This window comes from Rheinheimera sp. KL1, assembly GCF_001275035.1.
Classification (GTDB): Bacteria; Pseudomonadota; Gammaproteobacteria; order Enterobacterales; family Alteromonadaceae; genus Pararheinheimera; species Pararheinheimera tangshanensis.
The window spans coordinates 115,343-173,013 of sequence record NZ_LAMX01000018.1 but is presented as its reverse complement, the minus strand read 5'-3'; the positions used below and the strand labels follow the sequence as shown (position 1 = coordinate 173,013).

Genomic DNA, 57,671 nt, shown 5'->3' with positions numbered 1-57,671 from the left:
AAATCATACTCTTTGAGCATCATTTTGGTATGGAACAGGTTTTCCTGATACACGTTTACATCCACCATCTGGAAAGCGTTTTTGGTCTGCTCATCCATAAAATTCTGAATCGAATGAATAGGATGGTCGATGTAATGTTTGATCCCTTTTACATCACGGGTAAAACCTCGCACCCGGTAGTCTATGGTGACTATGTCTGATTCAAAGCTATGGATCAGGAAGTTCAGGGCTTTGAGCGGTGAAATCAAACCACAGGTTGAGACTTCAATATCAGCACGGAAAGTACAAATACCATCATGCGGATGCACTTCAGGGTAAGTGTGCACACAAATATGGCTTTTATCCAAGTGAGCTACCACAGAGTCCGGTAATGGGCCTGGGTTTTCTGAGTTGTCTGGCGAGCCCTCTATCGGCTCTTCGCAGACCAGAATGGTCACACTGGCACCTTGTGGATCGTAATCCTGCCGGGCAACATTGAGAATGTTAGCGCCAATAATATCCACGACTTCACTCAGGATATCCGTCAGGCGATCGGCATTGTATTGCTCGTCGATATAGGAAATATATTCCTGACGATGTTGCTCGGTTTGGGCATAACAAATATCGTAAATGCTGAAACTCAGGCTTTTAGTCAGGTTATTAAAACCATGCAGTCTTAGTTTTTCAAAAGGTTTTACCACGTTTTCTTTACCTCACTAGTCGGCACAACAGTCCAGTATAGAACTAAAGTACCAATGCAATCCTGACTCACTCAGCTAAAGGCTGGACTTCGGATTGTTTCACGCTAAAAGAATGAGTCACTTCAACACTTTGTGACAACATAATAGAGACCGAGCAATACTTCTCAGCCGACAGATTCACCGCTTTTTCCACATGTTTTTCGCTGACATTAAAACCAGTGACTACAAAATGCAGATGAATTTTACTGAATACACGAGGAATGGTTTCTACGCGTTCGCCTGTTAAAATCACTTCACAATCCGTGACTTGCTGTCTGGCTTTTTGCAAAATACTCACGACATCCACTGACGAACAGGCTCCCGCTGCCATCAGTACCATTTCCATAGGGCTAGGTGCTGCACTGCCTTCTTTATGAGCATCAAACACCACATTGTGGCCACTGTCAGAACGGCCGATAAAGGTTTGGTCACCGGCCCATTTTACGCTGGCTTGCATAGGAGAGATCCTGTTGTCCGTATCAAAGAGTCGCTATTTTACGGAAAACAATCCAAGGAGCTATAGCCAAGTAACCTGGAGTTGCGGTCAACAAAGCTGCAGCTTCAAGGACGACGGGTATAGTTAAGATTAATCCATCAGATCTGCAATAGCGTTATCAAACAGATTTTTAATCAGCAACGATATTTCCTGAATAAGCTCCGTCTGCTGGGCTGTCGCTGGTTGTTCCAATACAGAAGCGAGGACTTCCTGGAAGTCATACAAAATACCATCGACTTCACGCACTATCATGCTGCGATGGTTCATTTCCAGTTCGGTATGCTGAGTACAAAGCTGGATAATTTGCTCAGCAATGGATTCTTCCAGCACTTCACCCAGAGTTTTAGCTCCTGCAACGACAGGGCCCCGTTGTTCGAACAACGACAAATGCTCCGTCAGGAATTGGATCAGATGCTCATAGCCGGGTTTATCAGTTACCATACAAAAAGGACACCTATAGTGCACAACGCAGAAATTCAACCTTCTGAGCATGGCACAAAAGCTCAGACAAGTTGTAGTTAAGTGAGTGTCATTTAAGCAAATTTTGTTTCATAAAACAAATCGGGGCAGAGCCCCGATTAAAATAAGACTAAAAAACAACTTTTACCGGGATCAGAAGCTTAACCCTGGAGATAACTGTTCCGGTAACTGTAACTGATCCAGCTCCACCGATGCGACCGGATAAGCACAATAATCAGCCGCATAATAAGCGCTGGCTCTATGATTACCGCTACCGCCAATGCCACCAAATGGAGCAGCAGAGCTCGCACCCGTGATAGGTCTGTTCCAGTTGACAATACCCGCCCTGATTTTCCGGAAAAACAGCTGATAGAGCGCTTCATCATCCGACAATAAGCCTGCGGATAAACCAAAACTGGTGTTATTAGCGGCTTTGATTGCCTCATTAAAATCAGTAAAACGGAATACTTTTAACAGAGGTCCAAAATGCTCTTCATCCGGCATGTCAGTGACCAGGCTGCAGTCCAAAATACCAGGCTTAACATAGCCGGGCTCTGCGGTTGTTGCTGCATAGACAACAAGACTTGAGCACCACGTTCAACTAAATCCTGCTGCGCTTTGAGCATGCCCAAGGCGGCTTTTTCCGAGATTAATGTGCCCATAAATGGCTGATCAGCTTCATCATACAAGCCCACTTTCAAAGCTTTCGTCACTTCAAGTAAACGGGCCAGTATTGCATCGCCTTCAGCTCCTAGCGGTAAATACAAACGACGAGCACAGGTGCAACGTTGACCGGCAGAGATAAAAGCGGATTGAATAATGTCATGCACTGCAGCATCTATATCTTTGACATTCTGTACGATCAGAGGGTTATTCCCCCCCATTTCCAGTGCCAGAATTTTATGTGGCTGACCAGCAAACTGCTGATGCAAATAATGGCCAGTGCCAGAGCTGCCGGTAAAAAACAAACCATCAATGCCCGGATGGCTGGCGATGGCTTTACCAGTCTCTACTTCTCCCTGCAGCAAATTCAGTACACCTGCAGGTAAACCAGCTTTTTGCCATAACTGTACTGTCAGTTCAGCCACTTTTGGCGTCAGCTCACTGGGTTTAAATACCACCGTATTGCCGGCTAATAAAGCGGGGACTATATGACCGTTAGGTAAATGACCCGGAAAGTTGTAAGGACCAAAAACAGCTACTACGCCGTGAGGTTTATGCCGTACCCAGGCTTTGCCTTGTGGCATAGGATTTTCTTTCACCCCGGTTCTTTCCTGATAAGCTCTGGCAGAAATATCGATTTTACCTATCATGGCAGCGACCTCAGTGCGGGTTTCCCACAGCGGCTTGCCAGTTTCTTCAGCAATACACAAAGCGAGTTGCTCTTTGTGTTCGGTCAGTTGCGCCGCAAAAGCCCGGGCTATCTGTAAACGCTCGTCGAAACTTAATTCACTCCAGTGCTCAAAGGCTGCTCTTGCTGCGTCAATAGCGCTATTTACCTGAGCGGCGTCCGCACTCTGGCCTTGCCAAATCACTTGCTGTTTTGCAGGATTTAATGAACTAAATAAGCGCCCTGCGCCCTGTTGCCATTGACCGTTAATCAATTGCACTGCTGATATTGTCATTGTCGTTGTCCGCTAAAAATTAAATCCGTGCTAAACGCACCCAATCCCCGTTATTGACCTGTAGCAGCTCTGCACATTCCACAGGTAAGGTCACCATTTCACTGTATTCTTCCAGTTGCAGGTAAAGCCAGGTAGCTCTGAAGTCCTGTAGTTTGGTATTGGACACCATGTAGGGCTGACCTGAGGTGACAGGACCAATCTGAACTTGCAGCTTGCGACTGCTGCGCACACTGCGGATATGCTCCACTTTGGCTTCAACTGTCGGGCCTGCATCAAAAATATCGACATAACCTGTGTTGGAGAACCCTTCCGATTGCAGCAAGGCTAAGGCAGGACGAGTTTTTTCATGCACTTTACCAATCACAGCCTGAGCTTCTTTACTGAGTAAACTGACGTATATCGGATACTTCGGCATCAGCTCGGCGATAAACACCTTTTGGCCTATGCCGGTCAGATAATCTGCTGTGGGGAAATCCACCGAAAAGAAACTATCCTGCAACCATTTCCAGAATGGCGAATGGCCGTCTTCATCCGACACACCACGCATTTCAGCAATGACTCTGTCGGCAAAACGTGAGCGGAATTCAGCGATAAACAAAAAACGGAATTTTGACAACAAACGACCATTGTTTTTCTTGCGACTCGATTCGCGTAAAAACAAAGTGCAAAGCTCGGAAACTCCGGTGTAATCATTACAAAGTGTCAGAATATCGACCGGGTTGTAGACCCCTAAAGCGCGGGAGGTGTGCACCACTTTACCTAGATGGTAATGATAAAACGCATCTTCCAGACCCACTGCAGCTTCAATAGCACTGGTACCGACCACTGCGCCGGTTTCGGGATCTTCCAGCACAAACAAATAGCCTTCATCACCAGGCTTGTCGACCTTTTTAGCAAAAGAGGCCTCGGAGCGGCTAATTTTACGCTGTAACAACTCATCATTGACGGGCAACGAAGTAAAGCCGTGACCTGATTCGACAGCGATGTCGTATAGTTCCGGATAATCTTCGGCTCGGATTGGGCGAATGACCATCATAGTCGCTTACTCCAGTTAATTTGCTTCAGAGCGCCCGATCGTAGCGGGCGCTTCATTTTTTGCTTTATTGTAGTTGTAGTCAGACAGTGTATAAGGGTGAAATTCAGCCTTGTTTCACTTGTGCTACTGCTTTTTCAAAACGCTTCATGCCTTCAATAATGTCTGCTTCAGGGATCACTAATGAAGGAGCAAAACGAATCACGTCCGGACCAGCCACCAGAGCAAACAAGCCCTGATCGGCAGAAGCCAGAAAAAAGTCGCGCGAACGGCCTTTAAACTCATCGTTTAACACAGCGCCTAACAACATGCCCTGACCACGCACTGTACTGAATACATTGTGTTTTTCGTTGATCGCAGCTAATTCGCGGCGGAACAGTTTTTCCCGCTCCAGCACGCCATTAAGCACTTCAGGCTGATTAATGGTATCTAAAGCAGCTTCTGCTACGGCACAAGCCAGTGGATTACCACCATAAGTACTGCCATGAGTGCCGACTTTTAAATGACTGGCAATCTCAGTGGTAGTCAACATAGCGCCAATAGGGAAGCCACCGCCTAAAGATTTAGCTGTGGTCAGAATATCAGGCACTACATTCGTGTGCATATAAGCATACAATTTACCAGTACGGCCCACCCCAGATTGCACTTCGTCATAAATCATCAGTGCATTAAATTGATTACATAAATCACGTACACCTTGCAGAAATTCCAGTTCGCCCGGAATGATGCCACCTTCACCTTGCAAAGGCTCCAGGATCACAGCGCACGTATTGTCCGACATCAGTGCTTTGAGGCTTTCGAGGTTATTGTATTCAGCGTGATCAATAGCACCTGGTTTAGGACCAAAACCATCTGAGTAGGCAGCCTGTCCGCCTACTGTCACAGTGAAAAAGGTACGACCATGAAAGCTTTTACCAAAAGAGATAATTTGCTGCTTTTGCGCACCAAACTTATCCAAAGCCCAACGCCGGGCCAGCTTTAATGCCGCTTCGTTGGCTTCAGCACCTGAGTTGGCAAAATAAACTTTCTCTGCAAAAGTGCTGTCGACTAACTTTTGTGCCAAACGCAAAGCAGGCTCGTTAGTCATCACATTGCTTAAATGCCATAACTTATCAGCTTGTGCTTTTAATGCAGAGACTAAAGCCGGATGGCAATGACCTAAGGCATTCACTGCTATACCGCCTGCAAAATCAATGTATTCACGACCGGCCTGATCCCAGACACGAGAGCCCTGACCACGAACCGGAATAATAGGTGCCGGTGCATAGTTTGGAACCATCACTTCATCAAAAAGTGCGCGGGTGACCTGAATATGTTCTGCCATTTTTTACCTCTGCTGCCATAAAAGTCCGCAGTTTACTCAGGCTGGTTTTTCAGCGGAAAAACGTCGGACGGAAAAAGATGCTTCATCGCATTATTACAGATAAAAAATGAAAAGTCTTGCGTTCAAAATGGCTGAAAGCCTTGAAAAACAAGGCTTCCAGATAGTTTTGCATAGGATGTGAATAACTAGTTATTCGCTCGACTGAGGAAACAGAGCTGAAAAACAGCAAACAACGAATGCCGCAGTTGATCTGCTCTATTTTTTAGTGCAGCAGAAGTGCTGCTGAAAAAAACTGCATGTTTATTGACTAATTTTTTTTAAATTATTCAAAAGACAGCTTTTTCAGGTCCAGAGCCGCTAGCATTTTACGCATTTCATTGTGTACACCAGCATCATTAAGAGCTTTGTTGGCATCATCTACATCCAAACGCTGCTCCTGAATTAAAAACTTCACCTGCACATAAGTATCGGCTTGTTTTACGACTCGGGTTAAATCCATACAACTACTTAGCGGTGTTTCGTCCACGATTTGATCCAGAATAGCAGCCAGAGGCATACGTTTGAGTTGCCAACGAGCGATCAAATCCGCACTGATAATACCGGCAAACTCTTCAATACTGCTGGATAAGAAACCTGCATCAGCATCTAACGCCTCGAGAGCATCGGTCAGTTCATTGTCACGGGCATCGCGGGCACGTAATAATTCAGTACGTTTCACCTGAGCATAACTGCGCAGATAATTACGGATCACCACCATATGACCCATGGTCTGGAACATAGCGGCGCAAAAAGCGACAAAACCGTTTAACCCTTGCGAATCAGCAATAGCGCGAGCCGCGATGGCTGTTGCTAAAGAGTAATCCCAGATCTTGACCTTAAACTGAACAAAAGGCTCGGTAGAATGCGGAATACAATGCCGGAATGCATAAACAGGCACCAGCGACTGCAAGGCTTCTACCCCCAAGAAACGCAACGCGGTTTTAATATCTTTGACCAGGTTGCCTGAGCTGGTTTTATTGCGATAACGAGGCTGATTGACTAAACGCAGTACATCTTCTTTTAACCAATCAACATCGCTGATCAGCGGGTCCAATTGGTTTAACGTAACGGCTTTTGCACTTAAAGCATCAAGTAAAGCCGGGAAATTTGGCCCTAAATCAAACAAGGAACTACTGACAACGTCAATACTGCCCAAACGTTGCATCAGCTCCTGCGCAACTTCGTCATGTAAATGGGCTTGGGTGAAATCAAGGAATATCTTCTTAGCGTTTTCACCGGATTGACGGGCCTCCAGAGCCTTAAGCTCTACTTCAAGCATTTGACGATTGCTTGCCTCTTGCTGCTGGTTTTTTAAATAACGTAAGCGCTTCTGATTTGGGTCAACCCCAATCAGATTATCTATAAACAATTGCTCCAGTGAGGAGGAAGACATAACTACCCTTTACTCCTGTGTATACACAGTTTACTTATCATTATTGTTCAGGCCTTTGCACAATGTCAGAAAATTCTGTAATAACTGATGTCCTTGCTCAGTTAAAATAGCCTCAGGATGAAATTGAACGCCATACAGAGGCAACTTTTTATGCGACAACGCCATAATTTCCGCTTCGTCTGCTGCAGTCCAGGCTTCAATACTCAGCTCATCCGGCAGCGATTCTTGTTCCACTATTAACGAATGGTAGCGTGTCACACTCAACGGGTTATTCAATCCCTGAAACAAATCTCTTTGTCGGTGTTTGATCAGTGAATTTTTACCATGCATCACGGCTCTGGCCCGCACCACTTTGGCTCCAAACACCTGAGCTATCGCCTGATGCCCCAGACAAACGCCAAGGATCGGCATTTGCCCTGCGAAGTGTTCAATAGCAGCGAGTGAAATACCCGCCTGGTCCGGACTACAAGGTCCTGGCGATATCACCAGACTGGAAGGCCGGATCGCAGCTATTTGTGTCAGACTGATTTCATCATTACGACGCACCAGCACCTGTTCACCTAATTCAGCGAAATACTGAACTAAATTGTAGGTAAAAGAATCGTAATTATCTATCAATAAAATCATAACAATCCGGCATTTAGAGCATTACTTTCAATCAACTGTCAATCACAGCCTAAGGTATTGCAGTTACAGGAAGACCGCAGGAATTTGGTTATCCAATCTGACTGGGAGGAGCAGACCAAATCACAAAGCTGCGGCTTCAGGTACAAGGGTTTTAGCCTGGTAACACAAAACCCACAGCATCATAGACTTTCTCAAGCGTCACAGCAGCGCGAGCCCTGGCCTCTGCGGCGCCTTGTTTTAGCACTTGATTCATCAAGCTTTGATCCTGACGAATTTCATGGAACTTCGCCTGTACAGGTTCCAACAGTGCAATGACAGCATCCGCCACATCGCCTTTTAAATGACCGTACATCTTGCCTTCGTACTCAGCGACCAGACTATCAATCGACTTACCTGTTACCCCACTTAAAATACTTAAAAGGTTGGCAACACCCGCTTTGTTCTCCAGATCATAAGCCACACGAGGTGGATCCTCTGAGTCTGTCATGGCCTTTTTGAATTTCTTGCTGATCATCTTTGGATCTTCGAGCAAACCGACAAAATTCCATGGATTCTCATCCGACTTGGACATTTTTTTCGTCGGCTCCTGCAAACTCATGACCCGTGCCGCTACTCCAGGAATATAAGGTTCTGGCACGGTAAAAATCTCACCATGCAAGGCATTAAAACGGTTAGCAATATCACGAGCCAACTCCAGATGCTGCTTCTGATCATGGCCAACCGGGATTTGATGCGCGTTATAAACCAGAATATCGGCCGCCATCAGCACAGGGTAAGTAAATAAACCTGCATTGACGTTATTGGCATGGCGTTCAGACTTGTCTTTAAATTGCGTCATGCGGCTGAGTTCACCAAACTGCGTATAACAATTAAGTATCCAGTTTAGTTGGCTGTGCTCTGGTACATGAGACTGCATAAAGACGCTGGAGCGGTTTGGGTCTATACCGCAGGCCAGATACAATGCCAGACTGTCGAGTGAGGCACTACGCAGAGCCGCAGGGTCCTGACGCACTGTAATAGCATGCAGATCCACAATACAGTACAAACAGTCATAGTCATCCTGCATCCTGTCCCACTGACGCAAAGCACCAAGATAATTGCCTATGGTAAGCTGGCCTGAAGGCTGAGCACCACTAAGTACTATAGGTTTTGCTTTTGGTATCATGGATTTTGACTCTGACATCTATCTTTCCTGTTCTAAACTAGAGATGGCATCCGGTAGCTGAGAAAAACTTTCCAACACCAGATCCGGCTTACTATGCGCAATGGATTGGCCGTGATTATACCCGTAGCTCAGCGCAATAACAGGCATACCAGCAGCACGGGCCGCAAATATATCGTTTTCTGAATCCCCTACCAGCAAAATATCCGCGGGTAAAAGCTCCTGTTGTCTGGCCAGAGCCAACAGCATATCGGGTTCAGGTTTAGCGCGAGCGACATCGTCCGCACACCAGACTGCCTTAAACAGATGCGCTATGTTCAAATGCTGCAATAAAGGTTCGGTGAATTGCCGTGGTTTATTAGTCACTAAAGCTAAGGGATAACTCTGACTGAGCTGTGCTAATACTTCAGGAACCTGATCAAACAGGCGGGTCACTGAACCATTGCTTTGTCGATAAAAACCGATAAATAACTGCTGAGCCTGTTCAAACTCTCTGGCATCGTATCGGCTGGGATAAAGCTCGCCTGTTAATGCTCTTTTAATCAGCATCGCCATGCCGTTGCCAAGCCAATGCTGAACCTGCATCAGACTGACCTGCGCTTTGCCAAGCCTAGCCATCATCTGATTTAAGGCAGGTAAAATATCGGGGGCACTGTCGACCAAAGTGCCATCTAAATCAAAGGCTAATAACTGAAAAGGCTGCACTAGTTCACTCCAGCCAGTTCAGCTCTCATCTGATCAATTACGTGTTGATAATCGCTCTGGCTGAAAATAGCAGAACCGGCCACAAAAGTATCTGCACCTGCTTCTGCTATCTCGCGAATATTTTCTACCTTCACGCCACCATCAATTTCCAGCCGGATGGGTAAGCCACTCTGATCGATGATCTGACGGGCTTGTTGCAGTTTTTTTAAGGTCGAGGGAATAAAAGACTGACCGCCAAACCCAGGGTTGACCGACATCAACAGCACTAAGTCCACTTTATCCAGTACATAGTCTAAGTATGTGAGCGGTGTCGCCGGATTAAACACCAAACCTGCTTTACAGCCCTGCTGGCGGATCAATTGCAAAGTGCGGTCAACATGCTTCGACGCCTCCGGATGAAAACTAATAATAGAAGCGCCGGCTGCCGCAAAAGCGGGCACCAGACTATCGACATTCTCAACCATCAGATGCACATCCACAGGTGCGGTGATGCCATAGTTTCGCAAAGCACTGCAAATCATTGGGCCAAAAGTTAAGTTCGGCACATAGTGATTATCCATCACATCAAAATGCACAACGTCTGCCCCAGCTGTTAAAACGCGACTAACATCTTCGCCCAGACGGGCAAAATCTGCGGATAAAATTGACGGAGCAATCCAATTCGGCTGACGCATCTGATCTCCAAAAAACTAGTGTGAGAAAGCAAAACCCAGACTTTACTGAATCGCTCAGGAAAAATCATCTTTGTCGCCAGCACCTTATGCACAACAAACAGGCAACAACGCACCAACTTTGCACACAAATAATACAACCTTGTAAAAAAAAATATCTATCCATCTGATTTTATTAAGAATACTGCAATGGCACAAAAAATGGACTGTATTGACGGGAACTCATAGATAAGGGCAAATAAAATGACAAAAAAAGTAACACTGGGATCAAAAGCAACAAGTAAAACAATTCGCCGTAGCCTCATCGCATTATGTATTGCAGGCAGCAGTTTCGGTGTAAGTGCGGCCAGCCTGACCGGCAACGTCGCCTTAACCTCCGATTATTTATTCCGCGGTATCTCTCAGACAGATGAAGGCCCGGCTGTACAGGGTGGTTTTACATTAAGCGGTGAATCAGGCTTTTATTTGTCAACCTGGGGTTCAAATATCAAGTTCGGCGAAGGCAGTATGGAGCTGGATATTTTAGCGGGCTGGACTGGCGCCTTAAATGACAGCTGGAATGTTGACGTTGGTGTGATGCAATACCGTTATCCAAAAGGTGACAACGCTGTTGACGAATTTAATTTCTACGAAGGTTATGCCAAGTTCTTTTATGACAGCTGGACTTTAGGTGTCGCCTATTCCCCCGATTATTTTGGCACTGGTGTCGATGATTATTACTACTTGTCCGCCGACTACAAATACAGTCTGGTAGAAAACGTTGCCTTGGATTTACACTTTGGCTACAACGCTTTTGAAGACGAAGCTGAGTTTGAAACCTTTTTAGCTGCGGGTCCTGTTGATAGCGACACCTATATCGACTGGAGTATCGGTTTTAGCACCGAAGTATTAGGTGCTGGTGTGTCACTGAAATATGCAGACACAGACATAGATGGTTCTGCAGAATGTAATCTGTGTGATGGCCGTGCTGTACTGACTTTAAGCAAAACCTTCTGATCCTTGCTGGGATAAAGCCTTTGGCTTTGTCCCTTTTTACTTTTCTGCTGGGCCAACATGCAAATCAACATAAAGTGACTTTTGTCACTGGCAGATTAAGTTATAAACTTGTAACTTGTTCTGAACTTGAGTATCATCCAGCACATAATTCAACCAGTTGAGGTTCGCATGAAGCAACTAGCAAATCGCAAAATAGTGCCCGTAGTGGTCATTAGTTTGTGTCTTGGTTTTATTGCTCATCAGCACACAGCGTCCTCTAACGAATTATGTCAGGCTGCAGTTCAGGCCGATCCCGCAAAACCTCTGGCGATCAGCTCCTTGTGTAAACCTTCTCAGCAAAGCTGGTTCAGTTGGTTACAAGGCAATAGCCGTTCCACCCAATTCCATTTTGTTGATTTACTCGAGTTACTCAATCGTTTTGACCGCAGAGGTTAAACATGGCAAAAGCCCCTGGCTTTAAGCAAGTACTCAAAGCTGTTTTCGGAGCTTTTGTTGGAGTTCAATCTGAACAACAACGTCAACAAGACTTTCAAACAACGACCATTTTGCCTTATTTAGTGGCAGGGATTTTCGCTGTCGTTGTCTTTGTTGCACTGCTGTTAGTGCTGGTCAGTTGGGTTGTAGCGCTCTGAGTCGCTGTTGCATAAAGTGCAAAAAGCTCAGCGACCTTGCCACGACTTGCACCTTTTTGGCTAATTGAACGCCCAACCTGAATCGAAGTTAACTTCGCCTTTTCATACAACTTGCGGGTTAAGGTGGTATCGTGATTACTGATCACCACACTGACACCGCGGCTTTGGCATGTTTCCGCCAGATTAGCCAGTTCAGCCTGATCATCTAAATCAAAGCTATTTTTAGCGTACGAAGTAAAACTCGCAGTGCGGCTCAAGGGCACATAAGGTGGATCACAATACACCACAGCAGGCGAATCAATTTGTTGCATCAGTGCGTGGTAATCCATACAGACAAACTTAGCTTTTTGCGCCTTTTCTGCAAAAAACCATAACTCGGCTTCAGGAAAGTAGGGTTTTTTATAGCTGCCAAAAGGTACATTAAATTTACCGCTGCTATTGTAACGGCACAAACCGTTATAGCCATGACGATTTAAATACAAAAATAATAAGGAACGCTGATAGCTGTCTGAACTTTGATTAAACTCTTCCCGCAATGCAAGATAGCTGCTTTTTTCATTGCTGCTTTGTACAAATAAAGTTTGAGCATCGGTAATAAAATCAGCAGGTTTAGTTTGCAACAACTGATAGAGATTAATCAGATCTGCATTGATATCATTCAGCAGATAGGATGAATAATCAGTATTTAAAAACACCGAACCAGCACCAACAAAAGGCTCTACCAGTAAAGGGGCTTTGGGCAGCTGCTGAGATATCGCATCGACTAAATTATATTTACCACCAGCCCATTTCAGGAAAGCTCTGGATTTTTTTAGCATAAGCAAGCCACCTGGGCGCTTTCCAACTGCATCAGATTAGTTCGCATTAGCTGAGCGGATCTCACGCTGAATGTCGCTTAATGGCTTCACAAAAGGCGTTTGTTGCCGTAATTCCTCCGGCAAAGACTTCACTTGTTGACGCGCAGCGCCACCATTGACATAAGAGGCAGACACCACCACAAACTGCGTTTTACCTTGTTGCTGTCGCTTATAAAGCTGTAAGTTTAAACTGGAATACTTTTGTAAAAACTTTTTAGCCGCAGCTTCCTGTGAGAACACACCTAGCTGTATCGCTACAGTATCGGGTAACATTCCCAGCAACACAGTAGCATCATGAGCAGCAGAGCTATCAGAGACTTTAGTATCTGTCACTGCAGGAGTAGGTTCAGGCTCAGGAACAGTTTCAGCTGCATCGGCTGCCATTTCTGCCACCAGATCATTCTGCTCAGTTACCACATCTGCCGCTTGTTGCTGTGCAGGAGTCGCCGCTGCCTGAGGTTCTGGTTCAGTAACCACTGTTTCTTCACCAGCTGCAGGCAACGCAGGGATCACTGGCTGCTCGCGCATAGGTTCAGATTCAATAGTCATAGTAGAGACAATCTGTTTCTGCGGCAGACCATTTTCATCTTTATCGACTTCCTGCTGCACTGTCATACTGGCCGCATCGGAGGTTTTCCCCATAGCCATTTGTGGCATCCCCTGATCGTCTGCATCAGTGTCTGCTTTAGTACTCTCGGTTGCATTTGGACGAGCTGTCGATGTCACATCAGCCGGCAATTCTTGTTTAATTTCGACTGTAGGTTCGAACTGGCGGTCTTGTTGTAAACGAGCTGCAGCGCTTGTCTCTGTGGAAGAAGGGTAATAAGGCACCATATCATCAGCGATAGGTTGACGGAATTGCTGTTCAGTCCATAACCAGAACATCACGACCGCAGCTATTAAACCAAAACCAATGCTCAGCACTAAAAAAGGCGAAAAAAACTGGCCCGAAGCCTGTTTGGCAGATGTTTGTTGCTGCACTGTTCGACTGCTGTAGTCTGTGCGCCGTTCAGTTTCTATAGAGAATGACGGCTGATCATCAGCACTGTCTGTCGCTCGCAAACCTAAAGGATTGTCTTTGACATCGAATTCAAAGCTGTTGTCTGCCGCACTGGCGACAAAAACAGGGGCATTGCTCTCTTCACGCGCAGAAAAGGCCAAAGGTGAAACGGCAGGTTCAGCTTTTGGCTTAGGAGCAGGAGCAACTTTACGGGGAGGAGTCGCATTCAATCCATGCAACAACAAATGCAAGTCACCAGCACAGTCTTCAATGCGTTCGCGTTGTTCACGACCTGCCAAATTATAGGGCTCGAGTAGCTCTGCCGCTTCTGCTTCAGTAAAGGCAGGGATATTCATTGCCAGACGAATATCAGTTTTTGCCTTTAAACAGCTGACAAAAACACTGACTGGCAACTGTTGGATCAGCTTCCAGCTGGCTTCACTTAGTTGGTCGGCATCGTCAATCAGCAGCAGGTACTGTTCAGCTTTGTTAAATTGCGCCACAAACTCAGACAAAGTCCGCGGCGTAGCGACTGCACCAATCCATTGCTGTTGCATCACTTTTAATACATCGACGGGAGCCAGACTGGCATCAGCCTGCAATAAGGCCACATTAAACTGCTCTGAACAAATTTCAGCTAAGGTCAGGATCAAAGTAGACTTCCCGCTGCCACTGGACCCCACCAATTGCAGACGGTCCGGCTGATTAAACTCCAGCTGCAACAACAGGCGTTGCAATAACTGTCGCTGGGAGCTAAAAGGCCTGAATACTGGGTTAAACGCTGTTGTAGAGCTTGTTTACTCATATACTGAAGAGAGCCATTAATTCTTGTTCGGTCACATCATCGACTATTGCACTTTGTCCCAGAGCCGTAGGAACAATAAAGCGCATTTTGCCAGCCTGTACTTTTTTATCTGTTTTCATATAGGGCATAAAGTCTGCAATGCTCATTTGTGCCGGAGGCGCCACAGGCAAATCAAAAGCAGACAATAAACCCATTATACGTTGTAATTCTTCATGGTTCAGAGCACCACGACTTACTGCAAGTTGTGACGCCATCACCATACCCACAGCCACAGCCTCGCCGTGCAACCATTGACCGTAACCTAAAAAGGCTTCAATCGCATGGCCAAAGGTATGGCCTAAATTTAATAAGGCCCGTTCGCCCTGCTCAGTTTCATCCCGGCTGACAATGTCGGCTTTCATCTGGCAACAATGCTGGATCATTTCACCTAAAACAGCAGGTTGCAGCTCACGGATAGCCTGTTGATTTTGCTCCAGCCAATTGAAAAATACCAGGTCGCTGATCAGCGCATACTTGATCACTTCCGCCATACCGGCAGCAAATTCAGAGGCAGGTAAAGAGCTTAAAACAGAGGTGTTAATCAGCACCAGATCAGGTTGCTTAAAAGCCCCTATCATGTTTTTCCCCAGCGGATGATTGACCGCTGTTTTCCCACCCACTGAAGAATCCACCTGAGATAACAAAGTGGTAGGAATTTGAATAAAGCGCACACCACGCTGATAACAAGCCGCGACAAAACCTGTCAGATCGCCAATGACGCCGCCACCCAAAGCCACGAGTAACACATCGCGGTTGACTTTGTGCTCAAGTAAAAAGGACATCACCTGCTCAAAAGAGTGAAGAGTTTTGTAGGCTTCGCCGTCAGGTAAAATAAAGGAGTGAACTGTTGAATCAGGAAATAATGCAGTGACGGCAGGCAAATACAGCCCTGCAACCACTGGATTAGAAATAATCACCACCTGACGGGCTTTAGGTAAAAACTCCGTCAGAGACTGATTAAATAACTGGGGACTAATCAGGATAGGGTAGCTGCGCTCTCCAAGTTGTACTGCAACTTTTTGCATCAACAGCTCTCCTTATATCCCTGAAAAGTTATCTCAAACTAGAAACCAAGTTGTTCAACGATTTGATTCGCCACTGAACGGGCACTTTGCTCATCTGTACGTACGGTAAAGTCAGCGATCTCTTCATACAGAGGATTACGCTCAGCCGCCAGACGTTCCAGCACCTCTTTTGGTGCTTCTTCGGTTTGTAACAACGGACGTCTTTTGTCACGTTGAGTACGGGCCACTTGTTTCTCTATAGGGGTTTCTAAATAAACCACTATGCCACGCGCGGATAAACGGTTGCGGGTTTCTTTGCTCAGCACTGAGCCACCACCAGTCGCCAGTACTATGCCTTGTAATTCTGTTAAGTCCGAGATCACGTTCTCTTCGCGAACACGGAATCCCTCTTCGCCTTCCAGATCAAATACCCAGGCTATATCTGCACCAGTGCGGCGTTCAATTTCCTGATCTGAGTCGTAGAATTCGAGATGAAGCATGTCTGCTAAATGACGGCCAATTGTACTTTTGCCTGCACCCATTGGGCCTACCAGGAAGATATTGCGTTTTTCTGCCATAGTTCGTAATGCTGCTGCGCTAACTTAGAAGGTTAATTTCAGGACCCGAAAGCTCCCACGAAAATTTGAAGCGGTGAATTATGTCAGCAATCAGCTTGGCTTGGCAAGCTAATTTTCTGCCGGAGCCAGCGTCAGCTCCGGCCTTAGGTTGGTGCCTTTTATAAACTTTCAGTCAGAATTTTTGGGGTAACAAAAATCAGTAATTCGGTTTTTTCATTAAAGTCATTACGGCGTTTAAATAAATTTCCTACATAGGGAATGTCACCCAAAACCGGCACCTTTGAGGTGGTATTGGTCATCTGCTGTTGATAAATGCCACCCAGGACCACTGTAGCCCCATTATCAACCAAAACCTGAGTTTGAATACGCTGAGTGTCAATGGCCTGAGCCGGGCCATTGCCTGTCGACACAGTTTCACCGCGGGTATCCTGAGTGATTTCTAAATCCAGAATAATTTTGTTGTCCGGTGTAATTTGCGGTGTCACTTCCAGACTTAAGACCGCCTTTTTAAAGGTGACTGTGGTAGCGCCACTGCTGGATGCTTCCAGATAAGGAATTTCAGTACCCTGCTCGATCCGGGCTTTTTTCTGATTCGCCGTGGTAATACGTGGGCTGGCAATAATTTCGCCTTTGTTCTCCTGCTCCAAAGCGGAGAGTTCCAGGTCCAGCAAAGTGCCATCAGCAAACTTTGTGACATGAAAAGCGATACTGCCAGCGGGATTAGCCACAGGTAAGTTGACATTCCATCTGTCGTTTAACGCTGGCACAGTGCCCCCCGCCAGATTATTCGCGCCCGGCGCTGTGCCGGACCAGGCCTTATCATTTTGCTGATCGCTAAAGCCCCAGCGTAAGCCAATTTCGTCCCTTACATTGTCTTTGACTGTCACCATACGGGATTCAATCAGCACCTGTTTCACAGGTACATCAAGCCGGCGCAATAAACGTCGCACATTTTCGATAGTGGTCGCCGTATCTTTCACCAATAAAGTATTAGTTCTGTCGTCCACTGCTACATTGCCTCGGGCCGACAATAAAGTCGCTTCTTTGTTATTTAACAATGCTGCTATATCTGCCGCTTTGGCGTAGTTAATAGCTAGAAATTCTGACATCAGAGGCTCTAATTGCTCAACCTGCTGTTGAGCCTGTAGCTCTTTGGCTTCGCGTGCAGCCAGCTCATCCGACGGCGCTATCATCAGAATGTTGCCATCCATGCGTTTATCCAGCCCACGTACTTTCAGTACTATATCCAGTGCTTGATCCCAGGGCGTGCCGTCCAGCCGTAAGGTGATATTGCCAGTGACTGAGTCGCTGGTGACCAGATTAAAGCCATTGTAATCCGCAATAATCTGCAGCACAGTGCGAACCGGAATATCCTGAAAATTCAAAGAAATAGCTCGACCTACATACTGGCCAGCTGCCACTGATTTACTTTGTTCAGCCGATTTTTTCTGCACGATAAGATGAAACACCTCGTCGACTTGCTGGTAGCTGTAAGTAAAAGCATCAAGAGTTTCAATCACTAATCTGGCTTTGTTGCCTTCACGGAAGGTTTCAATGCCTTTGACCACAGTTGCAAAATCCAGTACGTCCAGTTGGTACAACAACTCATCACTAATTTTTGTGTCATGAAAATCGAGCTGAATCTGGTCGTTTTTCTCCACTACATCTACAGCAGCCGAATTTTGTTGCAAAAACACCAGGACTTTAGCTTCGCCTTGTTCACCCCGACGAAAGTCTATTGAATCAATTTCATTAATAAAATCTTTGCCAGCCTGCCCTGCTGAGGCAAAAAAGCTGGTGAGCAAAACGCAAAACAGCATGAGTTGACAACAATGGAGGAGCCTGTCGCCTGTTGTAATGTTTCTCATCATTCAGCTCGCTCAGTTAGTTTCGGCAGCATCAATGGACGCCTCCAATAGTTGTAATTTGCTGTTTCTCTGCACAGTACAGCCACTGCCATCAGGAATAAATTCTGTTATCTCAATATAGTCAGGCTTCACTGCAACCACCCTGCCATGAAATAAACCTAATCTGTCGTTGAGACCTATCCTGTGCATACTTTGATCGGAGGCTTCAATTAAAGCCCATAATTGATCGGCATGACCTAAAGTTCCGCGCATGGTTAAGTTGTCTATCGCGTAGTGTTCTAAGGCTTGTTTTTCACGCTGATGATCCAGCTGAATACAACCGGGTTGATGCAGAGCTTGCTGGTTATAGGCTTGTGGCGATGGCAGGCTAAAAGGGCTACGCAATTCAGAGCTGGTGTAGGGTAAATGTTCAAAGTCCTTCACAGGAGGTAAAGGCGGAATTTGAGCCTGGTAGTGGCCTTCACATCCGCCATAAACTGCTGAATATCTGTTGTATCGCTAAAACATCCGCTGAGCGCCAGCAAAGCAGTCAGCATCATAACGGGAGCTTGTTTCATTTTTTCAGCTCCTTGTACCTGTAAGTTTTAGCTATGACGCTAAAACTCTGATTACCCTCTTCCCGGCTTTGGATCACAAAATCATGCAAACTGACAATACGAGGTAACTTAGCGATTTCACTGACAAAATTGCCAATCTGGTGATATTCCCCTATGACTTCAATCTGAATGGGTAATTCGGTGTAGAACTCTTTTTCAATTTCCGGCATCCAATTAATACGGACAAATGTAAGTCCTACTGAGGTACCGGCAAAAGTAATATCATCCAGCATGCCTGGCGTTTCATGGGTCGCCGGTAACTGCTTTAACAACACTGAAAAGGTTTTTTCCATCTCCTGCATTTGCTGCTGGTACAGCTCCAGGTTAATAGCTTTACCGTATTTACTTTGATACTCAAGGCGGAGCTCCTGTTCCTTCTGCAGCTGCGCATCCAGATGACTAACCTGGTCTTTAATCAGCAACAAGTAACTCAATAACATCACAGCAGAAGCAACCACCAAAGCAAAACCGACCTTACCCGTCTTAGGCCATGCCCCCATGTTGTTAAAATCAAGCTCAGCTAAGTCGATATCAGATAAGTTGATATTCAGGCTCATTTTTGCCCCCCTGCTTTGTTGGCCGTTTTGCCTGCAGGTTGTGACGGCAGCGGTGGGGGTTCAGCGCCAACCAGGCGCAAATGCATCTTAAAATCGCTTAATAAACCACTGTCATCTTTACTGGCCTGAATAAACTCCAGCACAGGCTGAGTCAACAAAGGAGATAGCTCAATCACCCTTAATAAGCTGGATAATCTGTTATTCGACTCACTTTTCCCTGTTATGAGTAATCTGTTAAATTTTTTATCCATAGACACCAGATACACACCTGCAGGCACAGTTTTAGCCACCTCATCCATTATTTGAGTGCCCAGGTTTCTGCTACGCTGCAATTGTTCAATCAATGACATACGCTGCTGCAAACCTTCTTTTTGTTTTTCCAGCTCGCGGATTTGGCCGATACGCAGGTTTAAGTGCTTAATTTCCATTTCGAGCAAAGTATTACGACTGATTTGCCCTTCGACACGAGCCTGATATACCCAATAGACCAAAAACATCAGCACAAATGCCAGCACAGCCACTTGCGCTAACACCGTCAGATAATCCATCTGTTGTTGTTTACGGGCAGCTTCACGCCATGGCAGCAGGTTTATTGATGCCATGAAGTAAAACTCCGCAATGCCAGACCTGTTGCGATCATCAGACAAGGCGCTTTTTCAGTCAGTTGCTGACGATTGACCGTCGCAGCGGATTCCATATGCCGGAATGGGTTAGCGACCACGGCCTGGATAGCTAATTCGTCACTGATCAGTTTGTCTATGCCATCCAGTAAGCTGGTACCGCCACTCACCAATAAATAATCAACCTGCTCTTTACCACTGGTGGTCAGGTACATTTGAATAGCACGACGAATTTGTTGTAATAACATGGTCTGAAAAGGCGCAAGCACTTCAAAGCTATAACTCGGGGGCAAATCGGCCAGAATTTTCGCCTGCTCAGCTTCTTCGTAAGTTTTATTGTAGTAATGCATAATGCTGCGGCTGTACTGCTCACCACCAAAGGCGATGTCTCTGGTATAAAGATTTTTATCACCTTCCACTATGCTCAACAGTGTCATAGTGGCGCCAACATCCAACACCGCCACTACTTTTTCTGCTGCATCTTCCGGCAATTGATCCAAACATAATTCAGCAGCCCGACTTAAAGCAGAACTTTCGACATCTATCACTTTGGCAGTAAAACCGGCAGATTCTAATGCGGTCACCCTTGCCTGCACACTTTCGGTGCGGGCAGCGCTGAGCAGCACATTAACTTTACTGGGATCCGTTTCATTGATCTCTAGCCGCTCGAAATCTAAACTGACTTCATTTAGCGGATACGGAATTAAACTATCGGCTTCCAGTTCAATCTGACGGGCTAATTCAGCATCTGTTAAACTGGCATCCATAAAAATCACTTTACTGATCACCAGAGAACCCGACACAGCTGCAGCTGCATACTTAATTGATTTATCTATCTTTTTTCTAATATTCAATAAGGCATCTGCGACGGCTTCTATGTCCTGAATTTCACGATCGACCATTGTGCCTTTCAGCATAGGTTCTATTGCAAAGGCTTCTACTTTATAATGCTGGTTGTGCTGGCTTAATAACACAGCTTTCACAGCATGTGAGCCAATATCGACCCCTAAGATCAAAGCTTTTTTGGTTTGAAACAGAGTGCTTCGCATAGCGTCCTGTACACAGGTCAATGATTTCTATTGAACTTCTGTCAAGAGCTTAGTCGTTTCGTAAAAAATTGCGTAGGGTCGACAAATAGCTTTTAAAAAAAACAGACTGACATTCCCGTCAGCCCCGAAAATATACATTGAGGTTCATCAGTGTCGTGGTTTAAAAAACTAATCATTCTGTTGATTGCAGGTGCTTTTTCCGTTGTGGCTTTGGTTGCGGCGAGTTACTGGTATGTAAAAGATGACTTGCCAAGTGTGGCCACATTAAAAGACGTCAAACTGCAAACACCTATGCGTGTTTTTAGTCAGGACGGAGAGCTGATTTCACAGTTTGGTGAAAAGCGCCGTATTCCGTTAACACTGGAAGAAATGCCTGACTTACTGATTAAAGCTGTGCTGGCCACGGAAGATAACCGCTTTTATGAGCATCCGGGCATTGATGTCATTGGTATGTTCCGCGCTGCGACTGTAGTGGCATTCAGTGGTGAAGCCAAACAAGGCGCCAGTACTATTACTCAGCAATTAGCACGGGTATTTTTTCTGACCCGTGAGAAAAAGCTGATCCGTAAAATTAAAGAAATCTTTTTGGCTTTACGTATCGAACAAGAACTGACCAAAGACGAAATTCTGGAGCTGTATTTAAACAAAATTGAGTTAGGTCAGCGCTCTTTTGGTGTCGGTGCTGCAGCCCAGGTCTATTTCGGTAAAAACATTCAGGATTTAACTTTATCCGAAATCGCTATTATTGCCGGCTTGCCGCAAGGTCCTTCGGTATTAAACCCGGTCCGCTCACCAAGTCGTGCCCGTGCCCGTCGCAATATAGTGCTGGGTCGTATGCTGAATGAGGGCTACATCACTCAGGCTCAGTATGATGAAGCATTACAAGAACCTATTTTATCCAAACTACATGGTGCACAGATCACAGCATCTGCACCTTATATTGCAGAGATGGTGCGTCAGGAAGTGGTGGATAAATACGGCGAAGAGGAAGCCTATTCCAAGGGCTTTCAGGTATTTACCACCGTAGACTCCAGATTGCAGGGTAAAGCTGTCGCTGCAGTACAAAAAAATGTGGTGGGCTATGACGAGCGCCACGGCTACCGTGGCCCTGTCGCGACTTTATGGCAAGCCAACCCTGAACCACAAGCGGATGGTTCTGTAAAGTTTGTGGAAAAAGATCGTCTGAGCGATGAAGCTATTCTGGCTTATCTGGATAGCCAGGATGGACTGGAAGATTTAATTCCTGCGGTGATCACTGAAGTATCAGGCCAACAAGCCGAAGCCATTTTATCGGGTGGCCGCAAAATCAGCCTGTCCTGGCAAGGTCTGAGCTGGGCCCGTGCTTTTATCAGCCACGACAGACAAAGCCATCCGCCTAAAGCCGCAGCTGATGTGTTAGCACCAGGTATGCATGTGTTAGTGCGTCCTTCTGCGGGAGAGTGGCGTTTAGGCCAAATTCCAGGAGTCAGTGGCGCTATTGTGGCCATCAACCCAAAAGATGGCGCAGTACAAGCTTTGGTTGGTGGCTACAGTTTTGCCATGACCCAGTTTAACCGAGCCACTCAGGCCAACCGTCAGGTCGGTTCCAATATTAAACCTTTTATTTATTCAGCTGCTTTGGAATCTAATCTGACACTGGCGACTTTGATGAATGACGCCCCTATTCATGAATGGGATGAAGGAGCCAATCAGGCATGGCGTCCCAAAAATTCACCTGAAGTGTATGACGGCGCTATTCGTATTCGTGAAGCCTTAGCCAAATCGAAGAACGTAGTAGCGGTGCGCTTATTAAGAACTGTTGGAGTAGAAAAAACCCGTCAGCATCTGACAAAGTTTGGTTTCAGAGAAAAAGACTTACCCCACAGTGAAACTCTGGCGTTAGGTTCTGCCTCCTTAACCCCGCTGGAACTGGCAACAGGTTACGCGGTATTCGCTAATGGCGGTTATTTGGTCAAGCCTTATGTCATTACCAAAATTCTGGATGATCAGAACAACCTGATCTTCGAGCATGTGCCTGTATCTGTTTGTCCTGAATGTGAACAGCAAGACTTGGCGGCCCGTGCCGCAAAAGAAGCGCCGGCTTTGGCTGAAACTGCAGATCCAGAAACCGCAGATCCTGAAGCTCAACTCGAAGCGACGTTTGCCGAACAAACCGCAACGACAGAACAAGCGACTGTCGCACCAGCACCAGCTTATGCACCACGGGTGTTATCGGCGCAAAATGCTTTTTTAATTGCGGACGCGCTAAAAAGCTCTATCTGGGGTGGTGGTGACTGGAAAGCAGGGACAGGCTGGAACGGCACAGCTTATAAATTGAAAGAGCTAAAACGTCAGGATTTATCCGGCAAAACCGGTACCACCAATGATGTAAAAGACGCCTGGTTCTCCGGTTTTTCACCTGATTTAGTGGTGACATCCTGGGTCGGTTTTGATGATGCGGAAAGCCGGTTAGGTAAAACGGCCTGGAATAACAATCTGGGTAAAGATCAGGTCGCAGGCGGTGAGTCGGGCGCAAAAACCGCATTACCAGCCTGGCAGGAATTTATGGGGTTTGCGTTAAAAGATAAACCACAGGTTTTTGTACAACCTCCCGTAGGTATTACTTCAGTGCGCATTGATTTAAAAACAGGTTTGCTGACTCAGGCGACTGATAACAGCAGTGGTTTTGAGTTTTTTATTCAGGGCACAGAACCTAAAACTTATGTCAATTCGTCGGTCCAACAGTTGCCCACGCAGAATAATCAGCAACAACAGGAAGAAATCGAGTTGTTCTGATCGCGGTCTGTTGTACGTAGTGAAAGGTCGCTTTTAAGCGGCCTTTTTTATTCCGGCTTCGCAACTATTTAACTATCACATCAAGTTATTTATATCTGCTTACAACTACAACTGAATTTTCTGCGCTGAAACCAGTCTGATAATAACTAACAATAATTCAAGGACTTCTATCAATGAATACTAAAGGTTTATTGGACCAGTTGCTTAAGGCCGGTTCTGATCTGATGCAACAGAAATCAGTATCACAGAGTTCTCATCAATCATCTGCCTCCTCTTCAGTCAGTAAATTAATGTCAGGTTTTGGTGGCGGGGCCATATCCGGTGGTGCTTTAGCTATGCTGCTTGGCTCAAAAAAAGGCCGCAGCCTCGGTGGAAAAGTCATCACCTATGGCGGTTTAGCTGCACTGGGAGTACTGGCTTATAAAGCCTATGGCAACTGGCAGCAACAGAACAAAGGCACAGTAGACCAGCATGAACCTCAAACTGTAGACCGTTTGCCTGCACCGCAAGCCGAACAACACAGTCACGCTATATTAAAAGCATTAATAGGCGCAGCCAAAGCCGATGGTCATATTGATCAACAGGAACGCGAATTGATTGACAGCGAAATAGCAAAACTGACCTCAGATTTAAGCCTGCAACGCTGGTTTGATCAGGAACTGGCAAAACCATTAGACCCTGCCGATATCGCAAGTGCTGCCACGACACAGGAAATGGCGGCTGAGATGTATCTGGCGAGCCTGTTGGTGATCAACGAGCAAAACTATATGGAAGGGGCTTATCTGCAGGAACTGGCACGTCAGTTGAAACTGCCCACTGAGCTCAAAGCTGAGCTGGATTTTCAGGCCAAACAGGCGTTAGCCGCTTAACTTTTGGCTGCGCTAAAAAGCAAAAAGCCGGATCAAAAATCCGGCTTTTTTCGTTGGACCAGCTCAATTCAAAGTGCTTCAAACCAAACTTTGGTGGCGTCTAAAGCTTCTTTAACCCGGTCAGGACTGGTGCCTGCTAAAGATGCACGTTTCGCCAAACCAGCTTCAATAGTCAGAGCTGCAAACACGTCATCACTGATCAAAGGTGATACCTGCTGCATTTCAGCTAAAGCTAAAGCTTCCAGCGGTTTTTGCTGCTTCGAAGCCACCAGCACCAACTCACCAGATAACTCATGAGCGTCACGGAAGGCGATGCCTTTACCGACCAGATAATCGGCCAGATCGGTGGCATTGCTGTAGCCAAGCTCTGCGGCTAAGCGACAGCGTTCTACATTCACCGATAGATGCGGCAGCACTGTCGCCAGCACCAGCAAGCATTGTTGCCAGCTTGCCATTAAATCAAAAAAGCCCTGCTTGTCTTCCTGCATATCTTTGTTGTACGCCAGAGGCAAACCTTTGAGGACATGCAAAATAGCCACTAAATGACCCAACACCCGGCCGGTTTTGCCACGCAATAATTCAAACACATCAGGGTTTTTCTTTTGTGGCATCAAGGACGAACCACTGCTAATCGCATCACCGAGCTTAAAGAAAGCCGCTTCGCCCGAGCAGAAGAAAATCACGTCTTCGGATAAACGCGATAAATGCGTCATACACAAAGAGGCTGCAGCAGATAACTCCACCACATAGTCCCGGTCGGACACTGCATCCAGGCTATTCAGTGCTGCAGATTGAAAACCTAAACGCTGGGCTAAGGCGGTGCGGTCGATTTGAATACCAGTACCAGCCAAAGCACCACAACCTAAAGGACAGACGTCCATCCGCGCTAACGCATCGTCAATACGGCTGAGATCGCGTTTAAACATTTCGATGTACGCCAAAGCCCAGTGACTAACCAGCACAGGCTGAGCCCGTTGCAGATGAGTAAAGCCAGGCATCACAGCACCAAAATGCGCATCAGCAAAAGTAACCAAAGCCCCAATAGCGTTGATTAAGGTGTCGCGTACCTGAGTGGCATTCAGCTTGGTCCACAAACGTAAGTCGGTGGCCACTAAGTCGTTACGGCTGCGGCCTGTGTGCAGCTTTTTCGCTACCACACCAATTTTTTGCTGCAACTGAGCTTCCACCCAGCTATGAATATCTTCTTCCTGCGTCTGCAGCGGCAGCTTTGGATTCGATTCGAGCGCTAAAGCTAAATCAGCCAAAGCATGATCCAGTTGTTCTGCTTCAGCTGTGGTAATAATGCCAGCTTCAAGCAAGCCTATGGTCCAGGCACGGGAGGCCTGAATATCCTGTTGCGCCAGCAGATAGTCAAAACTTAATGAGTCATTAAATTCACTGAACTCGGCCAGACTGGCTTCGGTAAACCGACCACCCCACATCGCCATGATAAATACCTCTGCATTAATAGTAGATATACCCAAAGTAATTGATGTTGCGGCGCGACAGCAAGAGAGCGAGCCCCCATGAACATAGTAGTCCTATGTGATTGGGGCGAGAGAACGCAGTCAACAAAGCGGCAGCTTCAAGTACGAAGGGTATAGAATGGGCGGCCTGGTAGCCGCCCTAATAATTACGCCAAGAGCTTAACCTTTGCTATGCAAAGCACGAATACGGCTGGCTAAGCTATACAGGCGGATAAAACCTGCAGCGTCTTTTTGGTTGTACACTTCATCGCCTTCAAAAGTGGCGAAAGCTTCTGAGTACAGGCTGTTGGGTGAACGGCGTTGCGTTACAGTCACGTTGCCTTTGTACAGTTTGACCACTATGTCGCCTGTCAGTTGATCAGCAAGTGAAGTAGCTGCTGCTAACAAAGCATCTTTTAACGGCGTGAACCAACGGCCATCATAGACCAGCTGAGCAAACTCTAAGCCCACTTCTTCACGGTATTTCAGTGAAGTGCGGTCATACACCAAAGATTCCAGTGCACGTAAAGCCGCCACTAAAATAGTGCCACCAGGGGTTTCGTAACAACCGCGGGATTTCATCCCCACTAAACGGTTTTCAACTATGTCGATACGGCCTACGCCATGCTCTGAACCAATAGCATTCAGCACCTCAATGGCTTTGACAGGAGCTACCACTTCACCGTTTAACTTAGTCAGTTCGCCTTTTTCAAAACTTAACTGAATATGTTCGGCTTTATCCGGCGCCTGCTCTGGTGATTTAGTCCACATCCAGATTTGGTCAGATGGCTCATTCCATGGGTTTTCAATCTCACCACCTTCGTGCGAGATATGCCATAAGTTAGCATCTCGGCTATAGATTTTGGTGGCAGAAGCAGTAGTAGGCACATTTTTCTCAGCCAGATAATTGAGCAGTGACTGACGCGAGTTAAATTGCCATTCACGCCATGGTGCTATCACTTTTAACTGTGGAGCTAAGGCAGCAAAAGCACCTTCAAAACGCACCTGGTCATTACCTTTACCGGTACAGCCGTGACACAACGCATCAGCACCTAATTTCAGCGCCAGCTCAACCTGAGCACGGGCAATCACAGGGCGTGCCATAGAAGTACCCAGTAAATACTGGCCTTCATACACTGCACCTGTTTTTAAGGTAGGGTAAATCACTTCTTTGACTAATTCTTCGCGCAAGTCGACCACGTAGCACGAGCTGGCACCTGACTTAATGGCTTTTTCTTCCACGCCAGCCAGTTCTTCATCACCCTGACCTACGTTGGCCACAAAGGCGATGACTTCACAGTCATAGTTGTCTTTTAACCAAGGCACTATGGCTGATGTGTCTAAACCACCTGAATACGCTAACACTACTTTTTTGATACTCATGTCCAACCTCAACTAAATAAACTGACTAATACGGCATTCTGAGCGTGCATACGGTTTTCTGCCTGCTGCAACACTAAGGAATTATCACTATCCAGAACTTCGCTGGTCACTTCATGCCCACGGTGTGCTGGCAGGCAGTGCATAAAATGTTTGATGGCTAAACGCTGCATCACTGCAGTATTTATTTGGTAAGGTGCAAACAGGTTCTCGACCAGTTTAGGGTCGGCCTTTGCGCCCATCGACAACCAGGTGTCGGTGTAAATAGCATCAGCGCCAGCTGCTGCGGACACATGCTGACTTAAAGTCAGTTTAGCGCCGCTTTTTTCTGCTATCGCCTGAGCTTTTAACAGTACATGAGCATCAGGACCAAAGCCTTGTGGTGTGACCACTGTCAGCGTCATCCCCATAATGGCAGCGCCTAACATCAGCGAGTGGCAGACATTGTTCCCATCGCCGACAAAAGCCAGATGCACCTGGCTTAAATCGCCATAATGCTCTTTTAACGTCAACAAATCGGCCAGAGCCTGACAAGGATGATACAAATCGCTCAGTGCGTTAATCACTGGTTTTTTGCTGCTTTGCGAAAGCAATACTAATGTTTTCTGAGAATAGACCCGCGCCACTATGGCATCACACCAACAGGCCAGGTTACTGCCAAAATCTTCCACTGATTCACGTACGCCCATAGCTCCGTTTTGCTGATCCAGATAGACACTGTGACCACCCAATTTATTGATCCCTACATCAAAGCTGACGCGGGTTCGCAAAGAAGGTTTTTCAAACAACAAGGCAATGCTTTTGCCTTTGAGCGCAGAGCTGTATTGCTCTGGGTGTTGTTTGATCTGAAGCGCAAGCTCCAGCAGGTCGGATAATTGGGTCTGGTCTAATTCAGCTAAACATAAAAGCTGGGTTAATTTACTCATAAAAACACACTGCATGTCCGCTAGGCGGCATCCTTATCGTTGCAACACACCCTTATGGTGTGTTTTGTTTCGGGATCAATAGACTCATCAAATCAATTGATGTGGCTATATACCCAAAGTAATTGGAGTTGCAGCGAGGCGACAAGGGCGTGAGCCCCCAGGAGCATAGTAACCTATGCGACTGGGGAGAGAGCACGCAGTCAACAAAGCTGCAGCTTCAAGAACGAAGGGTATACACGATGCAAGTACCTACTGCTTCTTGTTGCATCAACTTTAATAAATCGTCCGGATGCTGCCATCCTGCCACTGTAATATTACGTTTCAGTGCTTGAGCCGTTTCGAGCGCTGCGTCCAGTTTTACTTTCATGCCACCTTTAATCACGCCATCAAGCACCAGTTGCTGCGCTTCTGCTGCGGTTAAAGTTGGGATGAGTTGCATAGTGGCATCGAGAATACCAGGCACATCAGTCAGTAAGACCAGTTGGCCCTGCACCAGCTGACAAATAGCAGCAGCTGCAATATCAGCATTCACATTCAATAACTGACCATCAGCACTTAAGCCAATAGAGCTGAATACAGGGGTAAAACCCTGGGCCAATAAGGTATTCAGCAGCAGTGGATTGTTTGGTTTAGCAATGCCCACAGCGCCTAATTTATGATTGATATCAAAAGCTAAACTACTACCTGCTGCCAGACTTAAACCTACAGGATTTAACCCCTGTAAGGTGGCCCGAGCCACCATATCCGCATTAACAGCACCATCTAAAGCACCGGTGATCACGGGCATTTGTTCGGCTGGTGATACCCGCTGGCCATCAATTTTTTGAGTCTCGAAACCAAATTTGGCCAGCCACTGATCGACCTGATCGCCACCGCCATGCACCAGCACGATCGGATACTGAGTTTTAAGCTCTGCACAAACTTTTAATAAGGCATCTAAAGCGGCCTGATCCTGCAATAAACGGCCACCCATTTTCAGAACTAAAGGTGTCTGGTTCATTCTGCTGCTCCTGCAAATAAACCTGCAGTTTCAGGAGCACCAAATTTGATATTGGCCGCCTGCATCGCCTGAGCCGCAGCACCTTTGAGCAGGTTATCAATAGCGGACACAATCACCAGCTGCTCAGCATCCTGTTGCCAGTGGATATCACAAAATGGGGTACCCGCCACATCAGCCACATTGGGCGAATGTTTGACTAAACGTACTAATGGCTTAGTTGCATAAGCTTGCTGGAAAGCGGTAGCTACTTGCTCTGCAGTCACACCAGATTTTAAAGTCACCACGCTGGTGGCCAGAATGCCACGCTTAAAGTTGCCTAAATGCGGCGTGAACACCACTTTACGGCCTAAGTTCTGTTCGATTTCAGGTCTGTGTCTGTGTTTAAAAAAGCCATAAGCATTTAAGCCTACTTCACAAAATGAGGTGTTTAATGCCGCTTTACGACCCGCACCTGACACACCGCTGGTAGCGTTGATCACAGGAATACAACCATCAGCCACTAAACCTGCTTTTAATAAAGGCAATAACGCCAGCGAACAGGCCGTTGGGTAACAACCAGGCACTGAAACCAGCTGTGGCAACGGCTTATCCAGCCACTCCATTAATGAATACACAGCTTGATCCAAGAGTTCCGGATGCTGATGCTCGTAACCATAATATTTAGGATACAAAGCCGGGTCTTTTAAACGGAAAGCGCCGGATAAATCAAACACAGCTATGCCTTTGGCCAATAACAAAGGCGTGACCGCTTCACTGACTTCATGAGGTAAAGCTAAAAAGGCCACATCCAGTTTGCCTGCTAACTCTTCCACTAAATCATCCGTCCACGGCTGCACCTGGATATCCACAACGTTTTGATAACGTGGATATAAATTCGAAAAAGGTTCAGCAGCGCGGCCAGCGGAAGCAAAAGCGTAACTCAACTCAAAATACGGGTTCCGTGCCAACATAACGGCCAGTTCGGCGCCGCTATAGCCGGCAGCACCTAATACAGCGCTGCGCAGTTTGGTGGTAGAGGAAGTGGATTGAGTGGACATAGGTCGCTGAGTCTCCGAAAACAAAAATAATAAATTAAGGCCACGCCAAAAAAGTGTGGCCAGTGTAGTGGCTTCGCCATGCAGTTTCAAGAATTATTATGCTGAATTAGTGAATTTTTATTTTATTTAATTCATAAATTCAAACAAGCACCTGATCCACTGCAGAAAGACCACAGCTTAGACCAAAATGCCCCAAGGCAGAAGTCGGATATACCCATCGTGCTTGAAATTGCCGCTTTGTTGACTTCGCCATCTCGCCCCGGTCACATAGGTTAACTATGCTCCCGGGGTCTCACTGGCTTGTCGCCTCGCCGCACCTTCAAGTAACTTGGGTATACATCAAAGACCCACAGCTTCGCCCTGAGGATCGATGTTCTGGCCAGGCAGGCTGTTGAGCGCGTCAGTTAAGCTTGAATAAAAACTCAAAATACCGGGCAAAGGCTGCACCTTAGCTTTGGCCAGCGTTTTTAGCGGTTGAAAGGTTAAGTCTGTCACCAATAAATGCGTGCCCTGTTTTTCAGCCAGACTGACCAGTTTGGTAAAAGCAGAGAGCCCACCGGCATCCATCAAAGTCACGGCATCCATCACTAAAATAGCGCCTTGTTGTTGTTTGAGTTTGACCGATAGCTCACCAAACACTCGGTCGGCTGCGGCGAAAAACAAAGGGCCGCTGATGCGAAATGCTTTCCAGCCTTGCGGCAAAGGCTCAAGCAGGTATTTTCTGTTATGACTGATATCAGCGACACGAGTCATATCGGCCACTTGCTTCACAAAGAAGAAGGCCGCTATCACCATGCCACAGCTGATAGCAATGACCATATCAAACAGCACAGTACAGAGAAAACAGATCAGGAAAATAATAATGTCGTTACGGGGCGCTGTTTTTAGCAGATGCACAGCTTTAGGCGCTTCACTCATATTCCATGCCACCACCAACAGCAAAGCGGCCATAGCCGCCATAGGTAGATAGGCCAATACAGGTGCCAGTACCAGCAAAGCCAATAACACCACCAAGGCATGGACCATAGCAGCTATCGGCGATTGAGCACCAGCACGCACGTTAGCTGCAGATCGGGCTAAAGCCGCTGTTGCAGTAAAGCCGCCTAAAAATGGCGCTACTATATTGCCAATGCCCTGGCCTAATAATTCGCTGTTGGCGCTGTGTCTGCGCCCTGTCATACCATCCAAGACTACGGCGCAAAGCAAAGACTCAATAGCGCCTAACATCGCCATCGCAAAAGCTGCTGCCAATAAGTCTTTCACCATTTGAGTGCTGAACTGCAACTCTTGGCCGTCCGGGCCGGCCTGTAGCCAGGGCCAGTTGAATTCAGGCAATACTGCAGGTATGCCCTGCCCTTGCGAGCCATCAGGCAATAAATAGCTAAAACGACTGCCTATGGTATCTAGCTCCAGCCCATAGTGAGCAAGCGCCAGAGCCAAGCAAGTTGCAACCACTATGGCAGGTAAATGGGGTGGTAAAGGCAGTTTGAGTTTTGGCCAGAGCCACATCACAGTCAAAGTGACTGCAGCGACCAGTAAGGATGGCCAATGCAGATCGGGTAAAGCGAAAGACAGTTGCTGTAGTTTTTCCAGATAATGTTCAGATAGCTTGTCGATTGGTAAACCAAACACATCTTTGATTTGCAAAGTGGCAATCACCACAGCAATACCGCTGGTAAAACCTAAGGTCACAGCTTCGGGAATATATTCGATAAAACGGCCGAAACGCATAGCGGCCATAATGATCAGCATTACCCCAGACAATATGGTGGCGAGCAGCAAACCCGCCAGACCATAACTTTGCGCAACAGGGTATAAAATAACCACAAAAGCAGCGGTAGGACCGCTAATGCTGTAGCGCGAACCGCCTGCCAGAGCAATTAAAAAACCTGCAATCACAGCTGTATACAAACCGTATTGCGGCGGCACACCACTGGCAATCGCCAGCGCCATCGCCAGCGGAATAGCGATAATACCGACAGTAATACCGGCCAGCAGATCCAGCTTAAAAGCACCAAAGCTATAGCCTTCAGCCAGACTTCCCGCAGCGCATGACCGATACGTAAAGAAAACAAATAAGAGCGGTGCGACATCTGAATCCGTCCAGTGGCAAAACACAAGCTAAGTGTAACTAAGTCTAGCGACTAAGGTGTTGATCTAGTGTAAAGATCTAGCCCTTTGGGACTAAAGTATAAGTTTCTACACTCTGATACATCACCCCCTGCTCTGTGCTGATGGAGTGATACAAAGCCACTTCTGTGCAAAGCAGGTGTAAAGGCCGCACTGCTAATGGAAAAGTACCGCCAGACTGAAACCTCCGCGCCAGGGTGACATGAGGCACAAAACGTTCCGGCACAGGCGCATTCAGAAAAGGCAAAGCCATCTGCTGCAGTTGCTGTTGCAATAAAATCAGAGCTTGAGGAGGTTGAGAGATACCCAGATACAATACTTTGGCATGGCTGAACTGATTCAGTTGGTCAAAACAAAGTTCAAAAGGCGATAGCTCCTGAAACAATTTCAGGCTTTCTGACCATAACTGCTGTTGCACAGGGAAAGCTTGTTGGCCTAAAAACACCAAAGTCAGATGCAGATTGTGAGCTGGGTGCCATTTAGCATTCTGACACAGTGCAGGCTGCTGATAAGCATGCAGCAGCCGTTGTTGTTCAGTGCTGAACTTCAGACTCAAAAAACATCTGTCGTTCATCTTATGAATAACCTCAGGCAATGGCACTCTGAGGCCGTACACCTAATAAATGACAGATAGCGTAGGTCAGTTCACTGCGGTTTAAAGTGTAGAAGTGGAAGTGATTCACTCCTTCACGGCTTAATACTTTCACCATCTCCATGGCGATGTTGGCTGCCACCAGATTACGGGTGGTGGCATCCTGTTCCAGACCTTCATAGGCCTTATTCATCCAGCCTGGTATAGCCACATTGGTCATAGTGGCGAATTTTTGCAGCTGCTGGAAGTTGGTCACAGGCAAAATGCCCGGTACTATTTCTACATCTATACCAATAGCAGCACAGCGGTCGCGGTAACGTAAGTATTTTTCAGGGTCAAAAAAGAACTGGGTAATAGCACGGGACGCGCCAGCATCGACTTTGCGTTTTAAGTTCAGTAAATCAAACTGCGCATTGGGTGATTCAGGGTGAACTTCAGGGTAAGCCGCCACTGAAATATCAAAGTCAGCCACTGAACGTAAAATTTCAACTAAATCCGCGGCATACAAAGCTGGTTTTTCTTTATTGCCTGGCGGTAAATCACCACGCAAAGCAACAATATGCCGAATGCCATTGTCCCAATAGTCTTTAGCAATACGCTCAAGTTCAGCACGGCTGGCATCCACACAAGTTAAATGTGGCGCAGCTATTAAGCCGGTACGTTGTTTAATCGATTTAATAATGTCGTGGGTACGGTCACGTTCGCCTGAGTTGGCACCATAAGTCACAGAAACAAAGGAAGGTGCCAAAGGCGCTAAACGTTCAATCGATTGCCATAAAGTGTTTTCCATCTGTTCTGTCTTAGGCGGAAAAAACTCAAAACTAACGTTGACCTTGCCTGCCACATCCTGCAGGTTGCGGTTCATGGATTCTAAATACTGTGCGCTGACAAAAGACATATTATTTCTCACTTCACCCAGGCTGCGGCCTGAGCCTGACTATGTTTAGCTGCTTTGGCAGCGGCAATTTTTTGTTTGGCTAAAATGGCTAAGTCGGCATGCACACCACCAGCCGTCACCTGACGACCAGCGCCTGGGCCTTTTAACACCAACGGATTCTGTTGATACCAGTCGGACTCAATGACAAAAATATTGTCACAAGGCAAAATGGCTGCCAGCGGATCTGTCTGTTCTACCGCCACCAAGGACACCTGCGCCTTGGCTTTGCCTGCTGCTATCTTTAAATCGGCGACATAACGTAAGACTTTACCTGCCGCCTGAGCTTGTTGCTGTAGCGCTGCTAATTCCAGATCAAGCACTTCACGTCCTGCCCAAAAGTCATCCATGCTGCCAGCACTTAACGAAGCGGGTAATAAAGGTTGTAATTCAATCTGGTCTATATCCAAAGCTAAATCCAGCTCACGGGCCAGCACCAGCAATTTACGTTGCACATCTTTACCTGATAAATCATCGCGTGGATCGGGTTCAGTCAGGCCCAATTGCTGCGCTTCTGAGACAAAATCCGAAAAAGCTTTGCTACCATCAAATTTTGCCAGCAACCAGGACAAAGTACCGGAGAAAATGCCGCTGATGCGATGTACTGTATCGCCGCTGCTTTTTAATTCCTGCAATAAACGTTGTACCGGCAAACCTGCACCTACAGTGGTATTACTCAGCCACTGCACCTGCTGCTGTTCAGCCGCCTGTCTAATATGCTGATACTGCGCCAGTGGCAAGGTCACACCTTGTTTATTGGCACTGATTAAATCCAAACCTGCGTTGATAAACTGCGGATAACGTTCGGCAAAAGCACGGCTTGGGGTTAAATCCACCAGCACTTTAGGTTCAGGTAACTGCTGCAGCGCCAGCTCCAGTTGAGCTTCTGTATAAGCAGGAGCCAAAGCCAGCGCCTGTTGCCAGTTGTGAATATCGATTTTTTCGGCAAAAAGTGCCTGACGGGAATTCAATACCCCTGCCAGTTTTAACTCAATTTGACCCGCAAAGGCTTGTTGCTGTTTCGCTAATAAAGCTAGAAATTCTGCCCCCACGTTACCAGTACCAGCCACCACCACATTCAATTGGACCTGAGTTGGCAGTAATAATTGATGTAGCTCTGTTAGCTCTAACGAAGTTAAGGCAGGCTGAAATAACCATAATGCCAGCTGCTCATCTTCAAAATGAAAAGCGGCTTGCTGACGGTCTAACCAACGCCCTGCTACAGCATTGACTTGTTTCTGCTGGCGAGCTGCTGGCTTGACCCAGGCCACTGCATGAAAAGTCTGAGGATTCACCCTGGCAAAAACTTGTTGTCCCGCCAGATAACTTAACAAAGTATCCACCTGATGGCTGGCGACTATCCATTGATTTAACGCCTTAGGTGCGGCGAAGACTGTAATTTGTAAGGCGGAAGCCACAGCTGCAGCTGTTAATTTGCAGTTATCCGGCACTGTCACTAAGGCCGCTTGTGTTAAGTCAGTTAAAAACTGTACTTCAATAGCGGCTTGTTGGCTGACTTTGCAGCCTGGGTGATTCGGCTCAAAACTACTGCGCACTATCAATTCGGCCGGTGCATCCAATAAAGGACTTAAAGTTTTAGCGTGCAACACCGGATTACCCAGCTGCGCCAAAGTTAAAGCCTGTTGCCACGGCACCTGGCGATAAGCCCGGGCTGAAGGAACTTTACGTGGGTCGGCGCTATAAATGGCATCGACATCAGTCCAGATATGAATAGCCTGAGCTTTGACTAAACGGCCTACAATAGTTGCTGAATAGTCACTGCCATTGCGGCCCAAAGTAATGCTGTTGCCTTGTAAATCGCGGGCTATATAGCCTGTCACCACTTTAATGCCACTGGTTTCAAAAGGGGCCAGCCATGAAGAGGACACCTCGTATTGCACTTCATTGCCGTCCAAACGTAAAAAGTCACGGGCATCGATAGCTGTAGCAGCTAAGCCTTTTTGATTCAGTAAAGCCGCCAATAATTGGCTGGATAAACGCTCACCTGTGGCCAATACATCGTTAAATTGGTTAGTCGCCAAATGGCCCGGCACTTCGGCCAACCAGCTCTGTACTTTGCGGATAAGCACAGCCGCGTTTTGTTCATTTAAAGTGCGCTGAATAAGTAAGCTCAACTTTTCAGTCAGTTGCTGTAACAGTGCAGCAAAAAGCTCTGGTTGTTCACGGCTGTCGATGAGCGCCAGTAATTCATCCGTAGTGTCGCCAGGGGCTGATACCACCACCCAGGCTTGTGGCTCTTTTGCCACAATAGCTGCGACTGCAGAAAAACGCTCAGCACTGGCTAAGCTGCTGCCACCAAATTTATGCACTGTATTTTTATGATTTAAGGTACTACTCATCACTCGCCACCTACCACAACACACTAAGTGCCGGGTTTAATCTGAATTGCTGTTGTTCGTTTTTTACAGGATCTGCAACTGCGGGCTCTGACTGAACCTGTTGTGTTTTAGTGTTTTGTTTGACAGCCGCATCTACAGCAGCAAAAGCCTGTGCCAGATCGGCTATTAAATCCTGAGCTTCTTCAATACCTACAGATAAACGAATTAAAGTCGGGCCTATACCAGCGGCTTTTTGGGTCGCTGCATCTAAAGAGGCATGAGTCATAGAACCAGGGTGACAGATTAAGCTTTCAATACCACCTAAAGACTGGGCCAAAGTGAAACACTGCAGGGCTGCAAAAAATACCGCCAAATAGGCTTCATCGGCAGCTAAATCAAAACTCAGCATCGAACCAAAACCGTGCTGTTGTGCTTTGGCAATGGCATGACCCGGATGATCTTTTAAGCCAGGGTAATAAACCCGCCCCACCAGCGGCTGTTTTTGCAGGAAATCCACCACCAGCTCTGCATTGTGCTGATGTTGTTTAATTCGCGGCAGCAAAGTGCGCAGGCCACGTAAGGTTTGATAGGCATCAAAAGCACCACCAGTGACACCTAAACAGTTCGCCCACCATTTCAGCTCATCGCCCACTGCGGCGTCTTTGGCAATTAAAGCACCACCAACTATATCGCTGTGGCCATTAATAAACTTCGTAGTGGAATGAACCACTATGTCAGCACCCAGCGCGATAGGATTTTGCAAAGCCGGTGATAAAAAGGTGTTGTCTACCACCAGAATAGCGTTTAGTGTTTTTGCCAGCTCTGCAGCGGCTTTGACATCCGTAATTTGCAGCAATGGATTACTTGGCGTTTCCACCCAAATCATTTTCGGCTGTGCTGCCTTTACTTGTTCTGCCCAGTCAGCTTGCTGGAAATTCACCACAACCAGCTGAAAAGCTTTTTTACGCTTGGCTAAATTCAGAAATAAACGATAACTGCCGCCGTAACAATCATGCGGAATGACTAAGGTATCTTCCGGGCCAATCAATTGCAGCGCCAGCAGGCAAGCCGACATACCGGTGCCGGTAATTAACCCCTTAGCCCCACCTTCCAGCTCTGCTAATGCGTCGCCTAACAAATCTCGTGTTGGGTTATTAGAACGCGAATAATCGTACTTGCCCGGCTGCTTAAAAGCTTTGAGTTCATAAGTTGAGGTTAAATACAAAGGCGGCGTCACAGCACCATAAGCAGAGTCCTGCGCTATTCCGGCGCGGGCAGCTACTGTGGCTGAATGTGGTTTGCTCATAAAAAACCTCAAATTTAGATGTTTAGACGTCTAAAAGTATACTCAGCAAAAATAAGAAGTCAAAACATTTAGACGTCTGTACTATTAAATCTTGCGCAGAGTTTGTACTCGGGGGTATAAAGAAGTAAAATTTCGCCCAATTACGTTTACGTGCGCGACAACGTAGAAAAGGTCAGCAGACCACATAACTAAATTCAATCAAGGTATCCCTATGGCAAAGTGGAATGGTGAGTATGTTCACCCTTATGCGGAACACGGAAAGAAGTCCGAACAGGTGAAAAAGATTACAGTCTCAATCCCGTTGAACGTTTTGAAAGTGTTAACAGATGAAAGAACCCGCCGCCAGGTGAATAACCTGCGTCATGCCACCAATAGCGAATTATTATGTGAAGCGTTTTTGCATGCCTTCACTGGCCAGCCTTTGCCGGCAGATGAAGACTTACGCAAAGACAACCCACATCAGATCCCAGTGGAAGTGCGTAACATTTTAACCAGTATGGGTAAACCAATTCCTGTGATCCAGGAAGCGGATTCAGACGAAGAGTAATTAAAAAGGGCCAGAGTTTCGACTCTGGCCCCACGTATAAATCTAAGTATAACCAAAGTAATTGGAGTTGCAGGGAGGCGACAAGAGCGTGAGACCCCAGGAGCATAGTTGACCTATGTGACTGGGGCGAGCGAGCGCAGTCAACAAAGCTGCAGCTTCAAGTACGAAGGGTATTACCGCATATAATTTTCAGGCATTGGCAAACGCGCCACTCCAGATGCCACAGCAGCTTCTGCTACAGCGCGGGCGACGCGGGATAACAACCGAGGGTCCATTGGCTTTGGAATAATATACTGAGCACCAAACTCCAGTTTATCTACTTGGGCAGCTGTTAACACAGCCTGAGATACTGGCTCTTTAGCAATAGCACGAATCGCCTGCACTGCTGCCAGTTTCATCTCATCATTAATCACTTTGGCACGCACGTCCAAAGCACCACGGAAGATAAAGGGGAAACACAAGACGTTATTAACCTGGTTCGGGTAATCCGAACGACCCGTTGCCATAATTAAATCGCTACGCTGGGCATGAGCCAGTTCAGGTTTAATTTCTGGATCCGGATTCGAACAGGCGAAAATCACCGGTTTATCGGCCATCAACTTTAAGGTTTCAGCGGGCAAGGCATCAGGTCCAGACACACCAACAAATACATCAGCGCCATCCATTGCATCTTCCAGTGTGCGCTTGTCAGTGTTATTGGCAAACAGCTCTTTGTATTGATTTAAATCGTTACGACGGGTATGGATCACGCCCTTAGTGTCGAGCATATAAATATGTTCGCGTTTCGCACCACATTTTATCAGTAGCTCCATACAGGCAATAGCCGCTGCACCTGCGCCTAAACAAACAATAACCACTTTACTGATGTCTTTGCCCTGAATTTCCAGCGCATTCAATAAACCTGCAGCTGTCACAATAGCTGTGCCGTGCTGATCATCGTGAAAAACCGGAATATTGCAGCGTTTTATTAGCTCTTTTTCAATCTCAAAACACTCAGGCGACTTAATATCTTCCAGATTAATACCACCGAAGGTGTCGGCGATATTGGCCACTGTGTTGATAAATTCTTCCGTAGTACGATGCGTGACTTCTATATCTATAGAATCAAGGCCAGCAAAACGCTTGAATAATAAGGCTTTGCCTTCCATCACCGGCTTGGATGCCATAGGGCCTAAGTTACCTAAACCTAAAATAGCGGTGCCATTACTAATGACAGCCACCAGATTACCTTTGCCGGTGTATTTATAAACATCGTCTATATTATTGGCAATTTCACGCACAGGTTCAGCCACACCTGGACTGTACGCCAACGCGAGATCTTTGACTGTTTCAGCAGCTTTACTGATTTCAATACTGATTTTGCCCGGTTTAGGCTCGGCGTGATACTTCAGCGCCTGTTCTCGAAAATCTGACATAGGTAGAGGTTCCATGAGTAGGTAAGTATGCCCTGTGGGCTATTTTCTTTTATTTGCTATGAGTTGTGGTGCAACCCAAAAGGTGGCTCATTCTAAAGAGCAACACCATTCTTTAGAACCACTAATTTTCAGATCGTACCAGTAACAAGTCGCTGATTAGCAGAACTCAGGCTGATGTTTTCTCTGTTCCGTCAGGTGTTTTTGTAGGGTAAACCTGTCCGAAGTAGACTGCTGAAAACTTCAACAACAAAGCTCTATACGTCTGTTATAACAAGTTTTACTTAGAGCGCCAAGGGCTAAAACCAGACTGATCAGACCAGAGAAAGGCAAAATGATAAAGCATGCAGTTTTCCTTCATCTTTAATCAGATACTTTTGACTAAAAACTGCATAACTATGCAAAGGAGGAGAACGAGAATTAAATAAACCAAATAAAATCAAAAAGATAGAAAATAAAAGTACAGATAATAAGCGGACAACTTATGCAGGGCGAAATATTTTTTCTGCTACAAAAAATAAAGGCCGGAAACCGGCCTTTATCAGATTGCTCAAAGACAGTTAAAGCGAGGGCGTATTCTCACCTTCTTTTTCAATCACTTCAGGTAACAAATCTTCGCGGCTTGCACCTAGTAACACAGCAATAGAACTTGCTACGTAAATTGAAGAATAAGTACCAATGGCAATACCAAACAATAAAGCGGCAGCGAAACCATGCAACAATGGGCCGCCTAAATAAAACAGCGCCACCAGTGACAAAGCGGTAGTGCCTGACGTAATAGTAGTACGGCTCAGTGTAGAGGTAATAGCATCGTTCACTGTCTCTTCGACTGTGGCTTCACGCAACTTACGGAACATCTCACGGATACGGTCGAATACCACTATAGTATCGTTGATGGAATAACCGACCAAGGCTAACAAAGCTGCCAGCACGGTGAGATCAAACTCCATTCCGGTAATTGAGAACATCCCCATAGTCACTATCACATCGTGAATTAACGCAAGCACAGCACCTACTGAATAACGCCATTCAAAGCGGAAGGCGACATACATCATAATGCCGATAAAAGAGGCCAACAAAGCCAACATACCGTCATCTTTCAGCTCGTCACCGACTGAAGCACTCACCTGTTCAACGCGACGCTTGGTGACTTCGCCTTTTTCCACTTTTTGAATAGACTTAATGATCTGTTCGCCTACAACTGCCTGATCAACATCAGCCCGTGGTGCAATACGGATCATCACTTCAGTTGATGTACCAAAATATTGTACTATCGCATCCGGAAAGCCATCAGCAGCTAAAGCAGTACGGATTTTTGGCAAATCTGCTTGTTGCTCAAAGCCTGCCTCTACCACTATACCGCCGGTAAAATCCAGACCAAAGTTAATACCTTTAGTAAAGATACTGAACAAGGACCCCAGTACCAACAACAAAGAAAGTATGATGGCCGGCGATTTGAAACGCATAAAATTGAGCGGTTCTTTAAAATCAAGAAACTTCATCATAATTCCTTATATAGGTAACTTTTCAACTTTACGGCCACCCCAGATCAGATTAACAAACAATCTGGACACGGTCACAGCGGTAAAGATAGAGGTGATAATACCCAAGGCTAAAGTCACAGCAAAACCTTTCACCGGGCCAGAACCTAAACCAAACAGGATAATCGCCACTAAGAAAGTAGTAATGTTGGAATCGGTAATAGTAGCAAAAGCTCTGTTATAACCTTCATGAATAGCTTGCTGCACAGAACGACCATTCGCAAGCTCTTCCCGAATACGCTCGTTGATCAGTACGTTAGCATCAATTGCCATACCTATGGTCAACAGGATACCCGCCATACCAGGTAAAGTCAGAGTAGCGCCAGGCACCATAGACAACACGCCTATTAGCAACACTACGTTACAGGCCAAAGCAAGGTTCGCCACCATACCAACGCCTTTGTAGTAAATTGCCATAAAGATTACTGTCAACAACATACCCCACATAATAGCGTTAGTACCCAGCTCTATGTTTTCCTGACCCAAGCTCGGGCCTATAGTACGTTCTTCTACAATTTGAATGGGAGCAATCAAAGCACCGGCACGTAATAACAGCGCCAAATTTTGCGCTTCAGCCGGGCTGTCTACACCTGTAATACGGAAACTGCGGCCTAAACGAGCCTGAATAGTGGCGACGTTAATTACTTCTTCTTTTTTCTCAAGAATAGTGCGGCCTTGGGCGTCTTTTTTGTCCGTAGGCTTGTATTCAATGAATACAGTGGCCATTTGCTTACCAATAGCTTCTTTAGTGGCTTGCGAGAAGGTATTCCCCCCTTTGGCATCTAAATCGATATTCACCTGAGGACGGCTATACTCGTCGAAGCTACTATTGGCACCAATAATGTGGTTACCTGTCAGCATCACTCGTTTTTGCAGCAATACTGGACGACCCTGACGATCGTTATACAACTGTGCATTAGGCGGCACCCGACCGTCTATCGCACTTTGTAAATCACCAGCTTCATCTACCATACGAAATTCAAGAGTGGCCGTTGCACCTAAAATTTCTTTGGCGCGAGCTGTATCCTGCACACCGGGCAATTGGACCACGATACGCTCAGCGCCCTGGCGCTGCACTAAAGGTTCTGCCACACCAATGGCATTGACGCGGTTGCGGATGATGGTGATGTTTTGTGCCACTGCATCTTCACGTAATGCTTTGATTTTGATTTCACTAAAAGCAGCCACCAAGGTCAGATCATCAGCTTCGGTAAAAGTCATATCGCGGTCTTTACCGCTTAACAAGGTTTTAGCGGCAGCTAAATCTTCAGCACTACGGAAACTCAGGTTGACCTTTAAATTAGGCACATCGGCAGTCACTGCACGGTAACGCACTTTGGCTTCACGTAAATCTGTGCGGTAGAGCAGCACTAAATCGTTAACGTTTTTTTCCATCGCAGTTTTCATGTCCACTTCCATCAGGAAATGCACACCACCACGTAAATCCAGACCCAATTTCATCGGGGCTGCACCTATAGCATCCAGCCAGGCCGGTGTAGCCGGAGCCAGATTTAACGCCGTAACGAAGTTGTCGCCCAAGATGTCATTAGCTACTTCACGGGCTTTTAACTGATCTTCTGTATTTAAAAAACGAACCAGCACCTGGCCTTTTTCCAATACAGCTGACTTCGGTGTTAAACCTTGTTGTGTAAAAGCTTTTTGCAGCTGTTCCACAGTTTGCTGAGTAACATCAGCACCACGGGTTGCATTGATTTGTAAGGACGGGTCATTGGGATACAGATTCGGCAGGGCGTACAGCATGCTGACGCCCAGAACGATGATCACCAATAAGTACCGCCAGATAGAATTCTGGTTTAACACATTAAAATCCTTTTACAGTGATTTCATCGTGCCTTTCGGCAGTACGGCAGCGATAGCAGACTTCTGCACTGTGACTTCAGTGCTGTCGTTTAATGCGATAGCAACAAAATCTTTATCTTCTGCGATTTTAGCGATCCGACCCACTAAGCCACCTTGTGTTAAGACTTCATCACCTTTACCTAAAGCAGCCATCAGATTTTTATGCTCTTTGACACGTTTAGCTTGTGGACGGTAAATCAGGAAGTAGAAGATCAGACCAAAAGCCACCAGCATAATCAGTAAATCCCAACCACCACCAGCAGGTGCAGCAGCGGGAGTATTAGCATACGCATTGGAAATAAATAAACTCATTACATGTCCCCTAAAGTTTTAAATGAAAAAATTAAAAATGAACTCTTATTGTTCTGTCAGGCTATCTTCCAGCGGCGGTATATCCATACCCCGTTTCTGGTAAAACTCAGCCACAAAATCTTCCAGCTTTTGTTCAGCTATAGCTGCACGTAAGCCTTGCATTAACTTCTGATAATGATGCAAGTTATGGATGGTATTCAAGCGAGCGCCCAAAATCTCATTGCATCTGTCCAGATGGTGTAGATATGACCGAGAATAATTTTTACAAGTGTAGCAATCACATTCTGCATCTAAAGTTGAGGTGTCGTCTTTGTGTTTAGCGTTACGGATCTTAATCACACCAGTGCTGACAAACAAATGACCATTACGGGCATTGCGGGTTGGCATCACACAATCGAACATATCAATACCGCGGCGTACCGCTTCCACTATATCTTCAGGTTTACCCACACCCATTAAGTAACGTGGCTTGTGCTGTGGCATCTGGCCAGTAGTGTGATTAAGGATGTTAATCATATCCTCTTTCGGCTCACCTACGGATAAACCGCCTATGGCATAACCATCAAAGCCAATTTCTTCCAAACCTTGTAACGAGATATCCCGCAAATTCGGATACATACCGCCCTGAATAATACCAAAGAGCGCTGCCGGATTATCGCCATGTTCATCTTTACTGCGCTTAGCCCAGCGCAATGACATTTCCATTGATTTTTTCGCTTGCTGCTCTGTCGCCGGGTATGGCGTACATTCATCAAAAATCATCACGATGTCTGAGCCTAAATCACGTTGCACCTGCATGGAGCGCTCAGGTGTTAACATAATTTTTTCGCCATTGAGTGGTGAACGGAAAGTCACACCTTCTTCTTTGATTTTACGCAGTTCACCCAAGCTGAATACCTGGAAACCACCAGAATCCGTCAGAATAGGTTTGTGCCAGTGCATAAAATCATGCAAATCACCGTGTTTTTTGATGATTTCTGTGCCTGGGCGCAGCATTAAGTGGAAAGTATTACCTAAACAGATTTGTGCACCCGTCGCTTCCAGCTCTTCAGGCGTCATACCTTTGACTGTGCCATAAGTGCCCACAGGCATAAATGCAGGAGTTTCAACAATGCCGCGCTCGAATACGAGACGACCACGACGGGCCTTGCCGTCGGTTTTTAACAATTCAAATTTCACGTGCTACCTCAGTCTCTGCCAGAAAAACAGTCCGGCTTTTTTCGCGCACGATTGTAGCAGAACAAAAGGCCAAACCCCACCCTTAAAGCGGGATCTGCCTTGTGACGAATTTAGAGAATAAGCATCGCATCGCCGTAAGAATAAAAACGATATTCTTGCTCTATGGCGGTTTGATAGGCCCGCATCACATAGTCTTTTTGACTAAAAGCACTGACCAGCATAATCAGAGTGGACTCCGGCAGATGGAAGTTGGTGATCAAACCATCAATGACCTGAAACTGATAACCAGGGTAAATAAAAATTTTGGTATCGCCGCTGTAAGGCTGTAATGCCTTGCCTTGCTGTAATGCAATTTGAGCGGCAGATTCAAGCGAGCGCACCGAAGTAGTACCTACAGCTACTACTCGGTTACCGCGGGCTTTACAGGCGTGAATGGCGTCCACCACTGCCTGATCCACTTCGATGTACTCCGCGTGCATCTGATGATCCAGTACATTATCCACCCGTACCGGCTGAAAAGTACCAGCCCCGACATGCAAAGTGACATAAGCAAACTCTACACCTTTAGCTTTTAAAGCAGCTAACAATGGCTCATCAAAATGCAAACCAGCAGTGGGTGCCGCGACAGCACCGGGTTTCTGGTTATAGACAGTCTGATACCGCTGTTTATCTTCGTCGCTGTCAGGTCGGTCTATGTAAGGCGGCAGTGGCATATGCCCCAATCTGTCCAGCATCCCAAGCAAAGGTTCATCACCCAACAACTCCAGCTCAAATAAGGTGTCATGGCGCTGCAGCATTTTTAGCTTTGTGTTGTCATCGACCAGAATAATAGTATCTGGCTTTGGTGCTTTACTGGCGCGCACATGAGCTAAAAAGCGCTGACTATCCAGTACACGCTCAAGCAGAATTTCAACTTTACCGCCTGATTCTTTTTGACCAAATAAACGGGCTGGTATGACTCGGGTATTGTTAAATACCAATAAATCACCGCTGTTGAGTTGTGCTACCAAATCAGTGAACACCAGATGGGATAACTCACCTGTCTGGCGCTGCATTTTTAATAAACGACTGCTGGAACGTTCAGCCTTAGGAAAACGAGCGATCAGCTGCTCTGGCAGCTCAAAGGAAAAATCTTTTACTTGCATGTTATCTAGTCCGCTTTACCGACAAACTTTATCCCATCGGCTTTGATGCCGACATCCAAAGCGCTTTTACAGCGCGGCGTGCAGTCTACAAAGATGTTTTTTTCAACACAAGCTGTTTTTCCCAGCTGACACTGAGCACGAAATTTTCAGCTAAGCTTTGGAAAAACCAGAGACTCCTCAGTATGAATAATTACCTGCACTTGCTGCTGTTTAGTTTTTTAGTCTCACACACTGTTTTTGCCGAGCCAAAGGCACCGGTTGAACTTCATATCAGCACGCCTGTCTGGCCAGGCTTTACCAATGCCGACAGCAGTGGTGCTTACGCTGATTTGTTCCGTTTTATTTACCAAAAAGAACAGACTCAGCTGGTCTGGCATTTCAGTAATTACAGCCGCGCCATAGCACTGGTGCAACAAGGCAAATATCATATGGTGCCGGGACTGTCAGCGTATAAATCTCCCCGGCAGCACAATGCATTAGTGCTGTCAGAACAGCCTTTTGACACTGATTTAATAGTAGCCATTTACAACCCATCTCATACAACCACACCAGAACTGACCAAACTGCAGCATTATAAACTGGCTTGGGATCTGGCCTACGATTTACATTTAGTGCTGGGGTTAACTGAAAAAGGTTATGAGGTGCCGGATATTAAACAAGGACTGGAGCTGGTAAAAAATCGGCGGGTAGATATCTATCTGGCGGAAAAAAGTGAGCTGTTGCAATACCTGCAAGGTGAAACACCAATCAAACTGCAGCCTCTTCTATACAAGGAGTTACTACGAGACCCTATTTATCTGGCTTTTGCCGATAATGAAGCAGGTCTGGCGTTTAAAACTATCTGGGATCAACGTTTTAGTGAGTTATATAAAACAGGTCAGTTGAAAACTTTTTATCGCCGCTATCCCCAACTGACCTTACCTAGACCAGATTAAGCGTTAGTCACTGCATTTTTGTTGCAGTACTTCAGTAATTAACTGCGCCATCTGACGATAACTGCGTAGCTACTGGAGGTTGGACGCCAGGCCACGCCAATATCCCTATACGCCTGACCTGAACCTGGCTTCTGCGCCACCAACTCAGTGCCTCGCAGTAAACCGCTGTTAATTGCCATCTGTGGCATAAAAGTCACACCCAGCTTGTTGTTTACCATCTGACTTAAGGTATGCAGACTGGTAGCGAAAAACGGATTTACTTTACGGTTATCATCCAGCTCACAAGCCTTCACTGCATGACCTGTCATGCAGTGCTCCCGCTCCAGCAGGAAAATACTTTCATCCGGCCACTGGCTGATGTCCTGCTGAAAACCACGCTCCAGCCAGTCTTTGTGCAGCACAAGTTTAAAAGGATCTTGTGCCAGCACTTCGGTGTGTAAAGTGCCAGTGTCATAGGGCAAAGCTAACAGCACGAGATCCAACCGGCCTTCAATTAACGACTGTAACGAGTTCTCTGTCGTGTCTTCGCGCAGTAATAATTGCAGTTCAGGAAAACGCTCACGCGCTAAAGCCATCACTTCACTCAGTACAAAGGGAGCAATAGTTGGAATACAACCTAAACGCAAAGGTCCTGCCATTGGCTTGCCCTGACATTTGGCAAACTCAGTCAGCTCCTCGCATTGTTCCACTATATAACGAGCCTGGCGTACGACATCTTCCCCCAAAGGGGTAAAAATAAAAGTCTTATGATCACGCTCCAGCAGTTGCGCATTCATTGTCTCTTCCAGGTTAGCAATAGCGGCACTTAAAGTGGACTGGCCTATATAACAAGCTTCAGCTGCTCGGCCGAAATGCTGATGCTCATGCAATGCCAAAAGGTACTGCAGTTGTTTGATACTGGGAACACGTTTCATCTTTTATTCCGATGATTAAGCTTAGTTAAAACCAATTTAATCGAATAATACCGAAAAAGCAAAGCCATAGCTCTGAGCTATGCGACGAAGCCCGATAAAGCATGGCCAACAGTTGCGGCATTATGCCCCTCTATGGAGATAAAAAAATCCCGGCGATAAGCCGGGATCCTCAGAAAGGCAAACAATGGCATTAAGCGCCAAATATCGCCTTGATGATGTAGAAAAATACGATAGCTAAACCCGCGCCTACAGGCAAAGTAACAACCCAAGATACAAAGATGTTACGGATCACGCCCAGATTCAACGCCGCTATACCGCGGGCCATACCTACACCTAATACAGCACCCACCAGAGTTTGGGTGGTAGAGATAGGCAAACCTATACCTGAGGCAATGACCACTGTACTGGCCGCTGCAATTTCAGCAGCAAAACCACGGCTTGGCGTCAGGTGGGTGATGTTTTCGCCTATAGTGCGGATCACTTTAGCACCCAAAGTTGCCAGACCTATTACTATACCTACAGCCCCTAAAGGAAGGATCCACCAGTCTAATGCTACTTTATCCAGGATCTGACCGCCGGACTGGATAATACCTACTACGGCAGCCAGAGGTCCTATTGCATTAGCAACATCGTTTGAACCATGAGCGAAAGCCATGCAACAGGCAGTGAAAATCATCAGAATACCGAAGATACGCTCTACGTTATTAAAATGCATTTCCTTATCAGCTTCAGGATCGATTTTCAGACGGCTGATCGCAAATTTACCAATCAACGCTACGGACAAGGCAATACCAAAACAGACCAGCAAACCTTCAGAAGTAGACAGGTTCAAACCTACGTGTTTTAAACCTTTACTGACTGTGACAAAAGCCATGATAAAAGCGGCGAAAAACATATAAAAAGGTACGTACTTTTTTGCCGCTTCCAAAGGTTTATCTGTATCAAAAATCAAGCGCTGAGCGCTCATAAAAATCAGATAAGCCAGAATACCAGAAAGTAAAGGTGTCACGACCCAACTACCAACTATGCTTGTCACCTCATCCCAGTGCACGTATTCCATGCCTACGCCAACAGAGGCAAAACCAATGATAGCGCCAACAATAGAATGTGTTGTAGACACAGGCCAGCCAAAATGAGTAGCGACCAATAACCAGGTACCAGCCGCCAATAAAGAAGCAATCATGCCGTACACTAAAAGTTCTGGTACAGCTTTAAAAGCTTCCGCATCGACTATGCCGCTGCGGATAGTGGATGTCACTTCACCACCTGCTAACCAGGCACCGGCCGCTTCAAAAATAGCGGCAATAATCAGAGCTTGTTTCAGAGTTAAAGCTTTAGAGCCTACTGAAGTCCCCATAGCGTTGGCTACGTCATTCGCCCCAACACCATAGGCCATAATAAAGCCAAATACAGCGGCAATAATAATCAGCAATAAGCCGTATTGAGAAATAATTTCCATCGTTGAATTACCTTAAGAATTAACGGGCTAACATGATTTCGAGTCGTGAACCTACTTTTAACGCTGAATCAGCTAAATCGCCAACCCACTCCAAAGTACGGTACAGAAACATCACATCAACCGGATTCATTTCGGCTTCTGCTTTACGGACAAATTTGCGCAGACTGATTTGCAACTGATCGGTGTCATGTTCAATTTCGTCAATACGTTCTACCATTTTGATCACCAACTCTACTTCACGGCCACGGAAACCCGTTTCCAGCAGTTCGTCCAGTTCGTTAATGGCTTCACAGGCTAATTCAACGGCGTCGATACAACGCTGTAAATAGGCCTTAAACTCCACCTGAATAGGCATAGGAATTTCTAATTCGCGACCTAAAACACGACCAGTAATATCTTTGGCTTTGTTCGCAATTTTATCTTGTTGCGATACCAGTTCCAGCAGATCCGTTCTGTCGACAGGTAAAAATAATCCACGTGGCAAATGCACACGGATATCACGTTTTAATTTGTCAGCATCCTTTTCTAACGCTACAAGTGCTTTGCGAACTTCAGCCGCTTTTTCCCAGTCTTTTAAAAATACTGCATCGAAAAATGGCAGTAATAACAGGCTGGCATCAAATACCTTTTTGATGTGTTCTTCTAAAGGCTTGATTGGTGATTTCGCAAAAACCGCCAAAAAGTGATTTGGCATAAGTGTGCCTCTTGCTGTTGAGTTAATGAAAACCGGCGCGCATTGTACTGCAATCAAGATGTAATAAAAACGTCTTAAACAGCAGTAATAAGAAAAGCCTGATAAAACATAGTTTTTATCAGGCTTTTATGACAGATTTATGGGGAAATTTTTAACTACGGGCGTCTTGCTCTAGTCTTTCATCATCAGCATGACGCACGTCTTTGCCTTTGACCAAAAAGACAATGTATTCCGCAACGTTCTTACAGCGATCGCCAATACGCTCCATCGAACGAGCAGACCACAATACATTCATGATCTTAGGGATAGAACGTGGATCCTCCATCATATAAGTCATCAGCTGACGGGTGATGGCTTCGTATTCACGGTCCACTTTTTTATCTTCACGGTGCACAGCTAAAGCTGCTTCTACGTCCATACGCGCAAAAGCATCCAACACATCATGCAACATTTGGGCGACATGGCGGCCCATATTGTCCAAATTGACCAATAAGTCTTGCTGAGCGCTGTTAAAGGACTCCAACGCCACTTTAGCAATACGCTCAGCTTCGTCGCCGATACGTTCTAAATCAGAAATAGTTTTGACGATCGCCATAATCAGACGCAAATCGCTGGCCGCTGGTTGGCGCTTGGCAATAATTCGGGTGCACTCGTGGTCGATTTTAATTTCCCAGTCGTTGACCTTTAAATCATTGGCAATCACCTGACGGGCTAATTCAGCATCACTACTGGCAATTGCATTTAAAGCGTCAGCCAGTTGCTGCTCAATTAAACCGCCCATTGCCATCACATGGTTACGAACCTGCTCAATTTCTTCGTTGAACTGGCTGGAAATGTGCTTCGTTAAATTCATTTTATCCATCGCTTTCCCCTCCAATACCCAAGCTCTTGCATTTCTCGTTCAGTTTAACCTTGCGGCTACTGCAATTACTTTGGATATGACTTTAATTAATTAACCAAAACGACCTGTGATGTAATCTTCAGTTTGTTGCTGCGATGGATTGGTAAACATCTTATTGGTGGCATCAAACTCAATTAAATCACCCATATACATAAAGGCAGTATAGTCGGATACCCGGGCAGCCTGTTGCATATTGTGGGTAACAATCACAATAGTGTATTTATCTTTCAGCTCATAAATCAGCTCTTCAATTTTCAGTGTAGAAATAGGGTCCAAAGCTGAAGCGGGTTCATCCAGCAACAAGACTTCTGGTTCAATCGCAATAGCGCGGGCGATCACCAGACGTTGCTGCTGACCACCGGACAGACCAAAAGCGTTGTCATGCAGACGATCTTTCACTTCATTCCACAAGGCGGCCCCTTTGAGTGAAGTTTCTACCACTTCATCCAGAATACGTTTGTCTTTGACGCCTTGCAGACGCAGGCCATAGGCTACGTTCTCATAAATACTTTTTGGAAAAGGATTCGGCTTCTGGAACACCATACCAACCTGACGGCGCAGCTCAGCTACGTCCACTTTCGGGTCGTAGATATTCTGGCTATCCATTAAAATCTCACCTTCAATACGGCAGATATCCACTAAATCATTCATCCGGTTAAAACAACGTAATAAAGTCGACTTACCGCAGCCTGAAGGACCGATAAAAGCTGTGACACGCTTCTCCGGTATTGTCATATTGACGCTTTTTAACGCCAGTGCATCACCGTAATACAATTTCAGATCATTAACCTGAAGTTTGATTTTTTCATCCGATAATTTCAATTCGGTTTCTACCGGTGGAGCTGTTAATTTATCTTGATTCATCTTCGTTACCATTCTATGAATTTGGTCTGTGAAATTGGCTTAGCATACAAGGCCTGCCATCCAGGCCCGTCGCGTTCTAATCTGTATCGCTGCGGTATTTTTCACGTAATCTGTTACGCATATAAATAGCCGCCATATTCAGCACCACAATCAATAACACCAGAACCAGCGCAGTGGCATAGAGCAAAGGGCGCGAGGCTTCGACGTTTGGACTCTGGAAACCCACATCAAACACATGGAAACCTAAGTGCATGATCTTTTGGTCTAAATGAATAAACGGAAAGTTGCCATCTATAGGCAAAGTCGGAGCTAACTTCACTACCCCAACCAGCATCAACGGCGCTACCTCACCTGCAGCACGGGCCACAGCTAAAATTAAACCTGTCATCATAGCCGGAGTCGCCAGCGGCACTACCACTTTCCATAAAGTTTCAGATTTAGTCGCGCCCAGCGCCAGACTACCCATACGAATAGTACTTGGAATACGGGACAAGCCTTCTTCGGTGGAGACAATCACTACGGGCAGAGTTAACAAGGCCAGCGTTAATGAAGCCCAGAATAAACCCGGAGTACCAAAAGTCGGGCTTGGCAAAGCTTCAGGGTAAAACAGCTGGTCTATGCTGCCGCCCATGATGTAAACAAAGAAACCTAAACCAAAGACACCATAAACAATAGAAGGTACACCAGCCAGATTATAGACCGAAATCCGGATGATCTTCAGAAGTGGCCCTTGTTTGGCATATTCGCGAAGGTAAATAGCGGCCAGTACACCAAAAGGCGTAACGATAATAGCCATTAAAATCACCATGGTGACAGTACCAAAAATGGCCGGGAAAATACCACCTTCAGTATTAGCTTCACGCGGCTCTTCTGTCAGAAAACCTGCTATACCACTGAAATAATGTCTGGTTTTTTGCCAGACCGACATATCGTTAGGTGCATAGGCGTTCACAATATTTGCCAGCGAAATAGTCACTTCACGCCCTTCAGCTGTGCGCGCTATCAAGGTGTCACGGTTGGACTCTGCGCGTAGTTGATCCAGTTTTTGCTGGATCACTTCGTATTCATCGCTCAATACTTTGTTTTCAGCAGCAGCCTGAGCTTTAAACTCAGCCAGTTCAGCTTCTGAGACTTGCTCCAACACCAGACGACGCTCGGTTAAACGCAACTTCTCAATCTGATTGTTGATACGGCTGATGTCATTTTTTTCGATATCTTTCATTTGTTGAAAGATAGCGTTCGCACGCTCAACCCGTTGCATCAGCTCCGGCCACATAGCCACACCTTCTGCAATCAGCTTATCCCCTTCGGTCAGCTTTAACGGAAAACCATAAAAGTTACCGCGTTCACGGCGCTCCAGTGCAATAGCACCTTCTGGCACGGTCCAACCACTGATCTCATAATCCATATACCAGGAAAAGTCGCGGCCGTAGACATCACGGTTACCTACTTTCACCAGATAACGGGTGACAGACTCCAGTTCTGCCGGCACTGTCGCGCCCGATTCACGCAGCATCACAGCGGACACTGTCTCAGCACGCACCAACTCACCCATAATGGTTTTTTTCTGGCCTGATTCTGGTGCCCATTCCGTTTGCTGCAAATCTGCAGGCCAGAAATGACTGCCACCACGCACTACAATCAAACCTAACACACCCACCACCATCACCAGACACAGGGCGATGGCACCGGCGTTTAACCAAATCCAGGGAGTCCCTGATCTGAACCAGGCTGTTACGCCAAATAAAGATTTCATCAAAGTGCCCCTTAATTACAGATTGCTGAAGCGTTGACGTAAACGCTGCCGTATCACTTCGGCGAGGGTATTAAAAACAAAGGTAAAGACGAAAAGCACCAATGCTGCCAGGAACAATACCCGGAAGTGCGTGCTGCCTACTGCGGTTTCAGGCAGTTCAACCGCAATATTGGCGGATAACGTACGCATACCTTCAAAGATATTGAAGTTCACCACCGGGCTGTTGCCTGTGGCCATTAATACGATCATAGTTTCACCCACGGCGCGGCCAAAGCCCACCATCACAGCAGCAAATACACCAGGGCTTGCTGTAGGTAACACAACACCGACCATGGTTTGCCATGGCGTTGCGCCTAAAGCCAATGAGCCCTGAGTTAAATGGCGAGGTACGTTAAAAATCGCATCTTCGGCAATGGAGAAGATATTTGGAATCACCGCAAAACCCATGGCAATCCCTACAATCAGCGCATTACGCTGGTCATAATTAATGCCGTTGTCGGTAAACCACTGACGTAAGCTGCCATCAAAGAAAGTGTTATCAATCATTGGGCTGGCGCTAATCGCCAGATAACCAAACAAAATAATAACTGGCACTAAAAAGGCTGCTTCCCAGCCTAAACCGAAACGGTTACGGACAGATTCCGGCATATAACGCCATAAGTACGCGGCTGCCAGCATCATAAATGGCATCAGAAGCAGAATGGCAAATACAGCACTTAGATACTCTTCAATAAAGGGCGCCAGCCATAAACCAGCCAGGAATCCCAGAATGACGGTGGGTAAAGCAGCCATAATTTCGATGGTTGGTTTGACCTTACCGCGTAGCACTGGCGTCATAAAGTAGGCGACATAAATCGCGCTCATGATGGCAAGTGGTGTCGCAAATAACATGGCAAAAAAGGCAGCTTTTAGCGTACCTATCGCCAGCGGCACCATGCTCATTTTGGCTTCAAATTCATCAGAACCCGCAGAGGCCTGCCAAATGTATTTGCCTTCATCACGGCCTTCGTACCAAACTTCATTCCATAGCGCAGTATAGGATACATCCGGATGAGCATTTTCCAGCTCAAACTTGTGCATCTGACCTTTGTCGTCCAGCATCAGGAAATTAGTATTGATAGGCGATATAGCAATTTGTTTTGCCACCAAGCCATCATCAAAGCTTTCTAAAAACAAAGTGCGGGCTGAAGTGCCGTAATGAATACCTAAATGACCTTTATCATCTATGGCCATAAAACCTTTACGGGAGTACTCAGAATCAATTTGAGTGATGGCACCGGGGTGCTTCTCAAAATCGCGGATTTGTTTTAAGTCAAAGTTGTTGTGCTGATCCCGCACTAAAAACCACTGGCTTAATTCACCTGTAGAGGAGCCCACCACCAAGGACACAGTACCGACCAGAAACTCCATAGCGGTGATTTGTGCACCTGAAGGCACTGCATTCACACTTTGGACTAAACGCGCTTCTTGTGGGTTGTTAATAGCGTAATAATGGATTTGACCTTGGCTATCAGCAACAAACAAATTCTGAAAGGTATTATCGATCAGAATTTTACTGGCAGATTTCGGCGAGTCTGGCAACGTATAATCCGTGCGCACTACGGTCGTTTCGCCGGTCAGGAATACAGTTTCTGCCACCATATTCGACAAGACTAAACGACCATCAGCCGTATAAGCACTCAACATCCGGTTTCATCTTTTTCCTGTATCGCAACAGCCACCAGAGCCTGGCCTTGCGCATCGACCTGCAGCGGCGCTTCGCCTAATGGATAACTGACCTTTGGATTCACCTGCCGTTTGTCATTAGGATAACTCAGCAGATACTCGTGCTTAGCAATTAATGCCTGGCCATTGGATAAACCTAAAATAATAGTGCCAGTACGTGGGTCTGCTTTACCAAAGGCAGTCACTGTGGCGCCAGCGGGTAAAGCCAGTTGAACTTGTTGCTTTATTTCACCCGTTTCAGCGTTAAAAAACTGCAACTTCGCATCTGAGCTGACTGTTAATCCCACCTCACCGTAGCGCTCAATACTGCTATGCAGCGGTTGTGCAGCAGGGCTTTGATAGCTGGTTTTCTGTTCTACTGAAGCGGAAGAAAACAAAGGCCCTACTTCAGAAAACAGATAAACAAATATAGTGGCAAAAGCCAGCACCACACTGATGCCGGCAAAGCTGATGCCATATTTGGAGATTTTATCTTTAATAGCACGCCAGCGCCGTAATCGGGCCCGACGTTCACCAGTTGGCAGCAAAGAACGCGGAGAATCACCGACAGACTGCTGACTTGGATGGGTTGAGTGCATAGTTGCGATACCACCAGTTACTTTAAGATGCTGGCAACTATAGTAGAGTTTTATGACGGAAATATTACAGAGTGGTTTTCTGTCATATAAATGACACAAAACAAGTCAGGTAGAAATAAATCAAATTATTGTTTTTAATAGAAAAAACAAGGCACCCAGAAGGTGCCTTGTTTTAATCAATACAACTTATTTAATGCCTAAATCAGCCAGAGCTTTCGCAGCCACTGTCGCCGGTACCGGCACATAACCGTCGTGCGCAACTACGTCCTGACCATTTTTCGACAATACGAAGCGAACAAATTCACGCTCTAAAGGCAGCATTTCTTTGTTTGGATGCTTGTTGACATAAACATACAGGAAACGTGATAACGGGTATTTACCATCTAAAGCGTGGTCTGCATTGGGTGCATAAAACGGCTCGCCTTCTTTTTTCGCTAAAGGTAAAGCACGCACGCTTGATGTGATATAACCGATACCTGAGTAGCCGATACCGTTGATAGATTCACTAATGCCCTGAACTACTGAAGCAGAACCTGGCTGTTCGTTAATGCTGGATTTAAAGTCGCCGCCACACAGCGCCACATCTTTAAAGTAACCATAAGTACCAGACACCGCATTACGACTGTACATAGTGAAATCACGGTTTGCCCAAGCGCCTTCCATACCTAATTGACCCCAACGAGTCACATCTTCTTTATAACCACATTTACGAGTTGCAGAGAAAATAGCGTCGACCTGAGCAATAGTCAGACCTTTTAGCGGATTGTCCTTGTTAACGTAGACAGCTAACAAATCGATAGCGACTGGAATAGCCATTGGCTTATAACCGTACTTAGCTTCGAAATCCTGCACTTCTGATGGCTTCATCGCACGGCTCATAGGGCCAAAGTTTGATGTGCCTTCAGTTAAGGCGGTAGGAGCAGTGGAAGAACCAGCGCCCTGGATTTGAATATTCACGTTCGGGTATTGTTTACGGAATTCTTCAGCCCATTTAGTCATCAGGTTGTTTAACGTATCAGAACCTATGCTGGAAATATTGCCTGAAACACCTGTGGCTTTCACATAAGCAGGTAATTTAGGATCGGCTTCGATAATGGCCGCCTGAGCGGTCAGGCCTAAACTGGCTGCGATCAAACTTAATGAAGTTAATAACTTTGCTACTTTCACGTTGCTCTCCTCACAACAGACGACATGTCTGCTCGTGGTTCAGGTTGTTTTCTGAGACTCATCATAAGAAAGAAATATGACACTAATATGACGAAACAAAAGAACATCTTTTGAGCTGCATCAGTTTTTTTGAAATTGTCTGAAGAATTGCGACGACTTGACTGTAAAAAACTAGCCAGAGGGCTACAATGGGGTAAGCCAAATCTGGCTAACTCACTGTTTTTTCATAAATGTTTTGCATTTTTATCAGTTTTCCGCCGTTTCCGGGAGTAAGGTTGTATGAAGCAGTTAATTTTAACCGTTATAGGTCAAGATAAAGCAGGTTTAGTAGAACAACTCGCCACTGTGATTGCCAGCCATCAGGGTAATTGGATGGCCAGTAACTTGAGTCATTTGGGTGGATATTTCGCTGGTATATTGCAACTTGAAGTGCCTGAAGAACATTTGTTTGGGTTAACAACAGAATTAGAACGCATGTCTGATCTGGATATTAAAATTCAGCAAGGTCTGGATTCAGAAATACATCCGGATAAACAGCTGCAATTTGTTATTACTGGCAATGACAGACCGGGCATAGTGCGCGAGTTATCCAGCGTGATCAAACACAAAGGCGCCAATATCACTCATTTTGAAAGCTCCAAACAAAGTGCTCCAAACTGGGGTGTGCCTTTGTTTCACGCCATAGCTACAGTTCAACTGCCTGCAGGACTCAATAAAGATGAAGTGGTGAAAGCTCTGGAAGCGATAGCCTCTGACGTCGTAGTTGATGTTGAGCATTAACAGGCTGTAAGAAATATTCCTGTATATAAAGGATCAAGGCTATTGATCCTTTCATCAGTCTGTCATAAAACTGCCATAGAGTAGCTCCTATACCCGATCAGGAGCGCGTTATGGTCATTACAGAGCTAATACATACTGTGAGCGATACGAATTATTTTCCCCGAGAATTAAGCTGGCTGTCTTTTAATGGCCGAGTGCTGCAAGAAGCTGCGGATGAGCGTAACCCGTTGATTGAGCGATTACGCTTTTTAGGTATTTACTCCAACAACATGGATGAGTTTTTTCGGGTTCGGG

The 57,671-nt window shown here is 46.2% G+C and carries 55 protein-coding genes and 1 pseudogene (2 of these 56 running past the window's edge); 9 read left to right on the top strand and 47 right to left on the bottom strand.

Annotated features, from left to right (window positions below; translation table 11 throughout):
• From speD to rpe, 12 genes are all read right to left on the bottom strand, one after another.
• Window positions 1-680: the 5' portion of an adenosylmethionine decarboxylase gene (gene speD, locus WH43_RS09560; RefSeq protein ID WP_053424382.1), read on the bottom strand. It extends 127 nt beyond the left edge of the window; the window shows 680 of its 807 coding nt (coding positions 1-680); its start codon is at window positions 678-680; the stop codon falls past the left edge of the window.
• A 67-nt stretch (window positions 681-747) separates the two neighbouring features.
• The gene (locus tag WH43_RS09555) at window positions 748-1,176 is read right to left on the bottom strand and encodes an OsmC family protein (protein WP_053424381.1); all 429 of its coding nucleotides are present in this window, start codon (window positions 1,174-1,176) and stop codon (window positions 748-750) included.
• Between the two features lie 129 nt (window positions 1,177-1,305).
• The gene (locus WH43_RS09550) at window positions 1,306-1,656 is read right to left on the bottom strand and encodes a DUF3802 family protein (RefSeq protein WP_053424380.1); all 351 of its coding nucleotides are present in this window, start codon (window positions 1,654-1,656) and stop codon (window positions 1,306-1,308) included.
• A 171-nt stretch (window positions 1,657-1,827) separates the two neighbouring features.
• Window positions 1,828-2,178, bottom strand: a complete 351-nt coding sequence (locus WH43_RS20605) for an aldehyde dehydrogenase family protein (protein ID WP_286049626.1) — start codon at window positions 2,176-2,178, stop codon at window positions 1,828-1,830.
• On the bottom strand, window positions 2,145-3,299 hold the full coding sequence (gene astD, locus WH43_RS09545) for a succinylglutamate-semialdehyde dehydrogenase (RefSeq protein ID WP_286049625.1): 1,155 nt from the start codon (window positions 3,297-3,299) through the stop codon (window positions 2,145-2,147). The genes WH43_RS20605 and astD overlap by 34 nt, the downstream gene beginning before the upstream one ends.
• A 19-nt stretch (window positions 3,300-3,318) precedes the next feature.
• The gene (astA, locus tag WH43_RS09540; RefSeq protein ID WP_053424379.1) at window positions 3,319-4,335 is read right to left on the bottom strand and encodes an arginine N-succinyltransferase; all 1,017 of its coding nucleotides are present in this window, start codon (window positions 4,333-4,335) and stop codon (window positions 3,319-3,321) included.
• A gap of 103 nt (window positions 4,336-4,438) precedes the next feature.
• Window positions 4,439-5,656, bottom strand: a complete 1,218-nt coding sequence (locus WH43_RS09535; RefSeq protein ID WP_053424378.1) for an aspartate aminotransferase family protein — start codon at window positions 5,654-5,656, stop codon at window positions 4,439-4,441.
• A gap of 322 nt (window positions 5,657-5,978) precedes the next feature.
• Window positions 5,979-7,088 (bottom strand): HDOD domain-containing protein, encoded by a 1,110-nt coding sequence (locus WH43_RS09530; protein ID WP_053424377.1) that lies wholly within the window; start codon window positions 7,086-7,088, stop codon window positions 5,979-5,981.
• Between the two features lie 30 nt (window positions 7,089-7,118).
• On the bottom strand, window positions 7,119-7,715 hold the full coding sequence (locus WH43_RS09525; protein ID WP_147904054.1) for an anthranilate synthase component II: 597 nt from the start codon (window positions 7,713-7,715) through the stop codon (window positions 7,119-7,121).
• A 151-nt stretch (window positions 7,716-7,866) separates the two neighbouring features.
• Window positions 7,867-8,898: a tryptophan--tRNA ligase gene (gene trpS, locus WH43_RS09520; protein ID WP_053424375.1), complete on the bottom strand. Its 1,032-nt coding sequence runs from the start codon at window positions 8,896-8,898 to the stop codon at window positions 7,867-7,869.
• The gene (locus WH43_RS09515) at window positions 8,899-9,582 is read right to left on the bottom strand and encodes a phosphoglycolate phosphatase (protein ID WP_053424374.1); all 684 of its coding nucleotides are present in this window, start codon (window positions 9,580-9,582) and stop codon (window positions 8,899-8,901) included. It abuts the gene before it with no gap.
• Entirely contained in the window at window positions 9,582-10,256 is a 675-nt protein-coding gene (gene rpe / locus WH43_RS09510; RefSeq protein WP_053424373.1) for a ribulose-phosphate 3-epimerase, read from the bottom strand. The genes WH43_RS09515 and rpe overlap by 1 nt, the downstream gene beginning before the upstream one ends.
• A gap of 240 nt (window positions 10,257-10,496) precedes the next feature.
• Here rpe and WH43_RS09505 point away from each other — a divergent pair, with 240 nt between their 5' ends.
• From WH43_RS09505 to WH43_RS21080, 3 genes are all read left to right on the top strand, one after another.
• Window positions 10,497-11,249: a TorF family putative porin gene (locus tag WH43_RS09505; protein WP_053424372.1), complete on the top strand. Its 753-nt coding sequence runs from the start codon at window positions 10,497-10,499 to the stop codon at window positions 11,247-11,249.
• Between the two features lie 168 nt (window positions 11,250-11,417).
• Window positions 11,418-11,684 carry a hypothetical protein gene (locus tag WH43_RS09500; protein ID WP_053424371.1) on the top strand — a complete coding sequence of 89 codons (267 nt, stop codon included), beginning with the start codon at window positions 11,418-11,420 and terminating at the stop codon, window positions 11,682-11,684.
• A 2-nt stretch (window positions 11,685-11,686) separates the two neighbouring features.
• On the top strand, window positions 11,687-11,881 hold the full coding sequence (locus WH43_RS21080) for a DUF2970 domain-containing protein (RefSeq protein ID WP_082335734.1): 195 nt from the start codon (window positions 11,687-11,689) through the stop codon (window positions 11,879-11,881).
• On the opposite strand, the gene WH43_RS09495 is transcribed toward WH43_RS21080, so the two are convergent.
• The 10 genes from WH43_RS09495 to WH43_RS09455 all read right to left on the bottom strand — a co-directional run bounded on the left by WH43_RS09495 (window position 11,800) and on the right by WH43_RS09455 (window position 20,854).
• Entirely contained in the window at window positions 11,800-12,699 is a 900-nt protein-coding gene (locus WH43_RS09495; RefSeq protein ID WP_053424370.1) for a Dam family site-specific DNA-(adenine-N6)-methyltransferase, read from the bottom strand. The genes WH43_RS21080 and WH43_RS09495 overlap by 82 nt on opposite strands.
• Window positions 12,700-12,735: 36 nt before the next feature.
• Window positions 12,736-14,475, bottom strand: a complete 1,740-nt coding sequence (locus WH43_RS09490) for an SPOR domain-containing protein (protein WP_053424369.1) — start codon at window positions 14,473-14,475, stop codon at window positions 12,736-12,738.
• 64 nt (window positions 14,476-14,539) lie between these two features.
• Window positions 14,540-15,607 (bottom strand): 3-dehydroquinate synthase, encoded by a 1,068-nt coding sequence (gene aroB / locus WH43_RS09485; RefSeq protein ID WP_053424368.1) that lies wholly within the window; start codon window positions 15,605-15,607, stop codon window positions 14,540-14,542.
• A gap of 38 nt (window positions 15,608-15,645) precedes the next feature.
• Window positions 15,646-16,164: a shikimate kinase AroK gene (gene aroK, locus WH43_RS09480; RefSeq protein ID WP_008900467.1), complete on the bottom strand. Its 519-nt coding sequence runs from the start codon at window positions 16,162-16,164 to the stop codon at window positions 15,646-15,648.
• A gap of 158 nt (window positions 16,165-16,322) precedes the next feature.
• Window positions 16,323-17,984, bottom strand: a complete 1,662-nt coding sequence (locus WH43_RS09475; RefSeq protein ID WP_286049623.1) for a type IV pilus secretin PilQ — start codon at window positions 17,982-17,984, stop codon at window positions 16,323-16,325.
• Window positions 17,985-18,044: 60 nt separating this feature from the next.
• Complete coding sequence (locus WH43_RS09470; protein WP_053424366.1) at window positions 18,045-18,455, bottom strand: pilus assembly protein PilP; 411 nt, start codon at window positions 18,453-18,455, stop codon at window positions 18,045-18,047.
• Window positions 18,452-18,589, bottom strand: coding sequence for a hypothetical protein (locus tag WH43_RS20600; protein WP_286049622.1), 138 nt, complete (start codon window positions 18,587-18,589; stop codon window positions 18,452-18,454). The genes WH43_RS09470 and WH43_RS20600 overlap by 4 nt, the downstream gene beginning before the upstream one ends.
• Complete coding sequence (locus WH43_RS09465; RefSeq protein ID WP_053424365.1) at window positions 18,586-19,185, bottom strand: type IV pilus inner membrane component PilO; 600 nt, start codon at window positions 19,183-19,185, stop codon at window positions 18,586-18,588. The genes WH43_RS20600 and WH43_RS09465 overlap by 4 nt, the downstream gene beginning before the upstream one ends.
• Entirely contained in the window at window positions 19,182-19,787 is a 606-nt protein-coding gene (locus WH43_RS09460) for a PilN domain-containing protein (protein WP_053424364.1), read from the bottom strand. The genes WH43_RS09465 and WH43_RS09460 overlap by 4 nt, the downstream gene beginning before the upstream one ends.
• Window positions 19,775-20,854 (bottom strand): pilus assembly protein PilM, encoded by a 1,080-nt coding sequence (locus WH43_RS09455; protein ID WP_053424363.1) that lies wholly within the window; start codon window positions 20,852-20,854, stop codon window positions 19,775-19,777. Before WH43_RS09455 ends, WH43_RS09460 begins: the two co-directional genes overlap by 13 nt.
• A gap of 150 nt (window positions 20,855-21,004) precedes the next feature.
• Between WH43_RS09455 and WH43_RS09450 the strand changes: the two genes are divergently transcribed.
• Window positions 21,005-23,629, top strand: coding sequence for a penicillin-binding protein 1A (locus WH43_RS09450; RefSeq protein ID WP_053424362.1), 2,625 nt, complete (start codon window positions 21,005-21,007; stop codon window positions 23,627-23,629).
• Window positions 23,630-23,802: 173 nt separating this feature from the next.
• Window positions 23,803-24,498, top strand: a complete 696-nt coding sequence (locus tag WH43_RS09445) for a tellurite resistance TerB family protein (protein ID WP_053424361.1) — start codon at window positions 23,803-23,805, stop codon at window positions 24,496-24,498.
• A 68-nt stretch (window positions 24,499-24,566) separates the two neighbouring features.
• Here WH43_RS09445 and argH read toward each other — a convergent pair whose 3' ends face one another.
• The 10 genes from argH to metB all read right to left on the bottom strand — a co-directional run bounded on the left by argH (window position 24,567) and on the right by metB (window position 37,608).
• A complete protein-coding gene (argH, locus tag WH43_RS09440; protein WP_053424360.1) occupies window positions 24,567-25,946 on the bottom strand; it encodes an argininosuccinate lyase in 1,380 nt (459 codons plus the stop codon).
• Window positions 25,947-26,144: 198 nt separating this feature from the next.
• Complete coding sequence (locus tag WH43_RS09435; protein ID WP_286049632.1) at window positions 26,145-27,353, bottom strand: argininosuccinate synthase; 1,209 nt, start codon at window positions 27,351-27,353, stop codon at window positions 26,145-26,147.
• 2 nt (window positions 27,354-27,355) lie between these two features.
• Window positions 27,356-28,270 (bottom strand): ornithine carbamoyltransferase, encoded by a 915-nt coding sequence (locus tag WH43_RS09430; protein ID WP_053424358.1) that lies wholly within the window; start codon window positions 28,268-28,270, stop codon window positions 27,356-27,358.
• Between the two features lie 217 nt (window positions 28,271-28,487).
• Window positions 28,488-29,270 (bottom strand): acetylglutamate kinase, encoded by a 783-nt coding sequence (gene argB / locus WH43_RS09425; protein WP_053424357.1) that lies wholly within the window; start codon window positions 29,268-29,270, stop codon window positions 28,488-28,490.
• Window positions 29,267-30,307 (bottom strand): N-acetyl-gamma-glutamyl-phosphate reductase, encoded by a 1,041-nt coding sequence (gene argC, locus WH43_RS09420; protein WP_053424412.1) that lies wholly within the window; start codon window positions 30,305-30,307, stop codon window positions 29,267-29,269. Before argC ends, argB begins: the two co-directional genes overlap by 4 nt.
• A gap of 339 nt (window positions 30,308-30,646) precedes the next feature.
• Entirely contained in the window at window positions 30,647-32,425 is a 1,779-nt protein-coding gene (gene dauA / locus WH43_RS09415) for a C4-dicarboxylic acid transporter DauA (protein WP_152342819.1), read from the bottom strand.
• A 52-nt stretch (window positions 32,426-32,477) separates the two neighbouring features.
• Window positions 32,478-33,011: an RNA 2',3'-cyclic phosphodiesterase gene (gene thpR / locus WH43_RS09410; RefSeq protein WP_053424356.1), complete on the bottom strand. Its 534-nt coding sequence runs from the start codon at window positions 33,009-33,011 to the stop codon at window positions 32,478-32,480.
• 13 nt (window positions 33,012-33,024) lie between these two features.
• Window positions 33,025-33,927 (bottom strand): methylenetetrahydrofolate reductase, encoded by a 903-nt coding sequence (metF, locus tag WH43_RS09405; protein ID WP_053424355.1) that lies wholly within the window; start codon window positions 33,925-33,927, stop codon window positions 33,025-33,027.
• Window positions 33,928-33,935: 8 nt separating this feature from the next.
• Complete coding sequence (metL, locus tag WH43_RS09400) at window positions 33,936-36,323, bottom strand: bifunctional aspartate kinase/homoserine dehydrogenase II (RefSeq protein ID WP_053424354.1); 2,388 nt, start codon at window positions 36,321-36,323, stop codon at window positions 33,936-33,938.
• 10 nt (window positions 36,324-36,333) lie between these two features.
• Window positions 36,334-37,608 (bottom strand): cystathionine gamma-synthase, encoded by a 1,275-nt coding sequence (gene metB, locus WH43_RS09395; RefSeq protein ID WP_053424353.1) that lies wholly within the window; start codon window positions 37,606-37,608, stop codon window positions 36,334-36,336.
• Between the two features lie 211 nt (window positions 37,609-37,819).
• On the opposite strand from metB, the gene metJ reads away from it, so the two are divergent.
• The gene (metJ, locus tag WH43_RS09390; protein ID WP_008900448.1) at window positions 37,820-38,155 is read left to right on the top strand and encodes a met regulon transcriptional regulator MetJ; all 336 of its coding nucleotides are present in this window, start codon (window positions 37,820-37,822) and stop codon (window positions 38,153-38,155) included.
• A gap of 173 nt (window positions 38,156-38,328) precedes the next feature.
• Here the strand turns inward: metJ and WH43_RS09385 are convergent, their stop codons facing one another.
• The 6 genes from WH43_RS09385 to queA form a co-directional block, all read right to left on the bottom strand.
• A complete protein-coding gene (locus WH43_RS09385; RefSeq protein WP_053424352.1) occupies window positions 38,329-39,570 on the bottom strand; it encodes a malic enzyme-like NAD(P)-binding protein in 1,242 nt (413 codons plus the stop codon).
• A gap of 557 nt (window positions 39,571-40,127) precedes the next feature.
• The gene (secF, locus tag WH43_RS09380) at window positions 40,128-41,069 is read right to left on the bottom strand and encodes a protein translocase subunit SecF (protein WP_053424351.1); all 942 of its coding nucleotides are present in this window, start codon (window positions 41,067-41,069) and stop codon (window positions 40,128-40,130) included.
• Between the two features lie 9 nt (window positions 41,070-41,078).
• Complete coding sequence (gene secD, locus WH43_RS09375; RefSeq protein WP_053424350.1) at window positions 41,079-42,929, bottom strand: protein translocase subunit SecD; 1,851 nt, start codon at window positions 42,927-42,929, stop codon at window positions 41,079-41,081.
• A gap of 12 nt (window positions 42,930-42,941) precedes the next feature.
• Window positions 42,942-43,280, bottom strand: coding sequence for a preprotein translocase subunit YajC (gene yajC, locus WH43_RS09370; RefSeq protein WP_053424349.1), 339 nt, complete (start codon window positions 43,278-43,280; stop codon window positions 42,942-42,944).
• A gap of 45 nt (window positions 43,281-43,325) precedes the next feature.
• Window positions 43,326-44,459, bottom strand: coding sequence for a tRNA guanosine(34) transglycosylase Tgt (tgt, locus tag WH43_RS09365; RefSeq protein ID WP_053424348.1), 1,134 nt, complete (start codon window positions 44,457-44,459; stop codon window positions 43,326-43,328).
• A gap of 110 nt (window positions 44,460-44,569) precedes the next feature.
• On the bottom strand, window positions 44,570-45,604 hold the full coding sequence (gene queA, locus WH43_RS09360) for a tRNA preQ1(34) S-adenosylmethionine ribosyltransferase-isomerase QueA (RefSeq protein WP_053424347.1): 1,035 nt from the start codon (window positions 45,602-45,604) through the stop codon (window positions 44,570-44,572).
• A 182-nt stretch (window positions 45,605-45,786) separates the two neighbouring features.
• Here queA and WH43_RS09355 point away from each other — a divergent pair, with 182 nt between their 5' ends.
• Entirely contained in the window at window positions 45,787-46,539 is a 753-nt protein-coding gene (locus WH43_RS09355) for a substrate-binding periplasmic protein (protein WP_053424346.1), read from the top strand.
• A gap of 38 nt (window positions 46,540-46,577) precedes the next feature.
• On the opposite strand, the gene WH43_RS09350 is transcribed toward WH43_RS09355, so the two are convergent.
• The 9 genes and pseudogenes from WH43_RS09350 to WH43_RS09315 form a co-directional block, all read right to left on the bottom strand.
• The gene (locus WH43_RS09350; RefSeq protein ID WP_286049619.1) at window positions 46,578-47,453 is read right to left on the bottom strand and encodes a hydrogen peroxide-inducible genes activator; all 876 of its coding nucleotides are present in this window, start codon (window positions 47,451-47,453) and stop codon (window positions 46,578-46,580) included.
• A gap of 190 nt (window positions 47,454-47,643) precedes the next feature.
• Window positions 47,644-48,912 carry an inorganic phosphate transporter gene (locus tag WH43_RS09345; protein WP_053424345.1) on the bottom strand — a complete coding sequence of 423 codons (1,269 nt, stop codon included), beginning with the start codon at window positions 48,910-48,912 and terminating at the stop codon, window positions 47,644-47,646.
• A 19-nt stretch (window positions 48,913-48,931) separates the two neighbouring features.
• The gene (locus tag WH43_RS09340) at window positions 48,932-49,606 is read right to left on the bottom strand and encodes a TIGR00153 family protein (RefSeq protein WP_053424344.1); all 675 of its coding nucleotides are present in this window, start codon (window positions 49,604-49,606) and stop codon (window positions 48,932-48,934) included.
• A gap of 151 nt (window positions 49,607-49,757) precedes the next feature.
• Window positions 49,758-50,468, bottom strand: a complete 711-nt coding sequence (gene phoU, locus WH43_RS09335) for a phosphate signaling complex protein PhoU (RefSeq protein ID WP_053424343.1) — start codon at window positions 50,466-50,468, stop codon at window positions 49,758-49,760.
• A 90-nt stretch (window positions 50,469-50,558) separates the two neighbouring features.
• Window positions 50,559-51,371 carry a phosphate ABC transporter ATP-binding protein PstB gene (gene pstB, locus WH43_RS09330; RefSeq protein WP_221411401.1) on the bottom strand — a complete coding sequence of 271 codons (813 nt, stop codon included), beginning with the start codon at window positions 51,369-51,371 and terminating at the stop codon, window positions 50,559-50,561.
• A gap of 76 nt (window positions 51,372-51,447) precedes the next feature.
• Window positions 51,448-53,127 carry a phosphate ABC transporter permease PstA gene (gene pstA, locus WH43_RS09325; RefSeq protein WP_053424341.1) on the bottom strand — a complete coding sequence of 560 codons (1,680 nt, stop codon included), beginning with the start codon at window positions 53,125-53,127 and terminating at the stop codon, window positions 51,448-51,450.
• A 15-nt stretch (window positions 53,128-53,142) separates the two neighbouring features.
• Window positions 53,143-54,186: pseudogene (locus WH43_RS21200) on the bottom strand (ABC transporter permease subunit); the annotation flags it as partial.
• A gap of 620 nt (window positions 54,187-54,806) precedes the next feature.
• Window positions 54,807-55,430 carry a hypothetical protein gene (locus WH43_RS21195; RefSeq protein ID WP_502694035.1) on the bottom strand — a complete coding sequence of 208 codons (624 nt, stop codon included), beginning with the start codon at window positions 55,428-55,430 and terminating at the stop codon, window positions 54,807-54,809.
• Window positions 55,431-55,616: 186 nt separating this feature from the next.
• Window positions 55,617-56,597 carry a PstS family phosphate ABC transporter substrate-binding protein gene (locus WH43_RS09315; RefSeq protein WP_053424340.1) on the bottom strand — a complete coding sequence of 327 codons (981 nt, stop codon included), beginning with the start codon at window positions 56,595-56,597 and terminating at the stop codon, window positions 55,617-55,619.
• Between the two features lie 279 nt (window positions 56,598-56,876).
• On the opposite strand from WH43_RS09315, the gene WH43_RS09310 reads away from it, so the two are divergent.
• Window positions 56,877-57,377, top strand: a complete 501-nt coding sequence (locus tag WH43_RS09310) for a glycine cleavage system transcriptional repressor (RefSeq protein WP_053424339.1) — start codon at window positions 56,877-56,879, stop codon at window positions 57,375-57,377.
• Window positions 57,378-57,487: 110 nt separating this feature from the next.
• On the top strand, window positions 57,488-57,671 hold the 5' end (the start) of the coding sequence (ppk1, locus tag WH43_RS09305) for a polyphosphate kinase 1 (RefSeq protein ID WP_053424338.1). It continues 1,925 nt past the right edge of the window; 184 of the gene's 2,109 nt are visible here — the first part of the coding sequence; its start codon is at window positions 57,488-57,490; its stop codon lies off the right edge, out of view.

Bases quoted from the DNA above. Each gene is read 5' to 3' on its own strand.
- metF (WP_053424355.1), bottom strand. From the start codon at position 33,927: ATGTCTTTTGTCAGCGCACAGTATTTAGAATCCATGAACCGCAACCTG.
- metJ (WP_008900448.1), top strand. From the start codon at position 37,820: ATGGCAAAGTGGAATGGTGAGTATGTTCACCCTTATGCGGAACACGGA.
- WH43_RS09505 (WP_053424372.1), top strand. From the start codon at position 10,497: ATGACAAAAAAAGTAACACTGGGATCAAAAGCAACAAGTAAAACAATT.
- argC (WP_053424412.1), bottom strand. From the start codon at position 30,307: ATGTCCACTCAATCCACTTCCTCTACCACCAAACTGCGCAGCGCTGTA.
- WH43_RS09455 (WP_053424363.1), bottom strand. From the start codon at position 20,854: ATGCGAAGCACTCTGTTTCAAACCAAAAAAGCTTTGATCTTAGGGGTC.
- astA (WP_053424379.1), bottom strand. From the start codon at position 4,335: ATGATGGTCATTCGCCCAATCCGAGCCGAAGATTATCCGGAACTATAC.
- WH43_RS20600 (WP_286049622.1), bottom strand. From the start codon at position 18,589: ATGAAACAAGCTCCCGTTATGATGCTGACTGCTTTGCTGGCGCTCAGC.
- WH43_RS09350 (WP_286049619.1), bottom strand. From the start codon at position 47,453: ATGAAACGTGTTCCCAGTATCAAACAACTGCAGTACCTTTTGGCATTG.
- WH43_RS09355 (WP_053424346.1), top strand. From the start codon at position 45,787: ATGAATAATTACCTGCACTTGCTGCTGTTTAGTTTTTTAGTCTCACAC.
- WH43_RS20605 (WP_286049626.1), bottom strand. From the start codon at position 2,178: ATGCCGGATGAAGAGCATTTTGGACCTCTGTTAAAAGTATTCCGTTTT.
- pstA (WP_053424341.1), bottom strand. From the start codon at position 53,127: ATGAAATCTTTATTTGGCGTAACAGCCTGGTTCAGATCAGGGACTCCC.
- WH43_RS09465 (WP_053424365.1), bottom strand. From the start codon at position 19,185: ATGAGCCTGAATATCAACTTATCTGATATCGACTTAGCTGAGCTTGAT.
- yajC (WP_053424349.1), bottom strand. From the start codon at position 43,280: ATGAGTTTATTTATTTCCAATGCGTATGCTAATACTCCCGCTGCTGCA.
- WH43_RS09550 (WP_053424380.1), bottom strand. From the start codon at position 1,656: ATGGTAACTGATAAACCCGGCTATGAGCATCTGATCCAATTCCTGACG.
- argH (WP_053424360.1), bottom strand. From the start codon at position 25,946: ATGGCGATGTGGGGTGGTCGGTTTACCGAAGCCAGTCTGGCCGAGTTC.
- WH43_RS09535 (WP_053424378.1), bottom strand. From the start codon at position 5,656: ATGGCAGAACATATTCAGGTCACCCGCGCACTTTTTGATGAAGTGATG.
- thpR (WP_053424356.1), bottom strand. From the start codon at position 33,011: ATGAACGACAGATGTTTTTTGAGTCTGAAGTTCAGCACTGAACAACAA.
- WH43_RS21195 (WP_502694035.1), bottom strand. From the start codon at position 55,430: ATGCACTCAACCCATCCAAGTCAGCAGTCTGTCGGTGATTCTCCGCGT.
- WH43_RS09555 (WP_053424381.1), bottom strand. From the start codon at position 1,176: ATGCAAGCCAGCGTAAAATGGGCCGGTGACCAAACCTTTATCGGCCGT.
- WH43_RS09525 (WP_147904054.1), bottom strand. From the start codon at position 7,715: ATGATTTTATTGATAGATAATTACGATTCTTTTACCTACAATTTAGTT.
- queA (WP_053424347.1), bottom strand. From the start codon at position 45,604: ATGCAAGTAAAAGATTTTTCCTTTGAGCTGCCAGAGCAGCTGATCGCT.
- WH43_RS09530 (WP_053424377.1), bottom strand. From the start codon at position 7,088: ATGTCTTCCTCCTCACTGGAGCAATTGTTTATAGATAATCTGATTGGG.
- WH43_RS09500 (WP_053424371.1), top strand. From the start codon at position 11,418: ATGAAGCAACTAGCAAATCGCAAAATAGTGCCCGTAGTGGTCATTAGT.
- WH43_RS09430 (WP_053424358.1), bottom strand. From the start codon at position 28,270: ATGAGTAAATTAACCCAGCTTTTATGTTTAGCTGAATTAGACCAGACC.
- aroK (WP_008900467.1), bottom strand. From the start codon at position 16,164: ATGGCAGAAAAACGCAATATCTTCCTGGTAGGCCCAATGGGTGCAGGC.
- aroB (WP_053424368.1), bottom strand. From the start codon at position 15,607: ATGCAAAAAGTTGCAGTACAACTTGGAGAGCGCAGCTACCCTATCCTG.
- WH43_RS09310 (WP_053424339.1), top strand. From the start codon at position 56,877: ATGAAGCAGTTAATTTTAACCGTTATAGGTCAAGATAAAGCAGGTTTA.
- pstB (WP_221411401.1), bottom strand. From the start codon at position 51,371: ATGAATCAAGATAAATTAACAGCTCCACCGGTAGAAACCGAATTGAAA.
- secF (WP_053424351.1), bottom strand. From the start codon at position 41,069: ATGAAGTTTCTTGATTTTAAAGAACCGCTCAATTTTATGCGTTTCAAA.
- WH43_RS09445 (WP_053424361.1), top strand. From the start codon at position 23,803: ATGAATACTAAAGGTTTATTGGACCAGTTGCTTAAGGCCGGTTCTGAT.
- phoU (WP_053424343.1), bottom strand. From the start codon at position 50,468: ATGGATAAAATGAATTTAACGAAGCACATTTCCAGCCAGTTCAACGAA.
- WH43_RS09385 (WP_053424352.1), bottom strand. From the start codon at position 39,570: ATGTCAGATTTTCGAGAACAGGCGCTGAAGTATCACGCCGAGCCTAAA.
- metL (WP_053424354.1), bottom strand. From the start codon at position 36,323: ATGAGTAGTACCTTAAATCATAAAAATACAGTGCATAAATTTGGTGGC.
- rpe (WP_053424373.1), bottom strand. From the start codon at position 10,256: ATGCGTCAGCCGAATTGGATTGCTCCGTCAATTTTATCCGCAGATTTT.
- WH43_RS21080 (WP_082335734.1), top strand. From the start codon at position 11,687: ATGGCAAAAGCCCCTGGCTTTAAGCAAGTACTCAAAGCTGTTTTCGGA.
- WH43_RS09475 (WP_286049623.1), bottom strand. From the start codon at position 17,984: ATGCTGTTTTGCGTTTTGCTCACCAGCTTTTTTGCCTCAGCAGGGCAG.
- astD (WP_286049625.1), bottom strand. From the start codon at position 3,299: ATGACAATATCAGCAGTGCAATTGATTAACGGTCAATGGCAACAGGGC.
- metB (WP_053424353.1), bottom strand. From the start codon at position 37,608: ATGAGCAAACCACATTCAGCCACAGTAGCTGCCCGCGCCGGAATAGCG.
- WH43_RS09345 (WP_053424345.1), bottom strand. From the start codon at position 48,912: ATGGAAATTATTTCTCAATACGGCTTATTGCTGATTATTATTGCCGCT.
- WH43_RS09495 (WP_053424370.1), bottom strand. From the start codon at position 12,699: ATGCTAAAAAAATCCAGAGCTTTCCTGAAATGGGCTGGTGGTAAATAT.
- WH43_RS09340 (WP_053424344.1), bottom strand. From the start codon at position 49,606: ATGCCAAATCACTTTTTGGCGGTTTTTGCGAAATCACCAATCAAGCCT.
- WH43_RS09460 (WP_053424364.1), bottom strand. From the start codon at position 19,787: ATGGCATCAATAAACCTGCTGCCATGGCGTGAAGCTGCCCGTAAACAA.
- trpS (WP_053424375.1), bottom strand. From the start codon at position 8,898: ATGTCAGAGTCAAAATCCATGATACCAAAAGCAAAACCTATAGTACTT.
- argB (WP_053424357.1), bottom strand. From the start codon at position 29,270: ATGAACCAGACACCTTTAGTTCTGAAAATGGGTGGCCGTTTATTGCAG.